General features: G+C 36.3%; 65 protein-coding genes and 1 tRNA gene (2 of these 66 running past the window's edge). 38 read left to right on the top strand and 28 right to left on the bottom strand.

Going from position 1 to position 57,140, the window contains the following annotated elements; genetic code table 11:
• From P8610_RS13415 to P8610_RS13390, 6 genes are all read left to right on the top strand, one after another.
• Positions 1–540, top strand: the final stretch of a protein-coding gene (locus P8610_RS13415) for a peptide ABC transporter substrate-binding protein (RefSeq protein ID WP_394604797.1). 1,152 nt of this gene lie to the left of the window's left edge; only the last 540 of its 1,692 coding nucleotides appear in the window; the start codon falls outside the window, past its left edge; its stop codon occupies positions 538–540.
• A 233-nt stretch (positions 541–773) separates the two neighbouring features.
• Positions 774–1,703: an oligopeptide ABC transporter permease gene (gene opp3b / locus P8610_RS13410; protein ID WP_289495912.1), complete on the top strand. Its 930-nt coding sequence runs from the start codon at positions 774–776 to the stop codon at positions 1,701–1,703.
• Positions 1,697–2,725, top strand: a complete 1,029-nt coding sequence (gene opp3C, locus P8610_RS13405; RefSeq protein WP_394604804.1) for an oligopeptide ABC transporter permease — start codon at positions 1,697–1,699, stop codon at positions 2,723–2,725. The genes opp3b and opp3C overlap by 7 nt, the downstream gene beginning before the upstream one ends.
• Before the next feature lie 15 nt (positions 2,726–2,740).
• Positions 2,741–3,760, top strand: coding sequence for an ABC transporter ATP-binding protein (locus P8610_RS13400; protein WP_289495910.1), 1,020 nt, complete (start codon positions 2,741–2,743; stop codon positions 3,758–3,760).
• Positions 3,760–4,758: an ABC transporter ATP-binding protein gene (locus P8610_RS13395; protein ID WP_289495909.1), complete on the top strand. Its 999-nt coding sequence runs from the start codon at positions 3,760–3,762 to the stop codon at positions 4,756–4,758. Before P8610_RS13400 ends, P8610_RS13395 begins: the two co-directional genes overlap by 1 nt.
• A 143-nt stretch (positions 4,759–4,901) precedes the next feature.
• Complete coding sequence (locus P8610_RS13390) at positions 4,902–5,753, top strand: DegV family protein (protein ID WP_394604796.1); 852 nt, start codon at positions 4,902–4,904, stop codon at positions 5,751–5,753.
• 33 nt (positions 5,754–5,786) lie between these two features.
• Here the strand turns inward: P8610_RS13390 and P8610_RS13385 are convergent, their stop codons facing one another.
• From P8610_RS13385 to P8610_RS13375, 3 genes are all read right to left on the bottom strand, one after another.
• Positions 5,787–6,326, bottom strand: coding sequence for an HD domain-containing protein (locus P8610_RS13385; RefSeq protein ID WP_394604795.1), 540 nt, complete (start codon positions 6,324–6,326; stop codon positions 5,787–5,789).
• Between the two features lie 125 nt (positions 6,327–6,451).
• On the bottom strand, positions 6,452–8,212 hold the full coding sequence (locus P8610_RS13380; RefSeq protein WP_394604794.1) for a UbiD family decarboxylase: 1,761 nt from the start codon (positions 8,210–8,212) through the stop codon (positions 6,452–6,454).
• Positions 8,213–8,307: 95 nt separating this feature from the next.
• Positions 8,308–8,487 carry a hypothetical protein gene (locus P8610_RS13375; protein ID WP_289495905.1) on the bottom strand — a complete coding sequence of 60 codons (180 nt, stop codon included), beginning with the start codon at positions 8,485–8,487 and terminating at the stop codon, positions 8,308–8,310.
• 129 nt (positions 8,488–8,616) lie between these two features.
• On the opposite strand from P8610_RS13375, the gene P8610_RS13370 reads away from it, so the two are divergent.
• The 3 genes from P8610_RS13370 to spxA all read left to right on the top strand — a co-directional run bounded on the left by P8610_RS13370 (position 8,617) and on the right by spxA (position 10,072).
• Positions 8,617–9,231, top strand: coding sequence for a GNAT family N-acetyltransferase (locus tag P8610_RS13370; protein ID WP_394604793.1), 615 nt, complete (start codon positions 8,617–8,619; stop codon positions 9,229–9,231).
• Between the two features lie 36 nt (positions 9,232–9,267).
• The gene (locus P8610_RS13365) at positions 9,268–9,402 is read left to right on the top strand and encodes a hypothetical protein (RefSeq protein ID WP_394604792.1); all 135 of its coding nucleotides are present in this window, start codon (positions 9,268–9,270) and stop codon (positions 9,400–9,402) included.
• 271 nt (positions 9,403–9,673) lie between these two features.
• A complete protein-coding gene (spxA, locus tag P8610_RS13360) occupies positions 9,674–10,072 on the top strand; it encodes a transcriptional regulator SpxA (protein ID WP_066245987.1) in 399 nt (132 codons plus the stop codon).
• 302 nt (positions 10,073–10,374) lie between these two features.
• Here spxA and P8610_RS13355 read toward each other — a convergent pair whose 3' ends face one another.
• A complete protein-coding gene (locus P8610_RS13355) occupies positions 10,375–11,043 on the bottom strand; it encodes a TerC family protein (protein ID WP_289495901.1) in 669 nt (222 codons plus the stop codon).
• 321 nt (positions 11,044–11,364) lie between these two features.
• Here P8610_RS13355 and mecA point away from each other — a divergent pair, with 321 nt between their 5' ends.
• From mecA to pepF, 3 genes are all read left to right on the top strand, one after another.
• A complete protein-coding gene (gene mecA, locus P8610_RS13350) occupies positions 11,365–12,033 on the top strand; it encodes an adaptor protein MecA (RefSeq protein ID WP_394604791.1) in 669 nt (222 codons plus the stop codon).
• 163 nt (positions 12,034–12,196) lie between these two features.
• Complete coding sequence (locus tag P8610_RS13345) at positions 12,197–13,363, top strand: competence protein CoiA (protein WP_394604790.1); 1,167 nt, start codon at positions 12,197–12,199, stop codon at positions 13,361–13,363.
• A 96-nt stretch (positions 13,364–13,459) separates the two neighbouring features.
• On the top strand, positions 13,460–15,277 hold the full coding sequence (gene pepF, locus P8610_RS13340) for an oligoendopeptidase F (RefSeq protein WP_394604789.1): 1,818 nt from the start codon (positions 13,460–13,462) through the stop codon (positions 15,275–15,277).
• Between the two features lie 49 nt (positions 15,278–15,326).
• Here pepF and P8610_RS13335 read toward each other — a convergent pair whose 3' ends face one another.
• The 5 genes from P8610_RS13335 to P8610_RS13315 form a co-directional block, all read right to left on the bottom strand.
• Complete coding sequence (locus tag P8610_RS13335; RefSeq protein WP_394604788.1) at positions 15,327–15,503, bottom strand: hypothetical protein; 177 nt, start codon at positions 15,501–15,503, stop codon at positions 15,327–15,329.
• Positions 15,504–15,607: 104 nt separating this feature from the next.
• Positions 15,608–16,510 carry a ClpXP adapter SpxH family protein gene (locus P8610_RS13330; protein WP_394604787.1) on the bottom strand — a complete coding sequence of 301 codons (903 nt, stop codon included), beginning with the start codon at positions 16,508–16,510 and terminating at the stop codon, positions 15,608–15,610.
• Positions 16,494–16,907 (bottom strand): globin, encoded by a 414-nt coding sequence (locus tag P8610_RS13325; RefSeq protein WP_394604786.1) that lies wholly within the window; start codon positions 16,905–16,907, stop codon positions 16,494–16,496. Before P8610_RS13325 ends, P8610_RS13330 begins: the two co-directional genes overlap by 17 nt.
• 130 nt (positions 16,908–17,037) lie before the next feature.
• Complete coding sequence (locus P8610_RS13320) at positions 17,038–17,709, bottom strand: lytic transglycosylase domain-containing protein (RefSeq protein WP_394604785.1); 672 nt, start codon at positions 17,707–17,709, stop codon at positions 17,038–17,040.
• 278 nt (positions 17,710–17,987) lie between these two features.
• The gene (locus P8610_RS13315; protein WP_394604784.1) at positions 17,988–18,575 is read right to left on the bottom strand and encodes a CYTH domain-containing protein; all 588 of its coding nucleotides are present in this window, start codon (positions 18,573–18,575) and stop codon (positions 17,988–17,990) included.
• Between the two features lie 104 nt (positions 18,576–18,679).
• Between P8610_RS13315 and P8610_RS13310 the strand changes: the two genes are divergently transcribed.
• The 5 genes from P8610_RS13310 to P8610_RS13290 all read left to right on the top strand — a co-directional run bounded on the left by P8610_RS13310 (position 18,680) and on the right by P8610_RS13290 (position 21,665).
• A complete protein-coding gene (locus P8610_RS13310; protein WP_394604783.1) occupies positions 18,680–18,841 on the top strand; it encodes a hypothetical protein in 162 nt (53 codons plus the stop codon).
• Positions 18,842–18,918: 77 nt separating this feature from the next.
• Positions 18,919–19,317, top strand: a complete 399-nt coding sequence (locus P8610_RS13305; RefSeq protein WP_394604782.1) for a hypothetical protein — start codon at positions 18,919–18,921, stop codon at positions 19,315–19,317.
• Positions 19,314–19,961, top strand: coding sequence for a GTP pyrophosphokinase (locus P8610_RS13300; protein WP_289495891.1), 648 nt, complete (start codon positions 19,314–19,316; stop codon positions 19,959–19,961). The genes P8610_RS13305 and P8610_RS13300 overlap by 4 nt, the downstream gene beginning before the upstream one ends.
• 14 nt (positions 19,962–19,975) lie before the next feature.
• Positions 19,976–20,770, top strand: a complete 795-nt coding sequence (locus P8610_RS13295; protein ID WP_394604781.1) for an NAD kinase — start codon at positions 19,976–19,978, stop codon at positions 20,768–20,770.
• A 1-nt stretch (position 20,771) separates the two neighbouring features.
• Positions 20,772–21,665, top strand: a complete 894-nt coding sequence (locus P8610_RS13290) for an RluA family pseudouridine synthase (RefSeq protein WP_394604780.1) — start codon at positions 20,772–20,774, stop codon at positions 21,663–21,665.
• Positions 21,666–21,689: 24 nt separating this feature from the next.
• Here the strand turns inward: P8610_RS13290 and prpE are convergent, their stop codons facing one another.
• Together prpE and P8610_RS13280 are read right to left on the bottom strand one after the other, a co-directional pair.
• Positions 21,690–22,430 (bottom strand): bis(5'-nucleosyl)-tetraphosphatase PrpE, encoded by a 741-nt coding sequence (gene prpE, locus P8610_RS13285; RefSeq protein WP_394604779.1) that lies wholly within the window; start codon positions 22,428–22,430, stop codon positions 21,690–21,692.
• 66 nt (positions 22,431–22,496) lie between these two features.
• Complete coding sequence (locus P8610_RS13280) at positions 22,497–23,654, bottom strand: FtsW/RodA/SpoVE family cell cycle protein (RefSeq protein ID WP_289495887.1); 1,158 nt, start codon at positions 23,652–23,654, stop codon at positions 22,497–22,499.
• Positions 23,655–23,804: 150 nt separating this feature from the next.
• Here P8610_RS13280 and P8610_RS13275 point away from each other — a divergent pair, with 150 nt between their 5' ends.
• From P8610_RS13275 to P8610_RS13250, 6 genes are all read left to right on the top strand, one after another.
• Positions 23,805–25,649, top strand: a complete 1,845-nt coding sequence (locus tag P8610_RS13275; RefSeq protein WP_394604778.1) for a monovalent cation:proton antiporter family protein — start codon at positions 23,805–23,807, stop codon at positions 25,647–25,649.
• Positions 25,650–25,988: 339 nt separating this feature from the next.
• The gene (locus P8610_RS13270) at positions 25,989–26,135 is read left to right on the top strand and encodes a hypothetical protein (protein ID WP_394604777.1); all 147 of its coding nucleotides are present in this window, start codon (positions 25,989–25,991) and stop codon (positions 26,133–26,135) included.
• A gap of 106 nt (positions 26,136–26,241) precedes the next feature.
• On the top strand, positions 26,242–27,021 hold the full coding sequence (gene fabI / locus P8610_RS13265; protein ID WP_394604776.1) for an enoyl-ACP reductase FabI: 780 nt from the start codon (positions 26,242–26,244) through the stop codon (positions 27,019–27,021).
• Positions 27,022–27,190: 169 nt separating this feature from the next.
• Positions 27,191–28,267 carry an NAD-dependent epimerase/dehydratase family protein gene (locus P8610_RS13260; RefSeq protein WP_394604775.1) on the top strand — a complete coding sequence of 359 codons (1,077 nt, stop codon included), beginning with the start codon at positions 27,191–27,193 and terminating at the stop codon, positions 28,265–28,267.
• 37 nt (positions 28,268–28,304) lie between these two features.
• A complete protein-coding gene (locus tag P8610_RS13255) occupies positions 28,305–29,498 on the top strand; it encodes a glycosyltransferase family 2 protein (RefSeq protein WP_394604774.1) in 1,194 nt (397 codons plus the stop codon).
• A gap of 40 nt (positions 29,499–29,538) precedes the next feature.
• Positions 29,539–30,543: a glycosyltransferase family 2 protein gene (locus P8610_RS13250; protein ID WP_394604773.1), complete on the top strand. Its 1,005-nt coding sequence runs from the start codon at positions 29,539–29,541 to the stop codon at positions 30,541–30,543.
• Positions 30,544–30,643: 100 nt separating this feature from the next.
• On the opposite strand, the gene P8610_RS13245 is transcribed toward P8610_RS13250, so the two are convergent.
• From P8610_RS13245 to P8610_RS13230, 4 genes are all read right to left on the bottom strand, one after another.
• Positions 30,644–31,645, bottom strand: coding sequence for a glycosyltransferase family 2 protein (locus P8610_RS13245; RefSeq protein WP_394604772.1), 1,002 nt, complete (start codon positions 31,643–31,645; stop codon positions 30,644–30,646).
• A 143-nt stretch (positions 31,646–31,788) separates the two neighbouring features.
• The gene (locus P8610_RS13240) at positions 31,789–32,748 is read right to left on the bottom strand and encodes a UDP-glucuronic acid decarboxylase family protein (RefSeq protein WP_394604771.1); all 960 of its coding nucleotides are present in this window, start codon (positions 32,746–32,748) and stop codon (positions 31,789–31,791) included.
• Positions 32,749–32,769: 21 nt separating this feature from the next.
• Entirely contained in the window at positions 32,770–34,065 is a 1,296-nt protein-coding gene (locus tag P8610_RS13235) for a UDP-glucose dehydrogenase family protein (RefSeq protein ID WP_394604770.1), read from the bottom strand.
• 522 nt (positions 34,066–34,587) lie between these two features.
• A complete protein-coding gene (locus P8610_RS13230) occupies positions 34,588–35,610 on the bottom strand; it encodes a sugar phosphate nucleotidyltransferase (protein WP_394604769.1) in 1,023 nt (340 codons plus the stop codon).
• A gap of 217 nt (positions 35,611–35,827) precedes the next feature.
• Here P8610_RS13230 and P8610_RS13225 point away from each other — a divergent pair, with 217 nt between their 5' ends.
• The 4 genes from P8610_RS13225 (at position 35,828) to P8610_RS13210 (ending at position 39,395) form a co-directional block, all read left to right on the top strand.
• Positions 35,828–36,634, top strand: a complete 807-nt coding sequence (locus P8610_RS13225) for a glycosyltransferase family 2 protein (RefSeq protein ID WP_394604768.1) — start codon at positions 35,828–35,830, stop codon at positions 36,632–36,634.
• A gap of 262 nt (positions 36,635–36,896) precedes the next feature.
• On the top strand, positions 36,897–37,883 hold the full coding sequence (galE, locus tag P8610_RS13220; protein WP_394604767.1) for a UDP-glucose 4-epimerase GalE: 987 nt from the start codon (positions 36,897–36,899) through the stop codon (positions 37,881–37,883).
• Positions 37,884–37,914: 31 nt separating this feature from the next.
• Positions 37,915–38,616, top strand: coding sequence for a glycosyltransferase family A protein (locus P8610_RS13215; RefSeq protein WP_394604766.1), 702 nt, complete (start codon positions 37,915–37,917; stop codon positions 38,614–38,616).
• Between the two features lie 59 nt (positions 38,617–38,675).
• Positions 38,676–39,395: a glycosyltransferase gene (locus P8610_RS13210; protein ID WP_394604765.1), complete on the top strand. Its 720-nt coding sequence runs from the start codon at positions 38,676–38,678 to the stop codon at positions 39,393–39,395.
• A gap of 245 nt (positions 39,396–39,640) precedes the next feature.
• Here the strand turns inward: P8610_RS13210 and P8610_RS13205 are convergent, their stop codons facing one another.
• From P8610_RS13205 to P8610_RS13175, 7 genes are all read right to left on the bottom strand, one after another.
• Entirely contained in the window at positions 39,641–39,895 is a 255-nt protein-coding gene (locus tag P8610_RS13205; RefSeq protein WP_394604764.1) for a hypothetical protein, read from the bottom strand.
• A gap of 248 nt (positions 39,896–40,143) precedes the next feature.
• Positions 40,144–40,437 carry a hypothetical protein gene (locus P8610_RS13200; RefSeq protein WP_394604763.1) on the bottom strand — a complete coding sequence of 98 codons (294 nt, stop codon included), beginning with the start codon at positions 40,435–40,437 and terminating at the stop codon, positions 40,144–40,146.
• Positions 40,438–40,651: 214 nt separating this feature from the next.
• Positions 40,652–41,620 (bottom strand): CsxC family protein, encoded by a 969-nt coding sequence (locus P8610_RS13195; RefSeq protein WP_394604762.1) that lies wholly within the window; start codon positions 41,618–41,620, stop codon positions 40,652–40,654.
• Positions 41,621–41,773: 153 nt separating this feature from the next.
• Entirely contained in the window at positions 41,774–42,562 is a 789-nt protein-coding gene (locus tag P8610_RS13190) for a CsxC family protein (RefSeq protein ID WP_394604761.1), read from the bottom strand.
• 274 nt (positions 42,563–42,836) lie between these two features.
• The gene (locus P8610_RS13185) at positions 42,837–43,091 is read right to left on the bottom strand and encodes a hypothetical protein (RefSeq protein WP_394604760.1); all 255 of its coding nucleotides are present in this window, start codon (positions 43,089–43,091) and stop codon (positions 42,837–42,839) included.
• Positions 43,092–43,284: 193 nt separating this feature from the next.
• Positions 43,285–43,437, bottom strand: a complete 153-nt coding sequence (locus P8610_RS13180; RefSeq protein ID WP_394604759.1) for a hypothetical protein — start codon at positions 43,435–43,437, stop codon at positions 43,285–43,287.
• Positions 43,434–44,456 carry a hypothetical protein gene (locus P8610_RS13175; protein ID WP_394604758.1) on the bottom strand — a complete coding sequence of 341 codons (1,023 nt, stop codon included), beginning with the start codon at positions 44,454–44,456 and terminating at the stop codon, positions 43,434–43,436. Before P8610_RS13175 ends, P8610_RS13180 begins: the two co-directional genes overlap by 4 nt.
• Before the next feature lie 119 nt (positions 44,457–44,575).
• On the opposite strand from P8610_RS13175, the gene P8610_RS13170 reads away from it, so the two are divergent.
• The 5 genes from P8610_RS13170 (at position 44,576) to P8610_RS13150 (ending at position 48,820) form a co-directional block, all read left to right on the top strand.
• On the top strand, positions 44,576–45,724 hold the full coding sequence (locus P8610_RS13170; RefSeq protein WP_394604757.1) for a hypothetical protein: 1,149 nt from the start codon (positions 44,576–44,578) through the stop codon (positions 45,722–45,724).
• A 132-nt stretch (positions 45,725–45,856) separates the two neighbouring features.
• Positions 45,857–46,750, top strand: coding sequence for a hypothetical protein (locus P8610_RS13165; protein WP_394604756.1), 894 nt, complete (start codon positions 45,857–45,859; stop codon positions 46,748–46,750).
• Between the two features lie 157 nt (positions 46,751–46,907).
• Complete coding sequence (locus tag P8610_RS13160; protein WP_394604755.1) at positions 46,908–47,084, top strand: hypothetical protein; 177 nt, start codon at positions 46,908–46,910, stop codon at positions 47,082–47,084.
• Positions 47,085–47,183: 99 nt separating this feature from the next.
• Complete coding sequence (locus P8610_RS13155) at positions 47,184–47,411, top strand: hypothetical protein (protein ID WP_394604754.1); 228 nt, start codon at positions 47,184–47,186, stop codon at positions 47,409–47,411.
• A gap of 503 nt (positions 47,412–47,914) precedes the next feature.
• Positions 47,915–48,820, top strand: a complete 906-nt coding sequence (locus P8610_RS13150; RefSeq protein ID WP_394604753.1) for an MBL fold metallo-hydrolase — start codon at positions 47,915–47,917, stop codon at positions 48,818–48,820.
• On the opposite strand, the gene P8610_RS13145 is transcribed toward P8610_RS13150, so the two are convergent.
• The 4 genes from P8610_RS13145 to P8610_RS13130 all read right to left on the bottom strand — a co-directional run bounded on the left by P8610_RS13145 (position 48,801) and on the right by P8610_RS13130 (position 51,330).
• Positions 48,801–49,496 (bottom strand): DUF421 domain-containing protein, encoded by a 696-nt coding sequence (locus tag P8610_RS13145; RefSeq protein ID WP_394604752.1) that lies wholly within the window; start codon positions 49,494–49,496, stop codon positions 48,801–48,803. The two genes, P8610_RS13150 and P8610_RS13145, sit on opposite strands and share 20 nt — an antisense overlap.
• 84 nt (positions 49,497–49,580) lie before the next feature.
• Positions 49,581–50,018 carry a GNAT family N-acetyltransferase gene (locus tag P8610_RS13140; protein ID WP_394604751.1) on the bottom strand — a complete coding sequence of 146 codons (438 nt, stop codon included), beginning with the start codon at positions 50,016–50,018 and terminating at the stop codon, positions 49,581–49,583.
• A gap of 5 nt (positions 50,019–50,023) precedes the next feature.
• Complete coding sequence (locus P8610_RS13135; RefSeq protein WP_394604750.1) at positions 50,024–50,539, bottom strand: YjcG family protein; 516 nt, start codon at positions 50,537–50,539, stop codon at positions 50,024–50,026.
• A 59-nt stretch (positions 50,540–50,598) separates the two neighbouring features.
• Positions 50,599–51,330, bottom strand: a complete 732-nt coding sequence (locus P8610_RS13130) for an alpha/beta hydrolase (protein ID WP_394604749.1) — start codon at positions 51,328–51,330, stop codon at positions 50,599–50,601.
• Positions 51,331–51,472: 142 nt separating this feature from the next.
• Here P8610_RS13130 and P8610_RS13125 point away from each other — a divergent pair, with 142 nt between their 5' ends.
• The 5 genes from P8610_RS13125 (at position 51,473) to P8610_RS13105 (ending at position 55,079) form a co-directional block, all read left to right on the top strand.
• The gene (locus P8610_RS13125) at positions 51,473–52,030 is read left to right on the top strand and encodes a phosphatidylglycerophosphatase A family protein (protein WP_289495857.1); all 558 of its coding nucleotides are present in this window, start codon (positions 51,473–51,475) and stop codon (positions 52,028–52,030) included.
• A gap of 278 nt (positions 52,031–52,308) precedes the next feature.
• A tRNA-Val gene (locus P8610_RS13120) sits at positions 52,309–52,383 on the top strand.
• A gap of 367 nt (positions 52,384–52,750) precedes the next feature.
• Entirely contained in the window at positions 52,751–53,227 is a 477-nt protein-coding gene (locus P8610_RS13115) for a CotD family spore coat protein (RefSeq protein WP_289495856.1), read from the top strand.
• A 129-nt stretch (positions 53,228–53,356) separates the two neighbouring features.
• Positions 53,357–54,103: an SDR family NAD(P)-dependent oxidoreductase gene (locus P8610_RS13110; RefSeq protein WP_394604748.1), complete on the top strand. Its 747-nt coding sequence runs from the start codon at positions 53,357–53,359 to the stop codon at positions 54,101–54,103.
• A gap of 91 nt (positions 54,104–54,194) precedes the next feature.
• Entirely contained in the window at positions 54,195–55,079 is an 885-nt protein-coding gene (locus tag P8610_RS13105) for a cation diffusion facilitator family transporter (protein ID WP_394604747.1), read from the top strand.
• Here the strand turns inward: P8610_RS13105 and P8610_RS13100 are convergent.
• Both P8610_RS13100 and P8610_RS13095 read right to left on the bottom strand, forming a co-directional pair.
• Positions 55,076–55,441, bottom strand: coding sequence for a VOC family protein (locus tag P8610_RS13100; RefSeq protein ID WP_394604746.1), 366 nt, complete (start codon positions 55,439–55,441; stop codon positions 55,076–55,078). The two genes, P8610_RS13105 and P8610_RS13100, sit on opposite strands and share 4 nt — an antisense overlap.
• Positions 55,442–55,446: 5 nt before the next feature.
• A complete protein-coding gene (locus P8610_RS13095; protein ID WP_394604745.1) occupies positions 55,447–56,181 on the bottom strand; it encodes a sulfite exporter TauE/SafE family protein in 735 nt (244 codons plus the stop codon).
• A gap of 121 nt (positions 56,182–56,302) precedes the next feature.
• On the opposite strand from P8610_RS13095, the gene P8610_RS13090 reads away from it, so the two are divergent.
• Positions 56,303–57,140: the 5' portion of a LysR family transcriptional regulator gene (locus tag P8610_RS13090; protein ID WP_394604744.1), read on the top strand. The gene runs 32 nt beyond the window's last position; 838 of the gene's 870 nt are visible here — the first part of the coding sequence; its start codon is at positions 56,303–56,305; its stop codon lies beyond the right edge, outside the window.

Below are 57,140 nucleotides of genomic sequence, written 5' to 3'. Positions count from 1 at the left end.
GAAGCTAAAAAGCTTTGGGAAACTGGTTTGAAAGAAATCGGAAAAGACAAAGTTACATTAGAACTTCTTAACTACGATTCTGAGTCTTCTAAGAAGGTCGGCGAGTATATCAAGAACCAATTAGAAAAGAACCTTCCTGGTTTAACTGTAACAATTAAAGCACAGCCTTTCGCTCAAAAGCTTGATCTTGAGTCTAAGGGTGACTATGACTTCTCATTCGCTGGATGGGGTCCTGACTATCAAGATGCTATGACATTCCTTGATATGTTCGTTACTGACGGTGCTCATAACCAAATGGGTTACTCAAATCCTAAGTACGATGAGCTGATTGCAGCTGCTAAGAAAGAAACTGATGTTAACAAGCGTTGGGATACTATGCTTGAAGCAGAAAAAGTACTTTTCGAAGATCAAGCGATCTCTCCAATGTACCAACGTGGAGTTGTTGGACTACGTAAGCCTTACGTTAAAGGTCTAGTAAACCACTTATTCGGTGCTGACACTTCTTACAAGTGGATGTATATTGAAGGTAAGCAACAATAATTCTATTGAAAAATAGTAAATAGTTTCTCTCAGGAGAGTACATGTATTCCTGACATGTACTCTCTTTTTGCCTTGAAAACAAAAAATGGAATATATATCTAAATTCAAAAATAATCAGAAAATGTCGAAAAAAAAATATTTTCTATTGATATAAAATATTGTGTCCCTTAAGATAGATATTACAGAAAGATTTCAAAACATTAAGTTTGATACATTTTGGGGAGGTGTTTGTAATGTTGCGTTATATTTCACAGCGTGTTTTTTATATGTTATTAACATTGCTGATCATAGCAACTATTACATTCTTTTTAATGAAGCTTTTACCAGGTTCTCCGTTTCAAAATCAAGAAAAATTAACGGAAGCTCAAAAGTATGCACTAAACGAAAAATACGGGTTGAATGACCCGGTGCCTGTTCAATACATTAATTATCTGGGTAAATTGGCACAGGGTGATTTAGGAATTACATTCCAGTATGATGGCCGTACTGTAAACAGTATGATTGTAAATGGGATGGGACCTTCGGCAACAATAGGTATTGAAGCACTAATTTTTGGGACGCTTGTTGGTTTGATACTCGGCATTGCAGCAGCACTCAAACATAATACATTTATAGATTATGGGGCAATGATCCTAGCTGTAATTGGTATCGCGATACCTTCATTCGTTTTTGCAGGACTTTTGCAATACTTCGTTGGTGTTAAGCTTCAATGGCTTCCTGTAGCCTTTTGGAACGGTCCGGAATATCACGTTTTGCCAGCTTTCTCACTATCCGTATTCGTTATTGCTACAATTGCCCGATTTATGAGAACAGAAATGCTAGAGATTTTAGGAACAGATTATATATTAATGGCAAGAGCAAAAGGGGTAAACAAGACCTCAGTTATTATTAAACACTGCGTAAGAAACAGCTTAATACCGATTATTACAATACTAGGTCCATTGTCTATCGGACTAATTACAGGTTCTCTAGTAATTGAAAACATATTTGCTATCCCTGGCATTGGGGAACAATTCGTTAAGTCGATCATGGTTAACGACTACCCGACGATTATGGGAACAACTTTATTCTTTAGTTTCCTGATTGTAATCATTATTTTAGTGGTGGACATCCTTTATGGTGTAATTGATCCTAGAATCCGTGTAGCAGGAGGTAAATCATAATGAGTATGACAGAAAAAAAATTAACAGCTGATTTATTCCGCCCTGCACAAATTGAAACCGGGCAAAGCGAACAGATTGGAAAACCTTCTTTAAGCTTTTGGCAAGATGCAATGAGACGATTAAGAAAGAATACAGCAGCAATGATAGGTTTGTTTGCTATTGTGTTTATCATTCTCTTTTCATTAATTGCCCCAACACTAAGTCAATATGGTTTTGACGATCAGGAATTAATGCGTGCGAGCTTGCCGCCGAAAATTCCGGGTCTTGAAAAAGTTGGATTCTTAGGTGTTGACGGTGTAGATATTCGTGGTGTTGACCAATATGAAATGAAAAGTATTCCAAAGGATCAGTACTATTGGTTTGGAACAGATGGACTTGGACGTGACCAGTGGACACGTGTTTGGAAAGGTACGCAGGTATCATTGTATATTGCTTTCTTAGCTGCAACAATCGACTTGATCGTCGGTGTAGCGTATGGCGGTATCTCAGCATTTTATGGCGGAAGAACGGACGATATTATGCAGCGTATCGTAGAGGTTTTGGTTGGTATTCCGAATCTCGTTGTAATCATCTTGTTTATCATTATATTGGATCCTGGTATTCTATCGATTACTTTGGCTCTTGTTGTTACAGGATGGATAGGTATGTCACGTATTGTACGTGCTCAGATTCTTAAGTTAAAGCACCAGGAGTTTGTATTAGCTTCAAAGACATTAGGTTCAACAAATGGCAGATTGATCTCAAAACATCTATTGCCAAATACTCTTGGAGCAATCATTATTACCAGCACATTTACAATTCCAGGCGCTATTTTTTCTGAAGCATTTTTAAGCTTTATTGGTTTGGGGATTCAGCCTCCAACAGCATCATTAGGAGCATTAATCAACGATGGATTTAGATCACTAAGAATTTATCCTCACTTGGCAATCTATCCTGCAGCAGTTATGTGTATCTTGATGATCAGCTTTAACCTTGTTGGGGATGGATTACGTGATGCACTTGATCCGAAAATGAGAAAATAGGGAGGAGATTTCAATATGGAAAAATTACTACAATTAGAAAACCTACATGTCTCCTTCCAAACGTATGGGGGAGAAGTTAAAGCCGTTCGCGGTGTTAGCTTTACATTAGAAAAAGGAGAATCACTTGCAATTGTAGGTGAATCCGGTTCGGGTAAATCCGTTACATCTAAAGCCATTATGAGACTATTACCAAATAAAATCGGTTCCATTAAAGAAGGCAGCATCCTTTTTAATGGAAAAGATCTTGCGAAAGCAACTGAACGTGAAATGGAAAAAATTCGCGGCGCTGAAATTTCTATGATCTTCCAGGATCCGATGACATCATTGAATCCAACAATGACAATCGGGAAGCAGATCATGGAAGGTCTGCGCAAGCACCAGAACATGAACAAGAGTGAAGCAAAAGAGCGTTCTATTAACCTGTTAAAGCTAGTAGGAATTCCAAATCCTGAACTTCGTGTCGATGAATATCCTCACCAATTCTCAGGCGGAATGCGTCAGCGTGTTGTTATTGCTATTGCATTAGCATGTAATCCAAAAGTATTAATCGCAGATGAGCCTACAACAGCTTTGGATGTAACAATTCAGGCGCAGATTCTTGATCTGATGCGTGATCTTCAAGATAAAACGGGTACTGCTATCATTTTGATCACACATGATTTAGGGGTAGTTGCAAACCTGGCGCAGCGCGTAGCTGTAATGTACGGTGGTATGATCGTTGAAACGGGAACATCGGATGAAATCTTTTATAATCCAAAGCATCCTTATACATGGGGACTTCTTGCATCCATGCCTAAGTTGAATGCTGAATCAAAAGAGTTATTAGCAATACCAGGAACACCGCCTGACTTAATGAATCCTCCGAAAGGATGTCCATTTGCAGCGCGTTGTCCATATGCGATGGAAGTATGTGTGGAGCATATGCCTGATGTAACAAGCGTTTCTTCATCACATAAGGCTGCTTGCTGGCTGTTAGATGAGCGAGCACCTAAAGTTGAACCGCCTGAAGCGGCAGTAGTTGGGGGTGCTCGATAATGGCAGTCGTAGAAAGAGAAAAGTTACTTGAAGTTAAAAATCTTAAGAAGTATTTCCCAGCTGGAAAAAAGGGTGTACTGCAAGCTGTAGACGATGTTTCTTTTGATATTTATAAAGGTGAAACACTTGGACTTGTAGGAGAGTCTGGTTGTGGTAAATCTACAACTGGACGTACGATTATCAGACTTTATGATGCAACAGATGGAGAAGTATTCTATGAAGGTGAAGACGTTCATGGAAGAAAATCTCGTTCTGAACTAAAAAAATTCAACCGCAAGATGCAGATGATATTCCAAGATCCTTACGCATCATTAAATCCGCGTATGACGGTTAAAGATATTATTGCGGAAGGCATTGATATTCATGGCTTGGCGAAAACAAAGAAAGATCGTGATAACCGAGTTTATGAACTACTTGAAACAGTAGGTTTAAACAGAGAACATGCTAACCGTTATCCCCATGAGTTCTCAGGTGGACAACGTCAGCGTATTGGAATTGCACGTGCGTTAGCAGTAGATCCTGATTTCATTATTGCGGATGAGCCAATCTCAGCACTGGATGTATCCATTCAAGCACAGGTTGTAAACTTGATGATGGAGCTTCAAAAAGACCGCGGACTTACTTATTTATTTATTGCCCATGATCTTTCTATGGTAAAACATATTTCTGATCGTGTTGGTGTTATGTATTTAGGGAATATCGTTGAGCTTACAGGAAGTGATGAGCTATACGAAGAGCCGCTTCATCCATATACTCAAGCTCTTTTATCAGCGATTCCAGTTCCAGATCCTGAATTAGAAAGAAGCCGTGAGCGTATTATCCTTGAAGGTGATGTTCCGAGTCCGATTAATCCTCCTAGCGGTTGCAGATTCCGAACTCGTTGCCCTCATGCAATGGATGTATGTGCTGCTGTAAAGCCAAAATGGCAAGAAGCAAGAGAAGGACATTGGGTGGCTTGTCATCTTTATGATGAAGAGGCTGTTAAACAAAATAATTAACACATTTAAAACGGTCTCCTTCCTTACAGGAGGCTGTTTTTTATGTTAAACTAAAACAAGTGTGTAAAGCGTATACAAAGTCCTATGAAATTCTTTGCACATCCCTAATAATTGAACGAGAAGCAGAAATGGGGTAGAACAATATGAACCTTAGTTTTATAGTTGACAGCGCAAGTGACCTTAAAATAAATCGTGAGAAACTGGAATATCCATTAACAGTTGTTCCTTTAAATGTTCAGTTTGGTGAAGACCATTATTTAGATGGTGTTAACATATCTGAAGATGAATTTTATAGACGGATGTCTATTGAACCGGAATTACCTAAGACAAGCCAGCCATCTCCACAATCCTTTTATGAAGCATTCCAAAAAGAGGTAGATAAGGGGAATGATGTACTTTATATTGGAATCTCATCGAATTTAAGCGGGACAGTTCAAAGTGCTACTATCGGCAAAAGCATGCTTAAAGATGATGAACAAGAAAAAGTCACAATCCTTGATTCAGGTATTGCTTCTGGAGGGGTTCAGATTTTATTAAATGAAGCAATTGAAATGTATCAAGCAGGAAAATCTTTAAGTGAAATAATGAATCAGCTTAATCAAACAAAATCAGGGATTAAAGCATACGTTCTTCTTGAAACATTAGAAAACCTTAAAAAAGGCGGAAGAATCTCTGCTGTTCAAGGTGCAATTGCTGGTATGCTGAATATAAAGCCAATGATTTCTATCGTCGATGGAGTTGTTGAAACAATCGGTAAGTTCAGAGGCAGTAAAAAAGGACTTTCTAAAATGAAAGAAATTATTTCGGAATGGAAAGAAGCAAATCCAGATAAAGCTCTTTACTTAATTCACAGTTTTTCATCTACTGATGAAGTGAAAAAAGAATTTGAAGAATTGTTTTCTTTATCAAGTTTTCCAAAGGTAATCTACACTCGTTTTGGAAGTACAATTGGTACGTATTCGAGCGAAAAGGCTATAGGTTTTGTAGCTTATTAATATGTAAGAATGTTAAAAACACTCTTTTCCTTCTTAGGAAACAGAGTGTTTTACTTTTTCTTCTTCATGATATTCATCTACCATTTCATCTAATTTTTTGATCATGGTTATAGCTTTCGTATCACTAATTGTTCGATAGTGGTGGCTTCCGCCTGGTTCTTCATCTGCTTCATCGGCCAAAGCAACAACTTGTTGCAAAGGATTTAAGTTTAATGATCCTGCTGGCAGATAGGAATCGGTGTGAAGTAAGATCGCGAGTGCAATTTCTTTAGCATTTTTCCGGTCTTCACCTAAAGACACTAATATTCGATGTGCTCGTTCTGCTCCTTTAATCGCGTGAATGTCATTTTCTTTATACATGTCATAATCCCAGTGTCCGTTCTTATACCATGTGTAATGACCGATATCATGAAGAAAAGCAGCTTTGGTTGCTAAATCTGGGTCAACACCAGTTTTTAGCGCTAAACGGTAGGCATGGTAAGCCGTAGAAATAGCATGAACCATCCCAGAACGCTTTACATATTTCTGTACATGAGGGTGTTTATATAAATCAAGTAAAGTAATATTTCGCATAAAATTTCTCCTTTCTGTAAAAATGTATATTGTTATATACAATAACACCGATCGGACAAATTATCAACTTTAATCTACAAAAAAAGAAGCGATTAAACGCTTCTTTTTTGTAGTTTTATTTTGGATTATTTTTTAAAGTACTCATCCCATCGATCCGTAACTAATTTATCGATATCTTCTCTCGTTTCCACCACATCTGGATAGAAAGGTTTCATCCTCGCATCGATAATTATAGTACCTTCATATTTTATTCGATTGCGATCGATCGTACTTTTCGCATATACATCGTACGCTGGGTCAAACCGGGTAAAGGTTGTCCATAAAAATTCAGCTTGTGTAGCTGCAATGGATGCATCATCTACAAGAAAGACTAAAGGCCATTCCTTAAAGGAATCATGGCTGTTTGCGAGTAAATGTTCTGCAAAATCAGGTGCTTCGTCAAATGATGGACCGCTAACCGTTAAGCAGCCTCCACAAAATACGCCTACATTATCAATGCCGGAAATTGTTCCACCTTCATATGTTCGTTTTAGCTCACGAACTGGTTCTCCGAGTCCAGTCATGATCGCTTTAGAACCAGTATTAAATTTCCGTCCTGTATAATCAAGCGTATCCATAGAGGTATCATGAATGATCAGCAAGTCACGTTCAGGGAGGAACCTCTCTAGGACACCTTCAGCTAGTTCTGCAAAGTTTTGGAGATTTACAGGCTTATTCGTTACCATTAAGAATTTCGTTAACGTAAGCTGACCTTCACCCATAATACGGAAAGCATGTGCTAAGCCTTCTTTATAATACGATTCGCGTACTACAGCTCCAGCAAGTGCGTGAAATCCAGTTTCAGCATAAGTCCATAAATCACGGACACCGTTCATTACCACAGGGAACAACGGGCTCATTAACCGCTGCAAATATTCCCCTATAAAATAGTCTTCTTGTTTTGGTTTCCCTACTACCGTAGCAGGATAGATCGCATCTTTTCGTTTCCACATTTTATCTACGTTAAATACAGGGAAATCATGTGCCCAGGAGTAATAGCCATAGTGATCGCCAAATGGTCCCTCAGGCTCTCTTACATGTGGAGGCACAACTCCACCAAACGCAAATTCTGCTTCAGCGATTAATGGATGCGGATGCCCATCAACATGCGCAAGACTTAACTTTTCACCCATTAACATGGATGAAAACATGAGTTCAGGTACAGCCTCTGGCAATGGTGCGATCGCTGAAATCATTAAAGAAGGAGGACCTCCTAAGAATAGTGTTACAGGAAGCGCTTCGTTCTTCTGTTCGGCTGCATAATGGTGGAAACCTCCACCCTTATGAATTTGCCAATGGATACCCGTTTTGTTTTCTTCCTTAATTTCAATTCTGTACATTCCTAGATTGTGCTCATGCTTATCAGGATGTTCTGTATACACAAGTGGAAGAGTAACAAATGGATTGCTATCTAAATGCCAGCCTGTTAATGCAGGCAGGTCTTTCATATTTACATTTGTAGTGAACGTTTCTAATAATGGAGCTTTATTTTTTCCTACTGTTTTTGTACCAAGAGATAACACATCCTTAATCATCCCTTTTTTCTTCCATAATACTGAAGGGGAAGGAGGCATTAATTCATCGATCGACCCAACTAACTCTTTGACTAATTGCTCCGGCTTTGGACCAAAGGCCATATCTACACGATTAATCGTACCAAATAGATTTGTTACTACTGGGATATTTTTTCCTTTTACGTTTGTAAAAAGAAGTGCAGGACCTTCTTCCGAGATAACGCGTCTATGGATCTCTGGAATTTCTAAATATGGGTCAACTTCTGCATGAATTTCTACGATTTCTTTTTCTGATCTTAATTGATTAATAAATGTTCTAAGGTTTCTATGCATTTGTACACCTCTATTATGTATGCTACCCTTGTATTATAAAGCAGTTCGTACTTAAAATGTAAAAAACAACCCAAAATTCACGGGTTGTTCGCATTTTATCTTCTTTTTACAGGACTCCAGTTTTCTTGAAAAGACTTCGATTTATCCACAAAGTGAGAAACTTTTTTACCGCCGAACAATTTTACCGCGATGACTTGGGAAATGGTTCCCATCAGTGCTGTAATACCAACTACACATAAAGCTATTAACGTTAAATCGGCAAAGAATGAAATCAAATGAGGACTCCTCCTTATAACAACGAGTTCACCACGTACCTCTTTCTTTATTGTATCTCATGATAACAAAGGAAGAAAGAGGGAAAACTATAATTAATCACCACAATTAAAGGAGCTGATGGGGAAACAATGAATTGGTATGAGAAGTTAAATCAATATTTTCCGGTTGAAGAAATGAAATCAAAAGAACACATGGAACTTTTACTGCAAGAAAAAAGCGACATCTACCATAAGGATGAAGGTAAACATCACGTTCTCATGTACGTAGAGCTTTCTGACTTTGTTTTTATTGATTATTTATTTGTTTCAAAGGACGCTCGTGGCCAAGGTCTAGGGCATAAACTTATTGAAAAGCTTAAAGAAAAAGGAAAGCCGATTATTTTAGAAGTTGAGCCTGTTGACTATGAAGATACTGATACTGAAAAACGCCTTCGTTTTTATACGCGAGAAGGATTTGAGCATGCTTCAAGTATTGGATATAGAAGACGTTCATTGGCTACTAATGAAATAAATGAAATGGAAATCTTATATTGGTCACCATCAGAAGAATCTGAAGAAACTATTTATGAAAACATGAAAAAGACGTATAATGAAATACACACGTACAAAGATAGCGAGTTGTACGGAAAGTCTTATCAGCCAGCAAGTGAAGTACTGACACTCGATCAAAACAATGCAGTTCCTAATCCAGAACAGATTGAGGATAAGTCTTCAGATTCATCAGAAAAACCTGCTTCCGAGTAGTATGACTATTTTCCTTTTTAAAGGAGGATGAACGGTATGAAACAAAAAGACAAAAAGAAAAAAACGAAGCGTGAACTCTTAAAAGAAATGCTTAAGAAAAATCTTAAGCAGTTAAAGCCAAACATCGCAAGAAAAGGCCCTGCATCTCAAGTTAAAAAAACGATCGCATAAAAAAAGAGTGGTTTTTTGCCGCTCTTTTATTTTTTAATGTTTTATGAAACTTAATCTTGGGTAATACGTCTATATATATGTAGATACGGTCATGTTATGTGAGACAAGTTGTATATGTATTTGATGTATTACATTTGTATGACAAATTCGTAAAAATGTACAAAAGTCTGTATAACCTCTACCGAAAATGTAAAATATGTAGTATACTATGAATGATTTAATAACTTTTTTAAAGTACCTAAATCAGAGAGAGGGGAAGGAGAGATCCACTATGGTCACACTATTTACTTCGCCGAGCTGTACATCATGCCGTAAAGCAAAAGCATGGTTAAAAGAGAATGACATTCCTTATCAAGAAAGAAATATTTTTTCAGAACCTTTATCAATAGAAGAAGTTAAGCAAATCTTGAGAATGACAGAGGACGGTACAGACGAGATCATCTCTACTCGTTCTAAGACGTTCCAGGAGCTCAACATTAATCTTGAATCCATGCCTTTGCAAGACTTATACCAATTGATTGCAGATCATCCTGGCTTATTACGCAGACCAATTATCCTTGATGAAAAACGTTTGCAAGTAGGATATAACGAAGATGAAATTCGTCGTTTTTTACCAAGACGAGTACGTACGTTCCAACTTATGGAAGCACAGCGTCTTGTAAATGAATAAAAAAGAAAACTTCCGCCTATTGCAGGTGGAAGTTTTTTTGTTACTGAAAAGTAAGCTAGGTGGTTCTTGAAAGTAGTTGATTTCCGTTTCAGATGCTTCGCTTTCCGCGGGGCGATCAGTGAGCCCCTTGCCGCTCTATGCCATTAAGGGACTCACCTGACTGCTCGTCCCGCAGGAGTCTCGTCCCTTCCACTCCAACCAACTTATCCATGAAGAAAATGTACAAAACAACTTAGAAAGCAATATCTATAGTAAATTGCCAAAAATAAAGAAGAAGTCTCGCAGTAATGCGAGACTTCTTCTTATTTAGTACGCTTTTTCTTAAACGTATTAGTCAGGACTCCTGCCATAATGACACCTACGACTAAGAACACATATAAACCGTATTTTAGCAAATCGTTACCTTCAAAAACAGAATGAATCATTCGTTCTTCTACGATCATTCCAGCTGATGTAAATGCGAGAACACCAGCTCCGATATAAATTAATATTGGGAATCGTTCCATAAAGTGCAATATTATTTTGCTTCCCCATATAATAATGGGTACAGATACTAAAAGTCCAATTACAACTAGAACAATATTTCCATGTGCAGCACCAGCAACTGCTAGCACGTTATCAAGTCCCATGGCGATATCAGCAAATACGATCGTTTTTACCGCATCAGATAAGTTTTTACCTGCTTTTACATCAAGCTCTTCATCCTCTTCTAAAATAAGCTTGTAGGCAATAATTAATAGCAAAATTCCACCTGCAAGATATAAGTAAGGAATATTTAACAAGTATACAGCTACAATGGTTAGTACTACACGAACTAAAATAGCAAGTCCTGTTCCTAAGAAGATCGCTTTATTTCTTTGAGCCTCTGGTAAGTTTCTGCTGGCAAGGGCAATTACAATAGCGTTGTCTCCGCCGAGAAGGATATCGATTGCAATGATTTGCAGCAATGATATCAGAAATTCTGTTTCCAAACGTAAACCCCCCGTATGTAATGAAATTTTATATGAATTATGGTACAATATGTTAACCTTAAAGACCTTTGAATTATAGTCTAGCTTGGTCATCTGCGTCAAGTTGGGAGCTTGAAATTCATGACTTTTTTAGGGGTAAAAAAGGGCAGATTATACAGGCCTTTTTTATTTCCATATTTTCCGTTTTGTCATAGAATAAGGTACAAGAGGTTTAATTGTGATTGATTTTTTTCGACGGAGAATAAAAGGAAATAAGATTTGCTTTTTTCTAGGGGTATTTATCCCTTCACGAACAAACCGGAGAGAAGGGAGAGAAGCAGAATGGAAATTGAAAGAGTGAATGAGTTCACCATTAAATTTTTCATTACGTACAGAGATATTGAAGATCGCGGTTTCGACCGTGAAGAAATATGGTCTGATCGCGAAAGAGGAGAAGAACTCTTTTGGGAAATGATGGACGAAGCACATCAGCAAGAGCAGTTTCCATTAGAAGGTCCTCTGTGGATTCAAGTACAGGCTCTGGATAAAGGTCTTGAAATTATTGTAACTCGTGCTCAAATGTCTAAAGACGGTAAAAAAATTGAGCTGCCAATCGGCGATGATAAATTGGATTTGCCTGTTGATCAAAATATTGAACAAATATTAGATCAGCAATTTCAAGTAGAAGAGGAATTTGATGAATTAGAAGAAACTGAGGAAGATTACCTGTCATTCTTGATTTCTTTTGGAGACTTTGAAGATGTTATCTCTTTAAGTCATACCATTGATCCGTCGTCATTTGAAAACGCTCTGTTTCACTTCGAGGGTAAATATTATTTGTATGTGACATTCAATGTGGAAACTTCAGATCGAGAGCAAGATGATTTATTAGCTCAGCTCTTAGAATACGGTAATGATTCCGATTTATCCGTATACCGCGTACAAGAGTATGGCAAAACAATTGTTTCTGATGGTGCACTAGAACACGTACAAAAATATTTTAAATTATAAGATATAGCCGATTTCAGATCCATTGAAATCGGTTTTTGTTTTTTTTATTAAGTGTTTTTACAAATATAAGCACGTTTTAAGCGTAATAATGAGCAAAGCAGAATATGACATTTATCCTTGCTTCTTTCATCATTAAAAATAAAGTGATAAAGAGGTGAGTGGATTGCTTGTTGCTCTATATAAGAATCAATTTGTTGACATGGTAGGTGATTCAACAAAAGAAGAGTGGGTCGCAAAAAATAAAGAAGGAAAACTGCTATGTCCTGTTTGCCAATGTATAGTTATTCCGAAATGCGGTACCAAAAAAACGTGGCATTTTGCACATCGGTCATATGAAGAATGTGCAGGGTTTCATGAGGCTGAGACCAACTATCATATGCTTGGGAAAAAAGGGCTTTACAAATGGCTGATTGAATCATCAGAAGAACCAATTGTTGAATTTTTTTTACGTGATATTGCTCAGCGTCCTGATTTGTTTCTTCCAAAGCATAATCATGCGATTGAGTTTCAATGCGCAACGATGAGCCAAGATCAATTACATAGACGGATTCAAGGTTATCAGTCTCTTAATATTCAGTCAGATTGGATTTTTGGATTGAAACGATTAACGTATAAAGGAAACTACCTGTATCTTATTCAAAGTACAGATCTTTCAGCTGCAAAGAAAGACAAGGATGGCCACCTTTATCTTAATTATTATTGTCCTCTTCAGAATCAATTTTTGCTCCTCAGAAACATATTACCTCTTTCGCAAAGAAAATCAGCTGCTGTTTCATACCGGTTTTCCTCAAAGACTTTCAAACATTTTCATTGGTTATCAAATCCCTTTAACGAAGATGAACACTTCCCTTATAAAGATTTATGGCTTAAGCAAAAAACAACATGGAGGATGACTGCTTTTAAAAATACTTCTCCATCTGTTATGTATATGAAAAAAGTTTTATATTTTAACAATCGGTCCTTAACATTATTTCCATCTGTTGCGGGTGTCCCATCTAGTGGTTACTATCACTTCGAAGCCTCTCCCTATTTGTGGCAAACCTATCTTTTATTAATGATTGAAAAATTATCAGTTTCACTGTTCTCGATTAACTTCATTGAACAGGAGTTTGAAAGGTTAATTCAAAAAAGAATTATACAAACAAGAGAATTCCCTTACATCAATGAATCTTGGAAGGATGCACTTAGAGGTTATCTTCACTTTTTAGAGACACATCAAATACTTGAGCAGGTTACTGAACAATCTTATAAAATAATAAGCAAAATCCATTATCCCAAAACAGTGGAAGAGGCATTTAAACTAGACAAAATTTTCAGTGAAAAGACGTAATTTTTGACTTTGTTTAAGCATTTTCTGGTAATATGTAGATATACATAAGGAGAATGTGATATCACTATTCTCTTTAATTTACTTGGAGGTGTAAGTATGTCTCAAACAAAAACGAAATCATTGCCAAAGCGTAATGAAGTTCCTGTAGAAGATACATGGGATTTAGAAGCTATATATGCGTCTGATGACGTATGGGAAAAAGAATTTAATGAAACAAAAGAACTGTTGCCAGAATTGAAAGCTTTCCAAGGGAAGCTTGGAGAATCAGCCGAAACCCTTTATTCTTATTTGCAAAAACAAGACGAAGTAACCAAGAAACTTGGTAAGCTATATACATACGCTCATATGAGATACGACCAGGATACAACGAACTCTCTTTACCAAGGGTTGAATGACCGTGCTTCAAACCTTGCTACACAGGTAAGCAGCACCGTATCATTCGCTGTTCCTGAAATCCTGTCACTATCAGAAGAGGCTTTGATTCAATTTTTACAAAGCCATGAGCCTTTAAAGCTATATAAACATGCTTTAGATGAAATTAACCGTCAGCGTCCGCATGTGCTTTCTAAAGAAGAAGAAGCTCTTCTGGCAGACGTAAGAGAAGTAGCCAATACTTCAAGCAATACATTCGGTATGCTCAATAACGCTGATCTTAAATTCCCTGTTATTAAGGATGAAAACGGGGAAGAGATTGAGGTAACGCATGGCCGTTATATTCGTTTCCTGGAAAGCTCTGACCGCAGAGTAAGAGAAGATGCTTTCAAAGCTGTATATGGGACATATGATTCTTACAAAAATACGTTTGCGAGCACGCTTGCTGGAACGGTTAAGAGAGACAATTTCTTCGCTAAAACAAGAAAGTTCAGCTCAGCTCGTGAAGCAGCTCTAAACAATAACAATATTCCAGAAGCTGTTTATGATAACTTAGTAAAAACAGTGAATGATAATTTAGGACTATTGCATCGCTATGTTCGTCTTCGTAAAAAAGCGCTTGGTCTTGATGAGCTTCACATGTATGATCTCTACACGCCGCTTGTGAAAGATGCAAAGATGGAAGTAAGCTTTAAAGAAGCTCAACAGCTTGTATTAGACAGCTTGGATCCTATGGGAGAAGAGTACAAAACAATCGTAAAAGAGGGCTATGAAAAGCGCTGGATTGATGTGCATGAGAATGCAGGGAAAAGAAGCGGGGCGTATTCTTCGGGTGCTTATGGTACAATGCCTTACATCTTAATGAACTGGCAAGATAACGTAAACAACTTATTTACACTAACACATGAGATCGGGCACTCGGTTCACAGTTTCTATACACGAGAAAGTCAGCCTTATCCGTATGCGGATTATTCGATTTTCGTGGCAGAAGTGGCATCTACTTGCAACGAAGCTTTGTTGAATCATTACATGCTGGAAAAGACATCTGACAAGAAAGAAAAATTATACTTGCTGAACCATCACTTAGAAGGCTTCAGAGGAACAGTATTCCGTCAAACGATGTTTGCTGAGTTCGAACAAGAAATCCATGTTCGTGCAGCAAACGGAGAGCCGTTAACTCCGGAACTATTAACGAAGATCTATTATGATCTGAATGTTAAATATTTCGGGGAAGATTTAGTGATTGATAAGGAGATTGGATTAGAGTGGGCAAGAATTCCTCACTTCTACTACAATTTCTATGTATACCAATATGCTACAGGATTCAGTGCTGCGGCTTCCTTATCCAAACAAATCTTAGAAGAAGGAAAACCTGCTGTGGATCGTTATCTCGATTTCTTAAAAGCGGGAAGTTCTGATTATCCAATTGAAGTATTGAAAAAAGCAGGGGTAGATATGACAACTCCTGAGCCGATCGAAAATGCTCTTAAAGTATTCGAATCCATTCTTGATGAGATGGAAGAACTGCTTTTTGAAAAATAACACAAAAAATCCTGTCCGAGAAACCGGGCAGGATTTTATTTATGTTGTTTTATCCGATTCGTCTAAGTTTTGAGCGATAGTTAAACAATAGTGTTGTTAAGAGTACCGCGATAAAAAGACTCGGTACAGCAAGAATTTTTGGTGCCATATTTAATAGAGAGAGCACAAAAAAATAAAAACTCCCTGCTAATGAAATAAGGCTTATAATAATCATAATTAAATACATGTGATTTCTCCCTCCTTTGTACATGTTTATTCATGAAGAGGGAGGATATGCAAGCACGTCCTGGATGACTTTTTTATTCCATAAAAAGAACCCGCTCTAGTGATTCAGCGGGTTGGAACGTATCTCCAAAATGTACCGTATTTTACTGGGACTCGTTCGACTTTTTGCTGCAATACAAGTCGCTTTAATCTCTTTTCTGCTTCTTCACAACTAATTTGATAAACTACAGAAACTTCTTTAGTTGCAACAAATGAGTACGTGGAAAGAAATTCTTCAAGTTCAGGAAGTGGAGAAGGCTCCAATGGTTCACCTGACATTTCTTTAAGGATTTCTACATACACGTCATACGAATAGCAGCCCGAGATTTTAATTCCATCGTCATCTGTTTTGTCATTAAATACAATAAGAGTTGGGATCTGTGTAACGTCCATCTCCTGAGAAAACTTTAAATCACAGCGCAATGCTTTTATAGTAGCTTCAGATGACAGATCACTTAAGAATTCTTCTTCATCCAAATGAACAGAACGAGCGATTTCTAACAAAACCTCATCGTTCCCAATGTTTTGTTTATTTAAAAATAAATTTTCTCTTAGTTTTCTTAAAAACTTCATTCCTTGCTGCTTCCCTTGCAGCTCTGCAGCTTTTATCGCTAATGTTGCTTTGTGTGGGGCAGAGATCGGATTTTCGAGCCACACATCTCCATCACAGCTCATTCCGGAGAGAGAAGCTGTTTTTTCCCATTTTTCAGCAATCTGTTCAGCAGTGTTGATGCCTTTTTTTCGTGGAACGTACGTATTTAGTGATTCAAGGCTGCCACTAACAAAGTGGCGTAATGTAAAATATTTACCGTATTGAACTTGTAATTTTTTTAGAACAGGCTCTAATGACCAGCATTCTGGGCATAGCGGATCGATGACAGAATAGATTTCCAATGGCTTTTGACAGGCATGGTTTTTATTGTTCTCTAGATCGTCGTAAAAGGAATTGGAATTATACAGTGTCAGCATTCTCGCCCCTTTCTGAATCCTCAGTATTCACCATATGGTAAGCAGTCATTTTTAATCGGCTTAACAAAAAGTTTTGTAATTCAGGCTCTAACTTATGAATGGCCATCGCTCGTTCCATGCACGTAAGCCAAGCTTTTGCATGCGAATTTTTAATAGGAAAAGGCATATGACGTGCTCTGAGCATAGGATGTCCATGTTCCTCTGTATATAGTGGAGGTCCGCCAAAAAACTGACTTAAAAATTGAGTTTGTTTGTAGGCAGTCTCCGTTAAGTCGTCAGGAAAAAGTGGGGACAGCAAAGGATCTTGTCCGACCAAGCTATAAAAAGTGGTCACAAGCTTTTCGATTCCGGCTCTTTTCCCTAAAAGATCGTATGGTGTTTTTGTTTCGTCAAACATGGTGCAAAAGCTCCTTGCGTCAATTTGTAATTTTATTGTAGCAAGGTTCATGAAGTGTAGGCAAACAATATGAATATCTAAGGATATAAGAAAGTGGAAAGTGTACGAAAAAACCCTCAATGAATGAGGGCTAAACTAACGTTTGATACGTATTCAATATTTTCTTTACATAGGCAATCGTCTCTTTGAACGGTGGAATGCCATTGTATTTATCAACGTTCCCTGGACCGGCATTATAGGCCGCAAGAGCAAGCTGTTTATCGCCATCATACTTATCAAGCATCATCTTTAGGTACTTTGTCCCTGCTTCAACGTTTTGTATCGGGTCAAAAGGGTTTGTAACCCCAAGAGATTTTGCGGTTGCAGGCATTAATTGCATAAGCCCTTGTGCACCAGCATGACTTTGTGCAGTAGCCTTGAAATTGGATTCATGCTTAATTACTGACCTAATTAAATTAGGGTCGACTCCAAACTTACTTGCAGTGTTTTGGATCAGCACATCTAACTTTTTTGATGGGATATTCAATTCCTCAGATGAAATGCTTGATCCTATAAAAGAAGATGATTCTGGCAGCGAATATTGAACATTAGTTGCTAAAGGCATAAATGAGTTTGTATTAGTACTCAAGTTAAGCATCTCGTTTGAGTTATTATTTATCCCTGCCTTCGAGTAGGCTTCCTGCAATAAAGCTGCAAAAGGACTTTCATTCGATTTCAGGGATTCTGTAGCAGAGGCAGTGGTTACGTTCAACTGCTGCAGTGCCTGTATTTCCAATAGTGCTTTATATGATTGAATATTCAAGAGAATCCTCCTTAATAGAAATGCTGAAATAACCGTTAAGTTCCGACAAGCACATAATCACCTGACCAAGATACGTTTTTTGTTTCTAGGGAAGGGGAGGATGTGACCTCGAGGAACTGGTCATTGAAGCAAGACAAAGAAATGCTGAAATGACCGTTAAGTTCCGACAAGCACATAATCACCTGACCAAGATACGTTTTTTGTATCTAGGGAAGGGGAGAATGTGACCTCGAGGAACTGGTCATTGAAGCAAGACAAAGAAATGCTAAAATGAACGTTTATCTTTTAGTGTTTCTGTTACTTTCAGAAAAAAAGCGAGCTATCTTACTATTTGTAACTCGGTTAGGTATCTGCTTATCGGCTAACAATTCTTCAAAATTTTTCAGTCCAATCTTATAATCGGCAGATTCATATTCAATTTCATAGTCGATTTTACCTAAATAGTGATTTTCATCTAAAACAAGCAGTCCGTCTTTGTAGGGAAGTTCGGCACGGAATGTTGTAAGTTCTCCTAGATAGGTAATTTGGGATACGTTGATATCCAAATTCTTAATAACATCGGATACAGCACCCTCAGGCAGAGTTTTTCCTTCTAATAAACCAGCGAAAATATCTTTTGAAAGTGTCTGATGTGTTTCTAATATATGTTCTTCAAACTGCTGTTTTAAGGTAAGTGTGTATGTATCGTTCTTCATTCTGACACGCAATGCACTTTTATGAGATTTTAGCTTAAAATCCTCACTGTCAAAATAATAATTGGTTTGTTTCTTAAAATCATCCTCGTTGATTGCAAACTCATGAATAAGCCTTAAAAACTCGTCATGTGTTAGCAGGTTTTTAAATTCAATTTCTATTTCTTGAGACATTATTTATCCCCCTACATTACTTTAATATTGGCTCTAATCTTAATGGTGTTTGGTTATGAGTTATTTTGTTATTTTCTTCATTGACAAGTTGATTGGAGTGTAAGGTGCGAGACTCCTGCGGGACAAGCGGTCAGGTGAGACACTTAAGAGTGAAACGTACGAATGTGGCTCACCGCCTGCCCCGCGGAAAGCGAGCACCTGGAACGGAAATCAACTTCATTCAAGAACTACAAAATTTTACGAAAATCAAACTCATTATCTCATAGCGATACTTGCATCTCAATTTCTTAATAAATTCCTATTTTGTGTTACACTAAAAGGGAAGAAACAGGAGGTTTTTAACATGATGCCACTACGAATGAATGTGCAGTCAACTGCATGGAACGAAAATAAACTGATACTGCTTGTACAAAGTGAAATCAGCAAAGAATTATCACAATGGAAAGACAGCGAAAGAATGCTAGTTGATTCAGAGGGATTAGCCTTCATTTATGTACTAGAGAGAGAAGAAGGGTTTATTTATATCTCGATTGATAACGATCACTGGAATGAACTGAAAAACGGATTGCAAAAGAATGCTGACTTCGTTATTCAAAATGAAAAAGGAGAAGAGCTTGAACTAACTGCTTTCTCTAGAGAAATGGAATTCTTAACTGAAAACATACAAGGTAATGCTAACTATGGTCAACAAATGGAGAACGAAGTAATTAAGGTTTTTGGAACTGAGGAAGAAGCGCAATGAGCATGGACTGGGAAGCACTATTAACTCCGTACAAGCAAGCTGTAGATGAATTGAAGATAAAGTTTCGCGGAATCCGGGAACAATTCGAAAAGTCTAATCAGCATTGTCCGATTGAGTTTGTTACAGGAAGAGTGAAACCCATCAAATCGATCGTGAACAAAGCTTATCAAAAGAATATTCCGGATAACCAATTAGAAAAGGAAATTCAAGATTTAGCAGGTCTTCGAATCATGTGTCAGTTTACAGATGATATTAAAACAGTTATTAATCTTCTTCGTCAGCGAAATGATTTTACGATTGTGGAGGAAAGAGATTATATCACCCACAAAAAGCCTAGCGGCTATCGATCGTATCACATCGTTATCGAGTATCCCGTTCAAGTTTTAGATGGAGAAAAGAAGATTCTTGTTGAAGTTCAAGTTCGTACGCTTGCTATGAATTTTTGGGCAACAATCGAACACTCTATGAACTATAAGTATCAAGGGCAGATTCCCGAAGACATTCGCCAGCGTCTGCAAAGAGCTGCTGAAGCGGCAAATCGCCTGGACGAAGAGATGTCTCAAATCAAAGGGGAAATTCAAGAGGCACAGCTCGTATTTTTAGAACGAAATGATAGTTCCAATGAAACCAAACTAGGATCATAAAGGATGGAGAGAGAATGAAATTTGCCATCATATCAAAAGGCGATAGCAAATCCAATATTCTAACGGGAAAGATCCGTTCATATTTGGAAGAATTCGAGCTGGTCTATGAAGAAAAAGAACCCGAAATCGTTATAACAGTAGGCGGTGACGGAACATTACTTCATGCTTTTCATCATTATGTGCATAGAATCGATCAAACGGCATTTGTTGGTGTCCATACCGGTCATTTAGGTTTTTTCGCTGATTGGCTGCCTGAAGAGGTGGAGAAGCTCGTTATACATATCGCAAAGACACCTTTTCAAATCGTAGAATACCCGCTTTTAGAAGTAACAGTTCGATACATTGATGGAATTGATGAAAAACGGTATCTAGCCGTTAATGAATGTACGGTGAAAAGTGTTGAAGGATCTCTTGTCATGGACGTTGAAATCAAAGGGGAGAGGTTTGAAACATTCCGAGGTGACGGGTTGTGCATTTCAACACCATCTGGAAGTACCGCTTATAATAAAGCACTTGGCGGAGCTATCATTCATCCATCATTAGCGTCCATTCAACTTTCAGAGATGGCATCAATAAACAACCGTGTATTCCGGACAATTGGGTCGCCGCTCGTTCTGCCGCAGCATCACACGTGTATATTAAAACCTGTGAACGATGTGGATTTTAATATTACGATCGACCATCGATTTTTGGTTCAGAAAAAAGTAAAATCTATACAATATAGAGTTGCTGAAGAGAAGATACGATTTGCAAGATTTCGGCCATTTCCATTTTGGAAACGAGTTAAAGAATCGTTCGTTGGAGATTGATATGAACAATTTTAAAATCACTTGGACTGTGGAAGAAAAAGAGGCTCCCGTTCTTTTACGAGACTATTTGAAAACGAAACAAATTTCTAAAGCAGCGCTGACCGATATTAAGTTTCACGGCGGCGCTCTTTTTGTGAATAAAGATGAAGTAACGGTAAGAACGCTCTTAAAAAGCGGGGATGAAGTAACCGTATGTTTTCCACCTGAGACGAAAAGTGAATCTATGGAGGCAGAGGATATTTCAATCAACATCGAATTTGAAGATGAGCATTTTTTAGTTGTAAATAAACTTGCAGGTATGCCAACGATTCCGTCTTTATATCAACCAAAAGGATCGCTCGCTGCAGCAGTGTTATTTTATTATCAAGAAAAGGGAATACCAGGTACTTTTCATGCTGTAAACCGACTGGATAAGGACACTTCAGGAATCGTTTTAATCGCCAAACATCGATTTGCCCATTCTCTTATGTCGAAGCAGCAGATCAATAAGTCAATAAAAAGAGGTTACATCGCTTTTGTACATGGAAAAATAAAAAACCAAGAAGGTACAATAGATGCTCCGATTGGCAGAAATCCTGACAGCATTATTGAACGAATGGTCAGGGAAGATGGACAGCATTCCATCACTCATTATGAAAAAATAGATTATCTTCCTGATCATGACTTTTCAGTAGTCAGACTAAAATTAGAGACTGGAAGAACTCATCAAATTCGAGTACATATGGCATCAATCGGCCATCCGCTTTTAGGAGATGATTTGTATGGAGGCAGCTTGGACCTCATTAATCGCCAGGCGCTCCATAGTGAACGAACAATTTTTACACACCCATTTACCGGTGAGCAAATAAAATTAGAAGTAAGCTGTCCAACGGATATGAAGGATTTGTGGCAATAACACAAATCCTTCATATCTTGTTTTTTAATCATCAAATGAGCGAAACTTTTCCGGTACAAAAGGAAGAGACGACGGAACACTTACTGACTCAAGCTCAGGATATCTTAAGGCACTTAATTTGCCCCCAAAGACACAGCCTGTATCTATATTCCACGTGTTTTGAATATGGCGGACTTCTTCAACCGGTGTATGTCCATATACGATCGTAATTCTGCCAGAATGTTTTTTTGCCCAGTCTCTTCTAACTGGTGTTCCATCAGGGTTCGTTTCACCAGTTATATCTCCATATAATACGAAGGTTTTTACTTTTTTATGGCTCTGACCTACATAATCTTCACGTATACCAGCATGAGCTACAACTAACTTCCCATCATCAAGATGTAAATAAAGCGGAGCATTTTCATAAAGGCTGCAAAAATGATTTCTAACCTTAGTTCTTTCATCCTGACTGAGAGCCTCTAATTCAGCAACAGTCGTTTCTAATCCGTGTTTAATTTGTACGTTACGCCCTAAAAAGTATCGATAAAGTTTGTTGCAGTGGTTTCCAGGTGTATAAAGTGCAAGCTCATTTTGTACAAGGTCGTAAACATGTTCCATAACTTTTATTGACTCAGGACCTCGATCCATTAAATCACCTAAGAAGACAAGTTTTCTGTTTTCTTTATGTACGGGAAGGCCGTTATGCCACTCGTATCCTAACACTGTTAATAGTTCACAATACTCTTTAAAGCATCCATGAATGTCACCAATGATATCGTATTTCATATTTTCACCTCATGATTAATAGGATACTTCAAAGGTAAAAGAAAAACACCTGAAAAAATTCAGGTGTTATTCAAACATGTATTTTACAGTTCTTGATCGAACATTCAGAACGAGCCCAAATGCAATCATACACGCGAGTACCGAGCTGCCTCCATAGCTGATAAACGGGAGAGGAATACCAGTGATCGGCATTACTTGAATGTTCATACCGATATTTTGAAATACTTGAAAGGTAAACATCCCGATAACACCAGCACATAGATAACTTCCAAATGCTTCATTGCTTTCGAGGGCTGTATTAATCATTCTGTAGACCATTAAGAAAAAGAGTGAAATAACAAAGCTTGTTCCTACAAAACCAAATTCTTCACCGATGATTGAAAAGATAAAATCCGTTTGCGCTTCTGGAAGGTATACAGAGCCTTCTGTGAATCCTTTTCCAAAAAGCATTCCGCTGCCAATTGCAAGCAGAGCGTTTCTCGTATGATATCCTGCGTCTTTATGTCCATATGGATCAAGCCATGCATAAAATCGGTTGAGCTGATATTGATCCAGAATGTGTTCTACGAAAAATTGCGGGAAGGTAAAATATATCCAAACTAGGATTGATATGAACAAGATAAAGGAAAGAATAAGAATAAGTATAATTCTCCATCTGATTCCTGACACAAGTAGAAGGCTACCTGTGATTGCCATGAAAACAAGGCTCGTACCAAGGTCAGGCTGCAATAAAACAAGAAAAGTCGGAAAACCAGCGATTAAAGCAATTTTCCCGAGTAATAATAGGTCTTCATGAATTGTACGAATAATATACTTTTCATTATGTGTTGCAATCGTATTAGCTATGGCAATAACGAGTGCGACTTTAACAAGTTCTGAAGGCTGAAGTGCAAAAGGACCAAACCTGTACCAACTTTGTGCACCATTAATGTTTGGAACGATGCTTTCTGGTGCAGCAAGAATTCCTAATAGCAATATGATGCCTAGTCCATAAAGATACCAAGATAACTTTCTGAACTGATCAAAGTCTAAAACCATTACTCCAACTACAGCAATTCCACCGATAATGTACCATACGATTTGTTTAATTACGAAGTTGCTGCCGTATTGATCCATCATCTGTGCACTATAGATCGCAATACAGCTTGAGATGACCATTAAAAATAAAATAAACAATAGATTGTAATCGAGTTGCTGCCATGGAGATTTGTGGTTATTTTGCATGTGGAATCGACTCCTTAAAGTAAAACAATAACATGTATTATCTTACCGAAAAACAGAACGTTTGCAAATCATTTTGAGCACAATCGTTTGACATTTCTTTTTCTGCTTTACTATAGTAAACCAATAATATATAGAAACTATGGAGGGATTATGGAAGAACATGCATCTTTTGCTTCATTAGTTATTGTCATTCTTACAGCATTTTTTGTTCCTATCTTACTAAACAAATTTCGTTTGAGGATTATACCTGTTGTAGTTGCAGAAATTATAGTAGGAATTTTTTTAGGAAAAAGCGGTTTTGATATCGTTCATTCTGACGCTTGGCTTGAAATATTATCCGTACTCGGCTTTATCTTTTTAATGTTTCTAAGTGGTCTTGAAATTGATTTTAGTATTTTTGCAGGAGAAACAAACGCTAAGAGAAAGAATAATGGAAAAAAAGAGCCAAACCGTATTGTTGTCTCGAGTGTGATTTTTCTATTTATTCTTATCCTCTCTTATGGTTTATCTCTATTATTCGTTTGGGGTGGATTTACAGAGAGTGCATTCTTCATGACGCTCGTTATCTCTACCATTTCTTTAGGTGTTGTAGTACCAACATTAAAGGAAGAGAAGTTATCCAAAACCACGATCGGTCAGATCATATTACTGGTGGCGGTTATAGCGGATCTTGTAACCATGATTTTATTAGCTTTATTTGTTTCACTTGAATCAGGCGATCCTGGTCGGATGTGGTTATTGCTTATCCTTTTCGCTGCAGGTGTGATTCTGTACTTTGTCGGAAAGCAACTAAGACACCGATCTTTTCTTGACACGATGTCAAAAGGAACAATACAGCTGGATACACGAGCCGTCTTTACGTTGATAATCGTTTTAGTTGGACTTTCTGAGTCGGTTGGTGCTGAAAATATCTTAGGAGCCTTTTTAGCGGGAGTATTAGTTTCGCTTTTATCGCCTAATAAGCAGCTTGTTCATAAACTAGACTCGTTTGGATACGGATTTTTGATACCTATCTTTTTTGTTATGGTCGGGGTAGAACTAGATATTCGTTCCATTTTTGCTGATCCGAAAGCATTGGCGTTAATTCCGTTGTTATTGTTAGCGTTGCTCATTTCTAAGTTCTTGCCCATTTTGTATCTTCGAAAGTGGTATGACTGGAAAACAGTAACAGCTGCTGGCTTTTTATTAACGTCAACTCTTTCACTTGTTATTGCTGCGGCTAAAATCGGAGAACGAATCAACATTATTGATGCACGTACGTCGTCTGCGTTAATCTTAACAGCCGTTATAAGTGCAATCATTACACCGATATTCTTTAAAAAGTTCTTCCCTAAAAAGAAAGAAGAGGAAACACCGAAAGAACAGCTTGTGTTTGTAGGTGCAAACCAATTTACGCTGCCATTAACTACAGAACTAGATCAAACTCGTTTTGAATTTAGACTGTATCATACGAAACAAGAAGAAAAAGATCAGAAACAGTTAGAAAGCTTCAATATACGTGAACTTGAAAATTACGAAGTAGACACTCTTAAAGCGGCGAACGTCTTTGCAACCGATGTTATTGTTTTTGCTACAGGAAATGATGAAACGAACAAACAACTTGCTCTCCTCGCAAAAGAAGAAGGAGTACAGCGAATCGTTGCACGGATTGAGGATTCGGTTAAAAGAGATGCACTAAAAGAAGAAGGGATAGAAGTATACTCTGTTTACTTCTCATCACAAGTCTTATTAAAAGCATTAATTGAAAATCCGGCAGTTGTTGATATTCTTACAACATCAGACAACAGTCTAAATGAGATCATCGTTTCAAATAGTTCGTATCACCGAACGGCATTAAGAAACTTCCCGTTCTTAGGTGACAGTATCATTGTACGTATTTATAGGGGAAAAGAGTCAATCGTTCCACATGGTGATACAGAGATTCTATTAGGAGATAAGATGGTTGTAACAGGAAGCAAGGAACAGATTCTACAAATGAGACAAATACTGAGTTGATAAAAGTGCTGGTTTCTGCCAGCGCTTTTTATTTTTCCGTTTTTAACTAGGCTCATGTCTAATGATAATTTCTCATTTATCTAATCGTAATCTTCATTTGAATAGTTAATTGGAGTGTAAGATGCGAGACTCCTGCGGGACAGGTGGGCAGGTGAGACACTTAAAAGTGAAACGTTAAGAATGTGGCTCACCGCCTGCCCCGCGGAAAGGGAGCATCTGAAACGGAAATCAACAGCTTCATTGATCTCATTCAAAATATCAAATTTTGCAAAACAAGCCTTATTTTTTGAATATATGAGCATGCTAGTTATAAATACAAAAAAAGGAGCTTAATAACATATGAAGCCAACTGTTCATTGTCCTAAATGTCATAAAATGCATGATTTAAACCATGAGATATTAATTGCTCAATCTAATCAAAATGTGATTTATCGCTGTGATTCTTGCGGTTATGAAGTGAAAAATATTCAGACTAGTAAAGGTTAACTAGTGAATTTCCTTATTATTTCTGTTATACTAATTAGGACTTGGTACTAATAACAATTACTAATTTGATAAAACTAGGAATGTAACTACGGGGAGGAGAACTTTTATGTATCAATTATCATTAGAAAACAAAACGTTTGTTGTCATGGGTGTAGCAAATAAGAGAAGTATCGCATGGGGAATCGCACAATCTCTATCAAACGCAGGAGCACGCTTAGTGTTTACATACGCTGGAGAAAGACTAGAGAAAAATGTTAGAGATTTAGCAGAGTCACTTGATCGAAATGATTCAATCGTACTTCCTTGTGATATTACAAATGATGATGAAATTAAAAAAACGTTCGCTCAATTAAATGAAGAAGTTGGAGTAATTCACGGATTAGCACACTGTATTGCTTTTGCAAACACAGAAGAGCTTAAAGGTGAGTACTTGAACACAACTCGTGAAGGTTTCCTGTTAGCTCATAACATTTCCTCATATTCTCTTACTGCAGTAGTAAAAGAAGCACGTCCATTGATGACGGAAGGCGGCAGCATCGTAACGCTAACTTACCTTGGCGGAGAGAGAGTTGTGTCTAATTATAATGTAATGGGTGTTGCAAAAGCGTCATTGGATGCGAGCGTAAAATACCTAGCAAGTGATGTTGGAAAAGATGGAATTCGTGTCAATGCAATCTCAGCTGGACCAATTCGTACACTAGCAGCAAAAGGAATCGGTGACTTTAACTCTGTATTAAAAGAGATTGAAGAAAGATCACCGCTCAGAAAAGCGAACACACAAGAAGAAGTTGGAGACACTGCATTATTCTTGATGAGTGACCTTGCTCGTGGTATCACGGGAGAAATTCTTCATGTAGACAGCGGCTATAATATTATAGCTCGTTAAAAAAAACCTTGAATGGAATTCCATTCAAGGTTTTTTTTGGTTTAGGTTACTATTTGTTGAAAAAATTTCTTGAAGCTCGGGAAATACCCTGAAATTTATATATGTAGTATTCAAAAAATCTTGTGCATATAAATTTATAGAAATAATGGTAAGAGAAAAGAGGTGCAATATGTCTGTTGTTGTCATTACAGGTTCGGCAGGTTTAATTGGTTCTGAAGCCTCTGAATATTACCTTTCAAAAGGCTATACGGTAATCGGCATCGATAACAATATGCGTAAATTTTTTTTTGGTGATGAAGCAGATACATTATGGAACAGGACATATTTAGAACAGAAATACCCTCAAAATTATATTCATCATGATGTGGATATAAGAAATATTCAGGAAGTTTCTCATATTTTTAAACGATACAAAAATGAAATTTTATTAATAATTCATACAGCTGCACAGCCTTCACATGATTGGGCAAGTACAGATCCGATTACAGATTTTAATATAAATGCAAATGGTACCTTGAACTTATTGGAAGCATTTCGCCTATATTGTCCAAAAGCTGTGTTTATTTTCACGTCTACAAATAAAGTTTATGGAGATTATCCTAATCAGCTTCCTTTGAAAGAATTAGAGAAAAGGTGGGAAATAGATCCCTCCCATCCTTATTTTAACGGAATACAAGAGAACATGAATGTAGATCAATGTTTACACTCATTATTTGGAGTTTCGAAGCTATCGGCAGATGTATTAGTTCAGGAATATGGAAAATATTTCAATTTACATACTTATTGTTTAAGAGGGGGGGTTCTGAGTGGGTCAAAGCAATCTGGAGTAGCAGCACATGGTTTTATTAATTATCTCATGAAATGTGTAATGTTAGACATTCCATATACCATTTACGGACATAAAGGCAAACAAGTACGTGATGTCATCCATTCAAGAGATGTAATATCAGCAATGGACTGTATTTTTCGTAATCCCCAAAAATGTGGTGAAGTTTATAACTTAGGTGGAGGACGTCATTCAAATGTATCAATATTAGAAGCTATTGATATTGCTCAAGAAATATCAGGACAGAAACTTAAGTATCAATATTCACCCAAGGCACGAATAGGAGATCATATCTGGTATGTAAGTAGCTTGAATAAATTTAAAACGGACTATCCAGATTGGGATATAAAATTTGATATTCAAAAAATTATGAAACAAATTTATAAAGAAAACAAAACCAAATGGAAAAAAACAACTTAAGAGATTAATGACTGAAAAACGAATAAGGGGGAGTATGATGAGTATTGAAGTTAGTGTAATAATGATTTCTTACAATAAATACCCGCAAAACCTTTTTTCATTATTTGCACTAGAAAATCAAACTTTTGACCTCTCAAAAATGGAAGTTATTTTTGTAGATGACTCTTCTTCTGACGAAACACCTAAACTAAAAGAATATTCATCGAAATTTGAATTTAAGTATATACGCTGTGACCAGAATGTTGGGAGATCAAAGGCGAAAAATATTGGCATACAGGCAGCAAGTGGGAGTATTCTTATTTTTATTGATGCTGAAATGATATTGGATCCAGAGTTTGTTGAACAGCACTATAATTATCATCAGATTGAAGATAATTTTGTTTTGACAGGTTGTTTACAGCATTACTGCGCCTATACAGTTATAGATCCAAACTATAATACTAAACAAAAAAAGCATGTATATTCACTAATTAAAAAAGCAAATCGAAAATCATCTAAAAAAATAAAAATAAGGAAAAGTTCATTGAAAAGGACCCATGAAAAAATCCAATTGTTTTCAGAAGAAGATATCAAAAATCTTCAATATAAGGATTTATCATTCTATGAACCCTTTTATCCGGAAATTATTAATAAGTATGGCACTGAATATAAAGACTTTTATATGCCTTGGATGTTTGTTATTACACATAACATATCATTACGGAAAAATCTGTTGAAGGAAGTTGGCCTTTTTTTTGAAGGTTTCCAAGGATATGGATGTGAAGATTGGGAGTTAGGATACAGGTTATATAAGAATGGAGCAAAAATTATAGATATTCCACATGTACATGTATACCATCAAGAACATCCGAGAGGAAATAATGACAGCAATGAAGGGATAAAAAATTATTTTAGGTTTTTTAGACAACATCCTAATTTTGATGTTGGTGTTCTTTGTCTTGCATGGATGGGTAAGTCATATATAGAAATAAACGATTTGATTGGTGAATTTGAAAAGCTTAATAGCGAAAATCCAAAACATTATATTAATTTTACTAAAGTTTTAGTTGAATTGTTTAATGGAGTATTAGTTTGTTTGAGTGAGAATAAAAGAATTACTAACCTTCTTTCCTATTCTAAGGTGAAAAATGATTTGAATGTAGAGTTAATGTTAAAAGAGAAGGAAAGATTAACAATTGAAAAAAAAGCAGGAAAATTAGTTAATATAATGGACTATTTATTAAATATTTGAATGAATCCACGTTTGAGATTTCAAAAAGAGGTGAACTCATTTGTTAGCTTCAGTAATAACAGCGGTTTTTAATGGGGAAAAATACCTTCAAGAGTCTATTGAAAGTATATTAAATCAGACTATTAAAGAAATTGAGTTCATTATTGTTAATGATGGATCAACAGATAGCACAAAAGATATATTAGATGCCATTACTGACAAAAGGGTGAAAATTATACACTTAGAAAAAAACCTTGGTGCTGCTAATGCATTAAATACAGGCATTACTTATGCCAAAAGTGATTGGATTGCTATTCAAGATGCAGATGATATAAGTATGCCTACTAGAATAGAAGAACAATTACTTCATGTTTCTAAAAATCCTCACTTAGTAGGTGTTAGTTCTCTTGTCGAATGTATTAAAGGAAATATCCCAGTTTCTCCAAGTATATTTTATGGGGAACAAACTTTATATAACATTGTATTAAACAAGGAAGATAACTTTAATTCTCGATTCTATAATTGCTATGTTTGCCATGGTTCAGTCATGTTTTCAAAAGAAGCTTTTCAAAGAGTAAATGGGTATAATCCACATTTTAAAATTTCCTATGATTATGATTTATGGCTTCGATTATATGATATATATCCGATTGAAAAGATTAATAGAATACTTTATCAATACCGTGTTCTTCCAAATTCATTAGGGAAAAGAAGTAAATCTGATACTATTTCAGAACTTATGACAAGTGTAATACATTTTATAGGTAATTCGATTATTTCAAATAAAAAAAAGAACAATCCATCTTTTGTGGTTTTAGGATCTAAAAAAGGATGCTCATTTGTTATGAAAAAAGTTAAATTAAAAGAAGAAATAAATATTATGAAGTTTCTTGATGGTGGTAAAAATAGAAGTAAGAAAATTGCTTTAGAATATTATAACCAAGGTTTAATTGATGGGATTATAATTCTTAATAATAAGAATGCTCAACATTTAATAGACTACTTCTTGGATAGGGGGCTAATTTTTAATCAAGACGTTTTTAAAATTTGGAATTACAAGTTTTAAATTGGTTGCAGCTCTATAGAATTAATCAGTTTTAGAATTGACTATACCTAACGTTATCTGCCTAAACGGCTATAAAACCCAAAGAAAAAATAAATAAGGGTCACAACAAACTATTAAAACGAAACAACTGTTTATTTAGAGACATACCTTTATTCGTGAAATAATTTAACGTTTTCTGATCGGGTTGATTGGTTACTAGAAATATAATTCCATCGATCTTCTTATCTTGATATAGATTTTGTACCATTGAGAAATTTTCAATTGTTTCATCCGAACAATAGCCATACACTTGCAAATTTAGATTTGGTGCTACATTTTGAACAAAATTCGGATAGGCGGCCGAAGAACCAAAGAAATAGAACTGGGGTTTTCTGTTTAAGTGCTTAAAGTACCTGTTGTATATAAAATCACTGGAAATGATCATTACTTCGTTACACGTAAGGAGCATATTTTTGTGCGCAACAGAATCTTTTCTGATTCGATAATGGTACAGCACTTTTAAAATTTTTCTATAGTGACCAAATTCATTCATTCTAGACAATAAATCATAATCGTGAGCGATTTCATACTTCGGATTATATTTACCTGCATTAATGAACACTTGTTTAGAAAAAGCTGTTGAGCCATGGCAAAAAGGCATTTTAAAGTGAATCTCTTTAGTAATTTCTTCTGGTGAAATAATGGAATTCCAATACTTTGGATAATTTTCTAAACGGCCTTTTGAAATGCCTTTATTACCTGAAATACAATGAACCAATGTACCTAATACTGCAGTATCAGGGTATTGGTTTAAAAATTTTAATTGTTCTTCCAGTCGCTCTGGAAGACTAACATCATCTGCATCTTGTATGAAAATCCATTTTCCATTTGCTTGCTCAATTGCAAAGTTAAGTGCATTAGCAATCCCTTTGTTCTCATTAAAATGATAAACTTTAACCCTAGTATCATTGATTTGTGCAAGTAGGTTATGAGTTCCGTCCGTGGACCCATCATTTATTATAATGTACTCAAAATCACGAAAGGATTGGCTAAGAATACTTTTGATAGATTCTTCGATATAATCCTCCCCGTTAAAAACACTCATTACAACAGAAGCAAGCATAATAATCACTTTCCTTTATTAGAATGCATTTTTCCATATAATTAAATAAACCTATTGTTAGGTTATGAAAGGTGGATATAAGTTAAGGAAGTAGTTTTAAATTTGATAATAGTGATGGTGGAGGAAATTTACGACCTGCTAACTTATTTATCGTTAAGCTTTGTTCGATATGCTTCAATTGTTTTGAGAAGCCCTTCTTCGAGTGTAGTTTTTGGCTCCCATCCTAGTATACGGTTTGCTTTCTTTGTATTTGGACATCTTTGTTTAGGGTCGTCTTGTGGAAGGGGATGGAAGGTGATTACACTCGAAGAATTAGTCAGTTTTTTTATTAACTCTGCTAATTTTATGACTGAAATTTCTTCGGAATTTCCAATATTAATTAGTTCACCATTTGCCATATCATTGTCCATCATTAACATTAAAGCTTTGATGGTATCATCTACATAACAAAATGAACGAGTTTGTGTGCCGTCCCCATATACTGTAATATTTTCTCCTTTTAAAGCTTGAGTGATGAAATTTGAAATGACTCTTCCGTCATCATTGCGTAAACCCGCAGAATACGTATTAAAAATACGGGCTACCTTGATCTGAAGATTAAATAGCTCATAATACAAATAGCAGAATACTTCACCAAGTCGTTTACCCTCATCATAGCAAGCTCTTGGACCCCATGTATTTACAGACCCATTATAATCTTCATGCTGCGGGTGGATCTCAGGGTCTCCATATACCTCACTTGTACTGAGGTAAACTAGCTTTGCTTTATTTCTTTTCGCAATATCCAACATGTTTTTTGTTCCAATCGTATTTACTGCAATAGTATCGAAAGGTGATTTCTGATAAAAGGCAGGGGAAGCAGGGGAGGCCAAATGATATATCTCATCGATATCATTTAACTCATCTAATTCCTTTACTTTTTCCAAGGATACATCCATGTCTATAAATATGAAATTGGGATTTGATGAAAAAGCTAATAAGTTCTGTTTCTTTCCAGTTGAAAAATTATCTAAACCAATAACCTTATTATTTTTAGATAAAAGGACTTTTGCAAGGTGAGAACCTAAAAAACCAGCAACACCAGTAATCACAATTTTTTTCAAGGTTAATTCCCTCCGTGAAAGTTAAGATTGTCGGTAGCCTATCCCTTCATAATAAAAACCTAACTCTGTCATTTTGCTGGCATTTAACAAGTTTCTACCATCAAAGATGTAAGGGTTCCTCATTTTTTGCTTAACCTGTAACCAATCAATCATTTCATATTGAGGCCAATCGGTACAGATTATGAGTGCATCTGTATTTTCCGTTAAGGAGTGAATGGATGTAATCTGGGTTATTTTCTGTGAAAGGCTTTTAGGGAGTTTTGCTACTGGATCATGAACAACAATGTTTGCTGAATGTTTATATAATTCCTCAATAATTTTTATCGCAGGAGATTCCCGGATATCATCCGTATTAGGCTTGAATGACAAACCAAGAATTGCTATGTTTCTCCCCTTAATATCTCTTAATTTATTCTTAATCTTCTCGACGAAATAAAGTGGTTGAGTGTTATTAATGGCATAAGTTTTTTCTAAAAGTGATAGGTTAGTATTGTTTTGTTGTGCAGTTGAGAGTAATGCCAATACATCTTTTGGGAAGCACGAGCCTCCGTATCCTATTCCTGCTCGAAGGAAAGATAATCCAATTCTTGAATCTAAACCAATTCCGTAAGCAACGTCCTTTACATCAACATTTACGTTTTCACATAACCTAGCGATTTCATTTATAAAAGATATTTTAGTAGCTAAAAATGAATTTGCAGCATATTTAATCAGTTCTGCAGTTTGAGGAGTAGTGATAACAAAAGTAGCATTAAATTTAGAGTACAGATTTTTCATTTTATCTGTGGCTTTCTCGCTATAGCTTCCGATAACAATTCTTTCAGGGTTTAGAGAATCTGCTAAAGCTGTCCCTTCTTTTAAGAATTCGGGATTTGAAATTACGTCATAATGAACAGGGGATACTAAAGAGTCATGTATCCATTTTGTTACTTTTTCAGCTGTTCCTACAGGGACAGTACTTTTATTCACTATAACTTTATAGTTATTTAAATAGTTTCCAATCATGGAAGCTGCTTGTTGCACATATTCTAGGTTTGCACTTCCATCGTCATTTTGTGGTGTTCCTACACAAATGAAGATAATTTCACTTTGTTGAACAGCTTGTTTTATGTTTTCAGTAAATTGAATATTTCCGGAATGTAAATGCTTAACAAGTAATTCCTTCAATCCGGGTTCATAAAAGTGTAAATTTTTATTTTGCAAGGAAGCAATCTTTAATGGGTCTACATCGTATCCTATAACTTGGTGTCCAAGTTCACATAAGGTTAATGCGGTAGTTGTGCCGACATATCCGGTTCCGATTATTAGTATTTTCAATAAAGCACCTCCTAAATTTAAAAATATACATAACAATATATGGGGGTGCATGAAAACAGGAAACGGCTGGTGCCTAACAGACTGTTGCCATTTCTGCAGATGAATTAATATGTAAAATTCTTAAAAGAAGAGGATTAATGTAGTGTGGTACTGTAGTAATACCTGTATTCAATGTTGAATGTTATTTAAGGGAATTAATTAAGAGTGTGCTTCTTTAAACTTATAAAATTTTTAATTAATCATGATTAATGAAGAATCGATAGACCGCCCTGTTGTTTGTAGCAGCTATCCGGTTCAATGAGGTGATCACCATGAGCGAGCAATGGCCAGATTATAGGATTTACAAGATATAATGAACATGATTTACCTGCATCTTACTAATCAATTGTCATACTTAGACTGAGTACCAAAAGGACAAGTGAATAAAAAATTATTACAACTCACGGAAAAACGCTAAACACCTGAAAAGGTATTTAGCGTTTTTCAATTTATACAATGTCTAATTTACTTTTTAATTCTAACTTAGTTTAGAATAATTTTTGTCTTGTCTCCCAAAATACAATTTGCTAAATTACTATTTAATCCCTTAATGTAAGTTTCTCTCCCAAAAATGGCATCAGTAAAGGTACAAGAACAATCTTTAATCACTGTCTCTTCAAGAAGAATACTATTTTGAATTTTACAGTTTTCTATAGAAGAACTTTTACCAATGGTTACAAATGGTCCGACTGTTGAATTGGTTACAGTACAGCCTGCCCCAATAACAACTGGTGGTATAATAGTTGAATCTTTTATATTTACATCATTCAAGTTTAACTTACTTGTTGTAGCAGTTATTTCACTTAAAATCCAATGGTTGGCAAGAAGCCATCTTTCAGTTGTTCCAACATCAGTATATGGTTTGGTGGTAATCGTATGTGAAATTGTTTGTCCATTGTCAATTAACCATTGTATAGCATCAGTAATCTCAAGTTCTCCCCTTGCGGAAGGTGTTATTTGATCAATTGCCTTAAAGATAGAGGGACGAAAAGCGTATGCTCCTATCACTGCCAAGTTTGACTTTGGAAATGATGGCTTCTCTTCTAATGTGATGATTTCTTGATTTCTGATTTCCGCAATACCAAAATCCTTTGGGGAATCAACCTTCGCTAACATGACGGAGCTGGTGATTCCTGGATCATCTAAATGATTCCTAAGTGTGATAAGGGACTCTTTAATTAAATTATCACCTAATAAAAGTAAAAATGGTTCATTATTTATATATTCTTCTGCCTGCTTTACTGCGTGAGCAATTCCTTTTGCTTCATGCTGAAAGATAAAAGTAACATTTACCGATTGATCATATCTAGAATTGATATAATCTATAATTTCGTACTGTAATGAATTAATAACTATTCCAATTTCTTTAATATTGGCCATTTTTAAGTTTTCAATACAATATTCCAAAACGGGTTTATTGGCGATAGGGAGCATTGTTTTTGGCTGTGTAAATGAAAATGGCTGCAACCGACTTCCTCTTCCTGCTGCTAAGATTATTCCTTTCAAGTGACTTCCACCACCATACGAATTAATCGCGTTTATAAAGTATATATATATTATATGAACTCATGTTGGCATTGTGCCTTACAATACAAAATGAGCGGATAAACATATAAAACAAGATTAAATAAAATGTAATTGATTATATTTACACACTTCAACTTAGGGTCTGAAACCAAGTAACCAATGAGAGAATGAAAACCGAAATATAAAGGAGAAAAATGTGAATAAACCTGATGTTTCTGTATTAATTCCTTCTTATAATCCTGGCCAGTTTCTTAGAAAAGCAATAGAAAGTGTTTTTTATCAGACCTATAAAGAGTGGCAAATTGTACTGGTAGATGATCATTCAACAGATAATAGTCTTTCAACTATTGATGAATATTTAAATGATTCTCGTGTGACTCTTCTAAAGAATAAAACCAATTTAGGCCAGTCCAAAACACAAAATAGAGGATTATCCCTTATCCAAACACCGTATATATTAAAACTAGATGCAGATGACTGGCTCTTACCAAATACAATGGAAAAAATGAGAAAAGAAATGGATCTTGTTTCTGAAAAGGTTGCCTTGATTTGGGGAAATAAGACCGATATATATGAAGATCAAGATGGAAACATTTTGCTTGAAGTACCGCGTATAGGTGGCCGTTCCTATAATAATCCATATGAATTTATGTTATCAAATGACGTCCCCTTTCCTAGATTTTATCGTACCTCTGCATTAAAAAGCGTAGGTGGATGGCCGACTGATGACCCCTGGGATGGCCGGCACATGGAGGATAGAAGAATAGATTATTTACTGATCGAACAATTTGAAATACATTGGATGAATGAAATGCTTTACAATTATCGGCAGCATCCAAATAATGCTACCAAAAAAATTGCTCTTTATAATGAAGTGTTTGAATGGCTCGTACATTATACCTTAAAAAAATGGGGAGATAAGTATGAACCTATTTTTAAGACTTATTGTGGATGGAGACAATTAGCCCAACTGAAGCCAAAGAAGAAAGGGTGTGACTTATAGTTACATCCTTTATTAGCGTAATATTAATGTAAGAAAAGTGAGTGAGGATAAGTAATTAATGGGAACATCCTATAGGATAATCCGAATGGACTCCATATATATCATACAGTGCTTTTATAGGTTTGTTCTATTCCTTCCCTTTTTATGTGGAAGGTTTTTGTTTTGATTCATAATTTCTAAAGGTAATCAATAAACCTAAAGATAGGAGTATAGAGAATATAGTTGTTAGGGTTGATCATAAAGTGGGGGGTGTGATTTATGTATGATCTTAGTTACTGGTGGAGCTGGATATATCGGTAGTCATGTAGTTAAAGAGTTAATTTACAGAGGTTATGAAGTTATTGTTTTAGATAATTTAATTGAAGGTCATAAAGAAGCAGTTCAAGCAAAGGCAAAATTTTTTAAAGGTGATATTCTGAATGAACGGGATGTGGATTCCGTTTTTTTACAATACCCTTTATCTGCAGTCATACATTTTGCCGCATATTGTTATGTAGGTGAATCAGTAAAAAATCCGGCCATATATTATGAAAACAATGTTCAAGGAACTCTAAATTTATTAAAAGTAATGAAAAAGCATCAAGTAAGAAACATTGTCTTTTCATCTTCATGCGCAGTATATGGAAATACGAATTCCTTAATTAATGAAAATCTAGAAACTAAACCAATAAATCCGTATGGATGGTCAAAGCTAATGTGTGAACAAATAATTAAAGACTTTTATAATGCATATAAGTTGAACTATGTAATATTGCGTTATTTCAATGTAGCAGGTGCTGATATTTTTGGCGAACTGGGTGAAGACCACAATCCAGAAACACATTTAATCCCAAGTATTCTAAAACATCTAACTGGTAAAAAGGAAAGTATACAAGTCTATGGAAACGATTATGAAACCAAAGACGGGACTTGCATAAGAGATTATATACATGTAACAGACTTGGCAAATGCTCATGTTAGAGCACTACAGAATATGATGAAAAATGATGATACACAAGAGATTTATAATGTTGGAAATGAGAAAGGGTACTCGGTTAAAGATATTATCCAAGTGTGTGAAAACGTTACTAATAAAAAAGCAAAAGTAGAATATGTAAAAAGGAGAGAGGGAGATCCTCCCATATTAATCGCAAGTTCTTTGAAAATTAGGAAAGAGTTAAACTGGAAAGCCAAATACGAACTTGAACAGATGATTGAAACTGCATGGAAATGGTTTTCAACCCATCCGAATGGGTACACAAAAAAGTGAAATAGCGTATTAAGTAAGAAAGGAGCCGTTTATGGTTTCAATAATTACTTGTACCATGAGAGATCATTGTATGGAAAATATTTTTCAAAATTACCTAAATCAATCCTATGAACCTAAGGAACTAATTATTATTTTAAATCATGATTGCATGAACATTGATAAATGGAAAGAAAAAGCATTAGCATATAAAAATGTTTCCGTATATCAATTGCAACAAGATACCAGCTTAGGATCTTGTATTAACTTTGCTATTGAAAAGGCAAAGTTTGATCTTATAGCAAATTTTGACGATGATGATTACTACAGTTCATATTACTTAGAAAAATCAGTTGAAAATCTCCATAAACTGAATGTAGATGTAATAGGAAAAACATCAGTGTATATCTATTTAAAAGATAGACAAATTTTAGCTGTATTTAATCCTAATAATGAAAACCAATTTGTGAATGATCAGAAGAGTTTTGGAAAGCAATATCTTCAAGGGGGAACTTTAATTTTTAAAAAGAAAGTCCATGAGATAGTAAAGTTTCCAGATCAAATAAAAGAGGTTGACCGTGTTTTTAGTATGGATTGTGTTAAAAGAGGGTTTAAAGTTTATTCCTCAAATAAGGATGAATTTGTTTATATCCGAAGTGATGATGAAGGGCAGCATACTTGGCAAGTGCCAATTGATATTATTATTAATGTAAGCAAGTTTATTGCAAATACTAGAAATTTTAAAGCCTATATATAACAGATTATAAGTTAACTTATTGTATCTTGGAAAACGGGGAGTAGCTGGAGGAGATTGTGATGGTTTCAATTATTTCTTGCACGATAAGGCAGAAATGCTTAGATAATATCTTTCAAAACTATAACAGACAAATTTGGGAGGATAAAGAATTAATAATAGTATTAAATAATGATCAAATGGATATCGGAAAATGGAATAAAGAAGCACAAGTATATCCTAACGTTTCCGTATATCAATTACCTGAATCAGTGACTCTTGGTGAATGTATTAACTTTGGGGCACAAAAGGCAAAACATCCTTATGTAGCTAAATTTGACGATGACGACTACTATTCGCCATACTATTTAAAGCACAGCATGAAGGCATTCGAGGAGACGGATGCATCGGTTGTAGGGAAAACTACTATTTACATGTTTTTTAAAAAGCAAAAATTGCTTACATCGTTTAACCTTAATAAATTTGGTGGCGCATTAGCGGATAACGAAAGTAAATATAATAATAATTTATTAATGGGTGGAACATTGATTATTAAAAAAAATGTTTTTAATAAGGTGCAGTTTGCGAAAACAAATATTGCCGAAGATGCTGATTTTTGTTTAGCATGCATTAATAATGGTTTCACACTATTTTCTACAACGAAAGAAAACTATGTGTACTTAAGAAGTGGTGAGCCTAATGACCATACATGGAAAACTAAGAATAATACACTCTTAAAATTATGCAATGTAATTGTAAACACAGAACATTTTGAACCACTTATAACAAAAGTATACGAATAATAAAAACAAGTTTAGCAAGTCTTATAATTTTTTTCTATCGGTTAGAGTACAGAGATTTTATTTAAGGTATCAGTTAAAGCCTATACAAAAAAGTGTTACAGCAACTTTTTAATTGAAACCTTACTTTGAATCCAGTATTCATTGTATACGGTACAAGTTAGAACTTTATATAGGGTCATAAACAGTTTTCCTAAAATTAATAAAACATGAAATCAGACTTAATAAAAGCCTGATTTCATGTTTTATTAATGTAGAACTTGTATACCTATAATATTTTCGCAGTCAATTATAAATGGGTATCCCTCTAAAAGAAATGTAGCACAGCAAGTTTTATGATCTAAACGTAAGAAAGCAAGTTCATCTTCAAAAAACTCATCTCCACCCTTTAGAACAATTTTAACTAAGGATCCTGTACATAATTTTTTTAAAACATCACAAGCGCAACCCTTGCACTTATGAAAAGGTTTAACGTTGTTGCAGTTATTGTCAAATAAACTCATTTAGTTTCCTCCTTTATATTTCATTAATAAAATGAAAGGCGTAGTATACTATATTTCTTAAGACCTGATTTTGTATAGCCTAATACCTATCAATATAAAAAAAGATATCGAGGGACGAGTACTATTTTCCAATATTTTGTCGTTCTTGATCAGTCTATTTCATTTTGAACGGAGAGATCAGATGTATTCTATATCAAAAAAGAAACGGCTGATTTTATAGTCAGCCGTTTCTCCATTCTCGTATAAAATTAGTCTTCTAATTCAAAGAAAATGGCGTCAATCTTGCGGCAATCAAGAGTAAAGATTACTCTATCGCTATTTCTTCTAGCAATGAAAGTTGCACAGCAAGTTTTAGAGTCAAAACTGATGAAATTGATATCATCCAAATCGTTGTTGAGCTCTTTTCCATTAATAAGAATAGCCTCAATCTCTGTTCCTACTCTTAGGCCTCTAAGCTGGTCACAAGCACAACCCACACAATTGTTTTCTTCTGCAGCGGCTGCAGCATTATTACATCCACAACCATTTTTTAATAAACCCATTTTGTTTCCTCCTTGTTGAATCCTTCCTGATAACTCAGGCTTAATATAATATATTTGGTTGGACGAGTTTTTGTATGGATTTCTACCTAGCTTGTACAAAAAAGGCTTTTTACTAGCTCCAAAATATAAAATTAGATAGTTCTTATTTTATTTTCCACATTGCAATTTAAAATCCTCAATAAATAAAAAAGCTGCCATTGCAGCTTTTTAAAAGTTAATTACACAGCATACCAAGTAAAACCTGTTGTTTTTGGAGCAATTTTAGGGTTAAGTCTAACACCATTTTTTCGGACAGCTCAGTGAATGTAAATTCTCTAGTTAACGGTTTTGAGTTACATTTTTTGCACATGCATTTTACGCATTTTTCACATTTTTTTGGTTTATCCTGACTGCAGTCTGGACACTTAGCAGGTTTTGTAAATATATCAGCAAAAAAGGAATCATTAGCAAATAATGATGAAGGTTTAACACCTTTATTACTTTGATTATTACACCATCTGCACGGTGTTTTACGACATTTTATACATTTGATAATTCTGCACTCTTTTTCAAATGGAATGTGTTCAATGTGAGATTTATGCTCGATGAATTCATCAATTTCAATAATATCAGAACGAACAATCTCACAAAAAGGGAGCTCGTTAAAATGTTCTGTACTATGCTGGTGGAATTGAGACTGGTCGTTAGAAAGTAAACGATCTTTTTCAGGGAAGCCTTTTCCAAGTGGCTGAGACGTGAAGTATCCAAATTCATCCCGCGTGTCTAAAAAGGGCCCTACCGCAGGGCTTCGAAAACTTTCAATTTGCACAACACAATCGAAAGGGACATCCACGGTTAAAGATTTTATCGTAGACAATATTTCTTTTGCGCAGTCCACTTTTGGATTGGCAGCATATTGAATATTTTTGCGTACAAATCCGCTCAGAAATAGATTGCCAGATGTAGTGCTCCCTTTAGGTTGAACGAGACGACACTGGGTGATGAAGACCTTTTTTTTAATTTGCTTAATTTCGAGAACTTCTTCCCCTTTTGGAAATTCTATTTTTGCATGCATCGGTATTTGAACAGTGAACTTTTGCAGCAAGACAGGTACCGTAATAATTGTCCCATCGGTTGGGTCTGCATCAAGGATTGCTTTACAAACATTCATTGATGTTGTTCTGGGAAAGGGATTAACACTCAATATTTTTCCTCCTTAATTTATTATGCAATTTATTGTATGCTAATTGCATTTGATTGTATGGACGAATACCCTTGCCTGGACAAATTCATTACTTGCTGATCAAGCTTCCATTTAGACACAAAAAAAAGAGCCATATAGGCTCTTTTTTTCTTATCAGTCAGTAGGACCCAAAGAAGCAATACGAACTTGTTGAAGTTGCAATAATTTTACTGTCAATTCTAGAACCATTTTTTCTGAAAGTTCTGTAAAAGTTCGTTCACCTACTATAGAGTTAGGATCCGTACCCATCGGTAGTGCAAGATCTGTTAGAGGGGTTAATGCCTCATCGATTTCGATAATATCCGCTTGGATAAGCTCACAGAAAGGCATCTCGTTGAAATATTGAGTGCTATCCTGATGGAATTGAGAGAGGTCAGTTCCATGTAAACGATCTTTCGCAGGGTTGCCATCTGGCAGTGTACGAGAGACCAAGTAACCCCAATCTGCTCGTGTATCATAAAAAGGTCCAACAGGATTAGTTAAGAATTCATCGACTTCGGTTACACAGTCCCATTTAACGTCTACCGTAAGTGATTTAATGGTAGATAGAACTTCTCCATCAGCATCAGCAACTGGAAGAGATGCATATTGAATATTTTTGCGAACGAAACCAGCGAGATAAACTTTAGGTCTAAAATCTCTTTGACCTTCTCTAGGTTGTCTGTTAAGAAGTTTACACTGAGTAACAAACGTCTTTTTACCGATTGTTTTCACCTCTAAAACTTCTTCACCATCTGGAAATACAATTCTAGCATGCATTGGAATTTGAACTGCTAACTCCGCTAATACTACAGGAAGTTTAACATAGGTTAACTCACTTGCAGGGATTACTTCGGGAGTTACAGGTTCAGAATCACAAACATGTTTCGAAGTAGAATTTGTTGGAAATGGACTTACGCTCATTTATTTTCCTCCTTGATTTTTCTTTGTTTTCCGGGAACAAATTTTGAACTTGCTCCCTTATATAGAAGATGCAATTTCAATAGAATTGAGGCGGCGAATCAACCATGTCTTTCGCCTTTTTTTTAGTACAACCTTCATTTTTCTATAAAAACTTTGACAGCATTTAATTAAGAAGCAAAATAAAAAGAGCACAAGGCTCTTTTAAAGGCTAATTCTTAACTTCCACACCATGGACAATGCTTTTCTTGAATGACACAGAAAATTTCAACACATTCTATACATTCACAATGACAATGACACTCTTTTTCACAATGATGATGTTTTTTATCACATGTAAACAGCGTTTTTGGCTTCCAGCAAGAGTCGTGTTTTTTGCAATGGCAATCAACTTGTTTGTCCATCCAGTTAGATTTACAGTCATGTTTTTTATTGCAGTGACAATCATGATGTTTATTCCATTCATGTTTTTTATTACAGTGACAATCATGATGTTTATTCCATTCATGTTTCTTATTACAGTGACAATCATGATGTTTGTCCCAATATCTATTTGACATATATTACACCTCCTAGATGTTTACTAGTAGGTTGTCCTACCGATATTACAGTAGATGAAAAGATTGAGAGAATGGTAACGGCAGCAATCCTGCTTCTCTATAAAAAGGCTATTTATAGAATGTCTTTTTCCATCAAATAAAAAAAGCCGCTCTATCGCAGCTTTTTTATTTATTCTTATTCGGCTTCCACTTTACTTTTCCACACGAGCTGCAGCCCTTTTTTGCTTGCTTGGTAAAAAGGGTTTTTACTTTTGTCGAAGATTTAGATTTATTAGTTTTTATTTCATTGAAAAGATGCTGTACATCTTCCTTATTCACTTTCCATCTCTCCTTTGTTTGTATATCCTGCTGTCTTTTCTAGTATATTCTCGATTTAAGGACGAAGTGTGTTCTTTTGAATGAAATGGACTGATGACTGATGTTTTATTAGGATCGGTGTTACTTTGGCTGAATGGATGGATCGGTTGAGATTGATTTAGTGTTGACGAATTAAAAGGGTTAATAGGTTCCAATCTTCTGTTGTTTACTAAGCCAGGATTATAAGGCTTAGGAACATTACTTGTTATTAACGAACCAGATGCAGAAAAAGGTCTGATTTGTGGAACAGCTATTTTTTGTCCTGATCCATCTAGGGTATTTGGCTGATTCTCCATTTTCTCTTCTATGGATTCTTTAGCAGGAGATAAAATTGAAGCTTTATCAGGATCAGGAGTAACTGATTGAGTTGCGTCCATTGATTTATAGTCTGAAAGTTGAATAGAAGCAAAGCGGTCATTAATCTTATCCAATACCTTTTCAACACATGTAAAAAAGGTAGCCTCTGAAATAGAAGTTAATGCTTCAAAATGTGATCTTAAGAAAGTTTGAACGATTAAATAACTAATCCACTCTGTGGCTTGTGTATCAAAAGATGGTTGAATAGCTAAAAAGAGTGGACCATCCTTTCTTTTTAATGTAATTCCTTTATGAATGGCGGTTTGAACAGTAAATCGTGTATCTTTCGTTGGATTGAGATAATACAGTTTTTGGTCAGGCGTTTTTAATGCTAAAGGCATAGGGTGGTTTTCATGAAAATCGACATAAAACCTTTGGTCGCATTTTTCACGATCATCCGTAGTGATTGTAATTCCGGTATGTTGCAAAAGTTGATTAAGCTCTATTACTTTTTGTTGTGTTAGGCCATGTATTCCTAACATAAAAGTGGAGAGAGCACCTGTAATTTTATTATCATCTTCAGACATCTTCAAACCCCAATATGGCAATAAAAGTCGGATCGCTTCATATTCTAATGATGTCACATCGCATACTTTACGATTGTTATACCACAGTGTATTCATATTTGTTCCTCCCTAACTGTTGTCTACAAAAATAGGCAGTCGTACTTGTGTCATAACCCACTCTATTCCCATAGTATGTATGGAATCTTCAGAACATGATGAGGAAAGGAAGGGAAACAATGGGAAACAACCACAAACACTTGCAGGATGAGTGTATCCGCGTACAGAAAGTTTACGACTGGGTGACGGATGCACTAAGCGTAAGAAAAACTGTATCTTTTACTCATGAACAAATTGCAAAAATAGAAGATGCTCTAGATGATCCTAAGCGTCGTCCGTTAAGAATCATTACAAAAGTACCTAAAACTCCACCAGCATTCCCGCTTTCAAACGATTCACATGATGAATGTGCAGAACATTTTCTATGCGAACAAGTAGGAGATAAGAGAGATGTAACAGTTGCACTAAACGGTGGGTTTGCGGATGCACAGCTAGTTGAGCTCCTGTTCACAACAGATATAAAGGTGAAAGTTGTAGACCGCAACGGAGTAGAAGTTACAGAACTTTTAGTAAATGCTTCTGTTTTTGAATCTTTTGTACTGTGCTTTCCAGATGGAACAGACCTTTACTGCCGTATTACAAAAATCTTTGCCCGTGTACCGTCTGGTACTGTTCTGTTGAACAGTCCAGCACCAACGTCTTTCCCACTAGATATTACTTTCTGTGTCGACATCCAAGTTGAAGCTGAAGTAAAACTAGAGGTATTGGCTAAGTTCTGCTCTCCTCGTGAAAACGACTTAGAAGCAGAAGAAACTGTAAATGAAATGTGTCCGGCGGTAACGTTCCCTGAACAATGCCCTGACATCTTCCCAAGACCCGACTGTGTGTGCAAAGCAGAAGGAGAAGCAAGCGGGTTAACAAGCGAATCAGGTGGAGCAACTGAAACTGGCCGTGCGTCAATACTGGTTGATATTTGTCCGAATTTCCAGCTGGTTAACAGTAAATTCTTGCTGAACTTTAATGATACGGACACATCTGATGGCGAAAGAGACTTTAGCTTTACAGCAACAGAATTTAACCAAGACACATTATGCTGCGATAAATTCATGGGTGGAAAGAAATTAACGATCTCCGGAAAAGGAAAAGTTAATAACCATCATAAAAAAGGAGAAAAACTTGACTTTAATTTAGCTCTAGTTGACACTCCGAATGGCAGTATGTTCGAGGTTGAATTGATTAACTCACATGGCAAGAAAGTATTTACAACAGGAACAGTCACAGTTGATAACGGTGAAATCTCTGTTGAAAATTGCTTGCAGCACCATTAATACAATAGATTTGAAGAGTAAAAAGGACCACTGGAAACCAGTTGGTCCTTTTTGTTAGAGAAAAAAAAGTGAACGATTGGATAGGGGTTACATACAATAAGGAAAGAGCCTAATTTGCAAGGGGGAAGATGCATGGGGACAAAGGATAAATTAAGCTATGAGCGGCTCATATCAAGAGTAGAATATTATAAAGAAAAAGCACTGGATTTAGAAAAAAAGCTGGTCTTTGCTGAGGAAACCATCGAACGATTAGAGAGTGAAACAAATAAGGATAACACCCTTCAACAAATCGAAGAAAAGGAAATAGAGCTTCAGAAACTACGTACTCAAGTAGAGGAGCTAACAAAAAAGCTGAATCGTTTAGAAGAACATGAAATGGAAAAACGTATTCAAGGGTATGAAGAATTATTAAAAAGTATTCAAGATGAAATAAATGATAAGGATCAGCAAATTGATCTTTATCAGCAGCGTATTAAGAGTATGGAAAAACGAATAAACATTAATCGGACATCTGAGCCTGTATTTGAAGATTTTCCACAGGAAGATGATTCTAAGTCTGAACCAAAGAAAAAACAGGGCTTGAATTGTATGAGCTACTTCGATTATTCCGTTATTTATACAAAAGAGAATAATGGTTTTGTACGAGGCTCATTTTATCTTGAGAATATAGGAACAGAAGCATTAGAGAACCCATATATCTGCTTTCGGTTCCAACCTGCTGAAACTTGCGCGCTAAAGGGCAAGATTGTCTCATTAATCGCTTCTCCTTCACAAGATGAAATGCGACAATCCATCTGGATGTACATGGATAACGAATGGGCAGAAAAAGCAAAAGAACGTGGAGAGATGTGGATCTGCCCACTTCGTGAAACAAAATTCAAGACCGGTGATAAGCTTTCGCTGGATGATTTTCAGATTCCTTTTAAGAGCACTATAGATAAAAATATTACGGTGGAAGCATTTGTTTATTTTAATAAACAAAATTATCGAGCTAAAGCAGTAAATCATATAGCTATCAATTTTTAGTGAGACAGCCTATAACCAACTCGTTAGACATGCATAAGATGTACTATACGAGGAGGTTGAAACATGGAAGAATGTTTTTACTGTAAGAAGAAGAAAAAACACAAGAAGGTTCATGCTGATAAAGTAATCATCAAGGCAGATAAAGTTGTTGTAATCCATGAAAAGAAGGATCATTGCGAATCTTCTAGCTCTAGCTCTAGTTCTAGCAAACATGAATCTTGTCACAAGCATGAATCTTCATCTAGTTCTAGTTCATGCTCTAGCTCTAGCTCCAGCTCCAGCAGCAGCTGCTTTTACGATCCGTGGGCTTAAGCACTCTAGAATGAATTTTTAGGGCACTCTTGTTAAAAGAGTGCTCTTTCTTTTTGAAAACGAATATTTTAGAAGGAAAAGGGAATAGGAAGAGGAATAGATAGGAAAGGGGATGTTGCATATGGGATATATTTTACCGTATATACCGATTCAGCGAATGCAATATGCTAGTCGAATGGAAAGACCAGAACAAGGTTTACCGATCGTATCGAAAGTACCTCCTATTCAAAATAACAATGTTCACACATTTAGCCACAACAAAAAGTCCGACATAGAAAAACAGAAACGTTTTGATCAAATTCTAAGTGAAATAGAAGGAAAAGGATTATTTTTAAACGAAACCATCTAGAGGGTTTCTTTTTTTTGCTTTTCTATATATGAGTATTGCTTCTGCTCATTCAGCTCAATCTTTCTAAGACAAGTTGATTGAATTGGAAGGTGTGAGACTACGGCGAGAACGAGCACTAAGGTGAGCCCCATAAAGGCAAAATGGCAAGGGGCTCACACCACCTGTTCCTCGGAAAGAAAGCACCTAAGACGAAAATTAACTACTTTAAGAAACATCAAGGGATACCAAAACCGCTTTAGGCAATTTTTGATTGTTGCTTAGAAATTTTTTTATTGTCTTCTTTGAAAAGTTGGTTGTAGTGGAAGGTGGGAGACTCCTGCGGGACAGGCGGGCAGGTGAGACACTTAAAAGTGAAACGTTAAGAATGTGGCTCACCGCCTGCCCCGCGGAAAGCGAGCACCTGGAGCGGAAAGCAACACCTCCCAATAGCAACAAAGTTTGCGAAAACAGCTTTTCTTACATAACAAAACAGTTTAATCTACTAATACATTGGAGTGTTTAAAATGGAATTTAAAGAAATAGCAGCAGGGTGCTACTATTTTAATAGCGCTGTAAATATAGGCTATATTGTAAATGAAGATAGAAGCAAGGGGATGTTAATTGATGCAGGTCTAGAATCTTCAGCCGCAAAAAAAGCGGTTCAGCATCTTGTGAAAGAGAATCTGCCCATTACCCATCTCTTTATCACGCATGCTCACGCAGATCATTTTGGGGGAGCTCTATATATTCAAAAAAATTTTAACGTACATACGATCGCTCCCCCTTTAGAAGAAGCGATTATGAGAAACTCGATCCTTGAACCCATCTATTTATTTAACGGGAACTCCCCTTTAAGTGAGATGAGGAATAAATTTTTGGAGGCCCCTTCTATAAGGGTGGATGAGATCAGCGCGGAAGGGATATGGGACAAAACATTCCCACTTGAATTTATTGCTTTGCCGGGGCACAGTCATAATCAATTTGGCGTATTGTACAAAGGGATTTTCTATGCGGCAGATGCATTTTTAGGCAGTGATATTCTTGAAAAGCATAAGATTCCTTTTATAGTAAATGCCACAGAGAATCAGGAGACATTAATAAAATTGAAAAACATGAACATAGAAGGAATGGTTCCTGGTCATGGGAAATTCACCAAGAAGTATCAGCAAGTCATTCAAGAGAATATTAATGTTCATGAAAAAATAGCCACCCAAGTTCATTCTATCATTGCTGAATCAGGTGAGTCCGGAATATCTTTAGAGAACTTAATAGCGGAAATGCTTACGCTACATAATATAAAGCCTGCTAATATCGGGATGTATACTCTTTTTAGAACAGCTGTTTCCGCCTATTTCATACAGCTTGTTGAAGAAGGAAAAGCGATGTATAAAATATGGGAAGGAAAACCAGTTATTTTTTCGGATCAGTAATAGGCATAAATAATAGTTTTCCTTCTGACATTTCGGCGTAAACAACTTCTTCAAGAGAAGAATAGCCCTGTTTATGAAGCTGTTCCATTAGTTCTTTTTTTGAGATGCCTGCCGTTGAAAGATTATCATGATTAAGTTCTCCATCTAATATTAAAGTTACTGGTAATTCAGGCTGCTGCTGGCTATTCAAATTCATATCTTGTCTGTTTGGAGGACCGTATTGATATTTTGGCAAAATACTTAGTGACCCATTGGATTCTAAAATGGCATATTCTACTTCTCTTAATCCAAAAAAGCCTTTTTGGCGCACTAGGTTTTGCAGCTGGTTAATATCGAGTTTGCTTTTCTTTAACATTTCACGGTCGATCATGCCTTTACGAATAACAATCGTAGGAGCTCCTTCAAGAAACTTACGAGTACCTTTGAATTTCTGTGAGATGATTTCTACGACGTAAACCATTGTTCCCCAGATCAAAATAGCATACAAGATAACAAAGATAGAAGTTTCGTCATCATACATGGCATTGCCTACTAATTCACCTAAAAAGATAGACGAAATGAAATCAAAGGGTGTAATTTGTGAGATTTGCGTTTTGCCTAAAATCTTTGTGAGTATAAAAAGAGCAACAAACCCCACGATTAGTTCGGTCGTTAACTGTCCAACATGAATGTCCATCAACCATTGTCTCCTCAAAAATATGAATTATTGTACAGTTTTGACGAGAATAGATGTTTATAAACGAAAAAAGTATTGAAGCCGTCACGTGGACGATTTCAATACTTTTTTCATTGCGACATGAGGTATGTTGGCATCTAGAAAAGGTTCTTTAGAAGTGGTGCTGTACCCGAGTTTTTTATAAAAGTCTTCTGCTTGAGTTTGTGCATATAATATAAGGCTGGAATAAGACCGTTCGAGTGCACTTTCTTCCATTGCCTTCATCAATTCTTCGCCTAGACCCTTTTTACGATGAGAAGAAAGGACGCAAACCCGTTCAACTTTTCCTTCACCGTTTACTTCTCGAAGCCTGGCTGCTCCAACAGGCTTTTCGTTTTCGTAAAGAACAAAATGAAGAGAAGCATCTTCATTTCCATCAATTTCTTCACTTTCATCAATCTGCTGTTCACGAACGAATACATCTTTTCTGACAGATAAAGCATCTTGAAAGCCATGTTCGTTCGTTGTGTATGTCTTAATCAATCTGCTTAAACTCCTTTTCCAAGTCGAAATGTTTCATATACAGTCCAAGATCCGTTATCAAGCTGATAAAGCAATTGAAAACGGTCAATTCTTTCTTTGTGTTCAATGTCAATCATACGAAGACGTTCTAGCACATCAGAATGCTCTTCATCAGATAATTTCTGTCCGAGTGTCAGATGTGGCACAAAATTGTAAGGCTGCTGATGTTCAAGAGGACCTGAGTACAGCTGATCGTGCAATGAACTTAATTCTTCAGCTTCGTTTACTTTTAAGTAAATTGCATTATTAACAGGGTGGAAGGAGCCAACCTTGTTAATCATTATTGAAAACGGATTAATGTTTTGAGCAACAGATGAGATATAGGAAATCTGATCCTGAAGCTCTTCTTCAGTCGCCTCGAAGGGTTCCTTTAAAGTGATGTGAGGTGCGATAAGGGCATAATGTGGATCGTACCGTTTTCGGTAGGAATTTACTTTATCTTGTAGATTTTTTGATGGAAAAATAGCAATACCGTATTTCATAATTCTTCCTCCCTCATCTTTTGAACTAGTATACCAAATATTCTATTTATTTCCCACAGTTAGTGATTGTTGTAAAGAAACATTAACGCAGGAACTAAATCTTTCTGCCAGTTTACCCACAGGTGATTTCCTTGAAACTCAGCATATTCATAATCCAATGCTAAATTATTTAACAAGTTTTTTATCGTTCTATTTGGAGTTAAAAAGTCGCGCGTAATGCCTTCTGGGTTCGTAAATTGATCTTCTTCGTCTCCAATAGAATGGTAGATAGTTAATGTTTGGATCTGTTCGATAGCCTCAACAGTCTCAATGAGGCTATCAGGGACATAAGGTGATTGAAGAATAACTTTGCCAAACGTATTGGGATACAAAAGGCTTAATTTAAAAGCCACATAACCGCCTAATGAATCACCAATTAAGCCCATTCCAGCACCTAATTGAAGTGTGTTGAATTTTTCGTTTAGGTAAGCTGTTAGTTCAAATGCCATAAAACGTATATAGTTTTCGTGTTTTTCACCCGCAGGATCATATTTCGCTTTTCGATCTTCAATCCCTTTATGATTAACACCTATGATAATGCAGCTTTGCATTTGATCTTCTTCCATAAGTCTATCAGCGGTTTTTGCCAGCTTTCCTAATTGAAAGTAATCTCTGCCATCTTGTGCAACAAGAATTGGATATTTAACAAGCGGAGTGAACTTGGAAGGAAGGTAAATTAATAAGTCAATTTCTTCATCCAAATATTTGCTATAAATCTTATCATCTGTAATAGAACCCTTAAGTATGGCCATAAAATGGACCTCCTTTGCTGACATTTATCATAAATTATAAGCGTTTTCATTCAACTCGTATAATTGTAACACATAATGATATAATGAAAGAATCAATACGAATGCAGCCATACAGTGAACATAAAAAATGAGGTGAAGTCTGTTGAAAAATAGAGTGCACAGTCGTGAAGTCGAGGCAGCTGCAAGAAGGCTGCTGAATGAAAGAGGCGTCACCATACCAGAAATTGCAGATATAGTGTATGAAATGCAGATTCCGTTTTCACCAGGTTTAACAAAAGATGAATGTATTGAAAGTGTAGATGCTGTATTAATGAAGCGGGAGATCCAGCATGCTATTTTAGTAGGGGTTGAACTTGATATTTTGGCCGAACAAAAAAAGCTTTCTGAACCTTTGCAGAGCATTGTGGAACAAGACGAAGGGTTGTTCGGCGTGGATGAAACGATCGCCCTAGGCGCTGTATTTGGATATGGAAGCATTGCAGTTACAACGTTTGGGCACTTGGATAAATTTAAGATGGGAATCATTCAAAAGCTCGATACGAAGATAGCAAACGGAAAAGTTCATACTTTCTTGGATGACTTGGTTGCAAGTATTGCAGCCAACGCCTCAAGCCGGCTTGCACATAGACTTCGAGATAAACAAGAGCGTTTAACAGCTGAAGAAATTGCTCAGCATGAGAATGAAGAGAAGATTGGGTAATAGATTGTATTAAGCCTCCTTTTAGTGGGAGGCTTTTATAGTTGAAGAAGCAACAATTGTCGAATGGCCTATAAAAAGAATTTAAAGGCCTATAAATCTTTTTTTAGGGCCTTTAAAACTTCATATGGGCCTATAAATTGATTTGAAGGGCCTATAAATCTTTCATACGCGCCTATAAACTTTAAAAGGATTAATACGCTTAATAAAAAATGATTGACAGAGCAATAATGGTGTCGTATATTTTAAAATATCTTAAAAGATTGCTAGAAACCGATTAAGACCTGTTAGCTCAGTGGGAGAGCACTTCCTTGACAGGGAAGGGGTCGGGGGTTCAAGTCCCTCACAGGTCACCATAACAACATACATACGTAAACTTCTTATCTAGTTGATAAGAAGTTTTTTTGTTTTTAGTCTCTTTATAGCTAGTTTGTGAGTGTCTGGGTTATAGGACCCATTTGCATCTGTTGGTTTTGTCGACTCGCCGATATATGAGCAAAACTCGCCGTATTCTAGCTGAAATTCGCCGGAATAAGTCCAATATTTCTAGAATTAATCCTTAAATTTCTAGAATTCGTTGTCTATATACCCCACTCAGTATAAGTGAACCTGTTTTCATAACCGAAATTCGCACCTATATTCAAATTTGGACGAACTTTTTAAGTCGTCCTACATAAAATATAGAGAAATATGATTCATGGTTTTTGAAAGGAGAACACTTTTTTGGGTTTATTTAAACGCCCTGGCATTTTTGCTAAAAAGGGAATGGGTATGCCTGCAGCTGGTGCAATGGGAATGGGTCCAATGGGTCCTACGATGGGTGCAATGGGAATGGGTCCAACTATGGGTGCAATGGGACAAATGGGTGGTCCAGTAATGGGAGCTATGTCACAGATGCCGCAGATGGGCGCTTTACCATCACAATATTATCCCCCGCAAGTTTTGCCTGCGCAATATAGTCCTACAAATCAACAAGTTCAATATAATCAGCAAGATGTTTATGTTCCGATGATCCATCCAACTCAAACAACACAAGTAAATCAGATGAACTACAAATATGTACATTATTTCCCGCAGAACACGAACGTCCTAAACCAGGCAACGCAGCAAAATATTATGGGAACAACTCAACCTATGCTGCCCCCATGTCCTTGTCCGCCACCATGCCCGCCGCCATGCGGCCCATGGCGCAAGAAATAATGTTTAAGCTGTCGACGTTGTCGGCAGTTTTCTTTTTGTTTACGTCCTTCTAAACAGAATTAGTTTTGAAAGTGAACAAAGATAGGGAATAAATAGAGTAATACATATATATGATGGAGGTTTTGAACCATGAAAAATGACGATAAAGTGGTAATTGTAACAGGAGCTGCCAAAGGGATCGGAAAACAAATTGCGATCGATTTTGCTAAAGCAGGGTGGATTCCATCATTAATTGACTACAATGCAAACGAACTTGAGTTAACACTAGAAGAAGTTCGTCACATACAACATAAGGCGATAAGTATTACGTGTGACGTCAAAAATCCTGAAGAAATCATAAAAGCTGTGACAGAAACACATGATAAACTTGGTAAAATCAATTGTTTGGTTAATAATGCAGGACTTTCAAAATGGAAATCTCCCTATGAATTAACAGTTGATGAATGGGATGAGATTATAAACACCAACTTAAGAAGTGTCTTTCTTTTTTCAAGAGAAGCAGCTAAATTTATGTCTCAATCTGGCGGTGGCTCGATAATTAATATGGCATCAACTAGAGCGTCAATGTCTGAGTCGAATTCTGAAGCTTATGCTGCGACAAAAGGTGGAATTGTTGCGTTAACTCACGCTCTGGCAGCTTCATTCACTGGCGACTTCATTACAGTTAACGCTATAAGCCCTGGCTGGATTCATACAGGAAATTATACAGAGCTGCGAGAGATTGACCATGATCAGCACCTTTCTAAAAGAGTAGGAGTTCCATCTGATATTTCGAGAGCTTGTTTATTCCTTGCTCAAAGTGATAATAATTTTATCACAGGGGAGAACATTACAATCGATGGCGGAATGACTAGAAAAATGATTTACGAGCATTAATGTTTCCTATAGGGAAAAAGATTGCTCTAGACCCACCCGGAATCCATTCTTTATGATGTAAAAGGTATCATTGAACGAAGGAGAATAGAGAATGCAATCTGATCAGCAAAAAAGAGTGGAACGCGGTGTTTATATTAGTTTAGGAGCATATATTTTTCTTTCTATCGTAAAACTTGTGTCAGGATTCATATACCATTCTGATGCCTTAGTTGCTGACGGATTGAACAATGCAACAGATATTATTGCTTCAATAGCAGTATTGATTGGTCTTAAAATTTCACGAAAACCTGCAGATGAAGATCATCCGTATGGTCACCTGCGTGCAGAAACTATAGCATCAATGGTAGCTTCTTTCATCATGGTTGTTATCGGTATTGAAGTACTGATCTCATCTATTAAAAAAATGTTTCAAGGGGTTGAAACAGAGCCTTCACTAATAGCGGCTATAATCGCATTGTTCGGTGCAGCGGTTATGTTGGTCGTTTATTTTTATAACATTAAAGTTGCAAAAGAAACAGATAGTCAAGGCTTAAAGGCAGCAGCACTAGATAACCGTTCTGATGCCTTTGTAAGTATAGGTGCAGCTGTTGGGATATTTGGGGCGCAAATCGGTTTACCATGGCTAGATCCTGCTGCAGCGGTTTTGGTTGGTCTCATTATCATTAAGACCGGATGGGAAATTTTTACCGAGACGTCTCATAATCTTTCTGACGGATTTGATTATGAAGAAGGAAAAGAAATGGAGCACAAAATTCTAGATGTTGAAGGCGTTGAGAATGTTGGAGATCTTAAAGCACGTAAACACGGTAACCGAGCAATCATTGATGTTACGATCAAAGTTGATCCTTCTTTAAACGTTGTTGAAAGCCATGAAATCACAGAGAAGATAGAAGATACCATTAAAGAAGCATACAATGTTGAAAGTATTCAAATTCATGTTGAACCAGAAGACGGCAAAGACAATGGAAAACCTTAAACTAAGCTGCGCTCAATAAACTCAATTCGATTTCCAAACGGATCACGAATGGTGAAGCGATTAAAACCTGGGATGGGAAGTTCATCTTGAATCTGTATATTATGAAGAATGAGATGGTCGCGTAATTTTTGAAGGCTTTCAACTAAAAAAGCTGGATGATGTTTACCTTTATAAATCTGGTCTTCAACACCTATGTGGAGCTCTTGATGACCTACTTGAAACCACATCCCGCCATTTTTTTGAAGAGCTTTAGGCTTTGTGATTTCCTGAAGCTGCAAGATCCCTCGATAGAAGTCTTTTGCTTCCTTTTCTTTATGGTGTGGAATGCATAATTGAACGTGATGGATGCCGTTAATTTTCATTTTTCTTACCCCCACTGAATAATTAATTGAAGTATAAGCATAACAGTTACAGTCCGCATTAGGATTGTAACTTGTTTTGTTTTTAATCGGGGTGCTAATTTAATGGCAGCTTGTGCCCCGCAAATACTGCCAATCGTTAGTGGAATAGCAACACCCCACATATAATGACCAGCAAACAAATACGTGAAAACAGCTCCTGTGCAGCTTAAGAATGTGTTGAAACGAGTGAACGACACCGTTCGGATATATGTAAAACCGTTTCGTAAAAAAAGCTGCATCTGCATCGTTCCTTGACCAGGACCAAACATACCGTCATATGCACCGATTCCAAAAAGGTAAGGGTACTTCCTCGGAGGCAGCTGTGTAGTTTCATTTTCTGGATTGACGTCTTTCTTCGTTTTTATAAACGTTAAGAACAGTGCGCCCGTTAGTAATATCAAGGCGATAATCGTTAAATGTTCTCTTGAGATCGCTGAAGCGATCAAACCACCACATATCCCTCCTGCTAAACTAATAGCCCCTGAAACAAAGTATGGAGCGAGCTTCGTATCATTCTTGCGGAGCAGAACGAAAAAGCTTGAGAAAGAACTAAACATATTTGCGAACTTATTAGCAGCAATTGCTGAGTGAACAGGAACTCCTAACAACAGCATAATAGGAAAGTTGATCATACCTCCGCCTCCGGAAAGCGTGCCAACAAAAGTAGCAGCAAAACCGACTAGTATAAGGATATACATCATGATTCTCACGTCCTTTCATTTCTGCTTACATTTATATCCTATGCTAAGGTATACTTAAATTAAATTACATAAAATGAACAATATTCAATAAGAAATACTTATCGTATAAAAAGGAGTATATATGCAGTTATCCGAGTTTCGAATTCTAAAAGTGCTTGCGGAAGAACTTAATATGAGGAAAGCATCAGAAAGGCTGTATGTTTCACAACCAGCTCTAAGTCAGCGTCTTCAATCCATTGAAAATAATTGGGGAACGATTATTTTTATCCGATCACAAAAGGGATTAAATTTAACCCCAGCGGGTGAAAAGATTATCTCCTTTGTTACAGAAGTTCTTCAAAAAGAAGAAACGGTGAAAGAGGAGCTCCAATCCCTTTCTGAACACGTTCATGGGACGTTGAAACTTGCTGTAGCGTCAATTATTGGACAATATTGGCTGCCGCATGTTTTAAAAGAATATGTCAATCTATACCCTCATGTAAACATTTCTCTAATAACAGGGTGGAGTTCAGAGATTATAAAGCACTTGTATGAAGATAAAATACATCTTGGAATTGTTAGAGGTAATCCCGAATGGCGGGGAAGTAAGGATCATATTCTGTCTGATCATTTGTACTTGGTAGACACGACGATTTCTTCATTAGACGAACTAGCTGAGACTTCAAAGCCTTTTATTCAATTTAAAAGCCATTCTACCTATTATCAAGAAATCCAGGACTGGTGGCACTCTCATTTTAAAACAACACCTCAAAAAACGATTGTTGTAGACCAAATTGAAACGTGCAAACAGATGGCGCTGAATGGAATCGGCTATGCGATCCTGCCTTCTATCAGCCTTAGACCTGAAGATGACGTTTTTAAGATTCCATTAACTGATAAGAGGGGTAACGCGATTAAGCGAGATACGTGGCTTATTCATCATGGAACGGGATCTGAACTGAAACAAGTGAATACATTTA

This window comes from Fictibacillus sp. UD, assembly GCF_043558025.1.
GTDB lineage: Bacteria > Bacillota > Bacilli > Bacillales > Fictibacillaceae > Fictibacillus.
Note: the sequence above shows the minus strand (reverse complement) of the source record. Positions and strands in the feature narration are given on the sequence as shown.

Bases quoted from the DNA above. Each gene is read 5' to 3' on its own strand.
- pepF (WP_394604789.1), top strand. From the start codon at position 13,460: ATGTCTCAAACAAAAACGAAATCATTGCCAAAGCGTAATGAAGTTCCT.
- P8610_RS13280 (WP_289495887.1), bottom strand. From the start codon at position 23,654: ATGCAAAATAACCACAAATCTCCATGGCAGCAACTCGATTACAATCTA.
- P8610_RS13165 (WP_394604756.1), top strand. From the start codon at position 45,857: ATGGGGACAAAGGATAAATTAAGCTATGAGCGGCTCATATCAAGAGTA.
- P8610_RS13100 (WP_394604746.1), bottom strand. From the start codon at position 55,441: ATGAAAATTAACGGCATCCATCACGTTCAATTATGCATTCCACACCAT.
- P8610_RS13290 (WP_394604780.1), top strand. From the start codon at position 20,772: ATGAACAATTTTAAAATCACTTGGACTGTGGAAGAAAAAGAGGCTCCC.
- P8610_RS13315 (WP_394604784.1), bottom strand. From the start codon at position 18,575: ATGTCTCAAGAAATAGAAATTGAATTTAAAAACCTGCTAACACATGAC.
- fabI (WP_394604776.1), top strand. From the start codon at position 26,242: ATGTATCAATTATCATTAGAAAACAAAACGTTTGTTGTCATGGGTGTA.
- P8610_RS13295 (WP_394604781.1), top strand. From the start codon at position 19,976: ATGAAATTTGCCATCATATCAAAAGGCGATAGCAAATCCAATATTCTA.
- P8610_RS13400 (WP_289495910.1), top strand. From the start codon at position 2,741: ATGGAAAAATTACTACAATTAGAAAACCTACATGTCTCCTTCCAAACG.
- P8610_RS13135 (WP_394604750.1), bottom strand. From the start codon at position 50,539: ATGAAATACGGTATTGCTATTTTTCCATCAAAAAATCTACAAGATAAA.
- P8610_RS13300 (WP_289495891.1), top strand. From the start codon at position 19,314: ATGAGCATGGACTGGGAAGCACTATTAACTCCGTACAAGCAAGCTGTA.
- P8610_RS13170 (WP_394604757.1), top strand. From the start codon at position 44,576: ATGGGAAACAACCACAAACACTTGCAGGATGAGTGTATCCGCGTACAG.
- mecA (WP_394604791.1), top strand. From the start codon at position 11,365: ATGGAAATTGAAAGAGTGAATGAGTTCACCATTAAATTTTTCATTACG.
- prpE (WP_394604779.1), bottom strand. From the start codon at position 22,430: ATGAAATACGATATCATTGGTGACATTCATGGATGCTTTAAAGAGTAT.
- P8610_RS13185 (WP_394604760.1), bottom strand. From the start codon at position 43,091: ATGATTGTCACTGTAATAAGAAACATGAATGGAATAAACATCATGATT.
- P8610_RS13150 (WP_394604753.1), top strand. From the start codon at position 47,915: ATGGAATTTAAAGAAATAGCAGCAGGGTGCTACTATTTTAATAGCGCT.
- P8610_RS13365 (WP_394604792.1), top strand. From the start codon at position 9,268: ATGAAACAAAAAGACAAAAAGAAAAAAACGAAGCGTGAACTCTTAAAA.
- P8610_RS13095 (WP_394604745.1), bottom strand. From the start codon at position 56,181: ATGATGTATATCCTTATACTAGTCGGTTTTGCTGCTACTTTTGTTGGC.
- P8610_RS13155 (WP_394604754.1), top strand. From the start codon at position 47,184: ATGGGATATATTTTACCGTATATACCGATTCAGCGAATGCAATATGCT.
- P8610_RS13325 (WP_394604786.1), bottom strand. From the start codon at position 16,907: ATGTTTGACGAAACAAAAACACCATACGATCTTTTAGGGAAAAGAGCC.
- P8610_RS13260 (WP_394604775.1), top strand. From the start codon at position 27,191: ATGTCTGTTGTTGTCATTACAGGTTCGGCAGGTTTAATTGGTTCTGAA.
- P8610_RS13335 (WP_394604788.1), bottom strand. From the start codon at position 15,503: ATGTATTTAATTATGATTATTATAAGCCTTATTTCATTAGCAGGGAGT.
- P8610_RS13145 (WP_394604752.1), bottom strand. From the start codon at position 49,496: ATGGACATTCATGTTGGACAGTTAACGACCGAACTAATCGTGGGGTTT.
- P8610_RS13245 (WP_394604772.1), bottom strand. From the start codon at position 31,645: ATGCTTGCTTCTGTTGTAATGAGTGTTTTTAACGGGGAGGATTATATC.
- opp3b (WP_289495912.1), top strand. From the start codon at position 774: ATGTTGCGTTATATTTCACAGCGTGTTTTTTATATGTTATTAACATTG.
- P8610_RS13255 (WP_394604774.1), top strand. From the start codon at position 28,305: ATGAGTATTGAAGTTAGTGTAATAATGATTTCTTACAATAAATACCCG.
- P8610_RS13380 (WP_394604794.1), bottom strand. From the start codon at position 8,212: ATGCATAGAAACCTTAGAACATTTATTAATCAATTAAGATCAGAAAAA.
- P8610_RS13390 (WP_394604796.1), top strand. From the start codon at position 4,902: ATGAACCTTAGTTTTATAGTTGACAGCGCAAGTGACCTTAAAATAAAT.
- P8610_RS13200 (WP_394604763.1), bottom strand. From the start codon at position 40,437: ATGGGTTTATTAAAAAATGGTTGTGGATGTAATAATGCTGCAGCCGCT.
- P8610_RS13110 (WP_394604748.1), top strand. From the start codon at position 53,357: ATGAAAAATGACGATAAAGTGGTAATTGTAACAGGAGCTGCCAAAGGG.
- P8610_RS13105 (WP_394604747.1), top strand. From the start codon at position 54,195: ATGCAATCTGATCAGCAAAAAAGAGTGGAACGCGGTGTTTATATTAGT.
- P8610_RS13215 (WP_394604766.1), top strand. From the start codon at position 37,915: ATGGTTTCAATAATTACTTGTACCATGAGAGATCATTGTATGGAAAAT.
- P8610_RS13385 (WP_394604795.1), bottom strand. From the start codon at position 6,326: ATGCGAAATATTACTTTACTTGATTTATATAAACACCCTCATGTACAG.
- P8610_RS13370 (WP_394604793.1), top strand. From the start codon at position 8,617: ATGAATTGGTATGAGAAGTTAAATCAATATTTTCCGGTTGAAGAAATG.
- P8610_RS13395 (WP_289495909.1), top strand. From the start codon at position 3,760: ATGGCAGTCGTAGAAAGAGAAAAGTTACTTGAAGTTAAAAATCTTAAG.
- P8610_RS13190 (WP_394604761.1), bottom strand. From the start codon at position 42,562: ATGAGCGTAAGTCCATTTCCAACAAATTCTACTTCGAAACATGTTTGT.
- P8610_RS13330 (WP_394604787.1), bottom strand. From the start codon at position 16,510: ATGCTGACACTGTATAATTCCAATTCCTTTTACGACGATCTAGAGAAC.
- P8610_RS13175 (WP_394604758.1), bottom strand. From the start codon at position 44,456: ATGAATACACTGTGGTATAACAATCGTAAAGTATGCGATGTGACATCA.
- P8610_RS13210 (WP_394604765.1), top strand. From the start codon at position 38,676: ATGGTTTCAATTATTTCTTGCACGATAAGGCAGAAATGCTTAGATAAT.
- P8610_RS13160 (WP_394604755.1), top strand. From the start codon at position 46,908: ATGAAAAGAAGGATCATTGCGAATCTTCTAGCTCTAGCTCTAGTTCTA.
- P8610_RS13130 (WP_394604749.1), bottom strand. From the start codon at position 51,330: ATGGCCATACTTAAGGGTTCTATTACAGATGATAAGATTTATAGCAAA.
- P8610_RS13305 (WP_394604782.1), top strand. From the start codon at position 18,919: ATGATGCCACTACGAATGAATGTGCAGTCAACTGCATGGAACGAAAAT.
- galE (WP_394604767.1), top strand. From the start codon at position 36,897: ATGATCTTAGTTACTGGTGGAGCTGGATATATCGGTAGTCATGTAGTT.
- spxA (WP_066245987.1), top strand. From the start codon at position 9,674: ATGGTCACACTATTTACTTCGCCGAGCTGTACATCATGCCGTAAAGCA.
- P8610_RS13270 (WP_394604777.1), top strand. From the start codon at position 25,989: ATGAAGCCAACTGTTCATTGTCCTAAATGTCATAAAATGCATGATTTA.
- P8610_RS13205 (WP_394604764.1), bottom strand. From the start codon at position 39,895: ATGAGTTTATTTGACAATAACTGCAACAACGTTAAACCTTTTCATAAG.
- P8610_RS13275 (WP_394604778.1), top strand. From the start codon at position 23,805: ATGGAAGAACATGCATCTTTTGCTTCATTAGTTATTGTCATTCTTACA.